We start from the raw sequence: 44591 nt of genomic DNA on the forward strand, positions 1-44591 counted from the left end.
GGTATCGGCGCCTCGTCAGGCTTTACAGCCCGGTCATCGCATAGTTCTAAGTGAACTCTCGATTGCCAGGCCCAAATGCCAAACCCGAGATTCTCAAAGGTGGCGTAGTATACGCTGACACGAGGATATGCTCAAGTCCCGAACAGACAAAGATCCCGGTGGATCGCGTAATTATCCGCTAAATCCAGCCTCGTTCGGCAAAAGAAACATACTCACCGCGGCCAATAACCAGATGGTCGAGTACACGTACATCCATGAATTGGCAACATTTTACCACCCTTTCGGTGATAAGTCTGTCTGATTTACTCGGTTCGGCATTACCTGATGGATGATTATGCGCGAGGATCACCGCCGCGGCATTCACTTTGATGGCTTCTCGTACAATTTCTCGCGGATGCACCTCCACATGGCTCAACGTGCCGGAAAAAAGTCGGCTATGTTTCAGCACCTTGTGTTGGTTATCGAGGAAGATGACCACAAAGATTTCTCGCTCCTCGTCTGCCAGCTGACTTTGTAAAAATTCTCGCGTCAGTTCGGGACTCAGCAAAGAATCTTCTTCCAGCATCCTCACACTAAAGTATCGACGCGCCAGTTCGGCTATCCCTTTCAGCTGCGCATATTTGGCAATCCCCATGCCATCAATCTGGGTCATCTCCGCTTGCGTTGCGGACAACAACCGATAAAGCGAGCCAAAATGCCGCAGCAGGTCATGAGAATAGCGCATCACGCTTTTTTCACGCGTACCGGTTCGTAAAAACAGCGCCAGCAGCTCAGTATCCGATAGCGACTCAATTCCATACCGCTGCATCTTTTCGCGCGGTAACATCACTTCTGCGCTTTCCATGGCGACCTCCTTCCAATAACTGCCGCCATGCTGTCACAACGCAGGCTCTGCTGCACGGCAGAGATAGCGCGCTTGCGTAGCCCCTCGCAAAGTGTCGATGTCACAGGCGCACGACCCCGGCGGGATTGTGATAAAATGCGCGAATTCTGGTGTCCCCCTAACAGGAAAGAATCATGATGAGCCTGGCCGGTAAAAAAATTGTTCTCGGTGTCAGCGGCGGCATTGCTGCCTATAAAACGCCGGAACTCGTACGTCGCCTGCGCGACCGCGGCGCGGATGTGCGCGTTGCCATGACGGAAGCCGCAAAAGCTTTCATCACCCCACTAAGCCTGCAGGCCGTTTCCGGCTATCCGGTTTCCGACAGCCTGCTCGATACCGCAGCAGAAGCGGCAATGGGTCACATTGAGCTGGGGAAATGGGCTGACCTCGTGATTCTGGCGCCCGCTACGGCGGACCTGATTGCCCGCGTCGCCGCAGGGATGGCAAACGACCTGGTCTCTACCATCTGTCTGGCGACACCTTCGCCCATTGCCATCGCACCGGCCATGAACCAGCAGATGTATCGCGCCGCGGCCACCCAACACAATCTTGAGGTATTAGCCTCGCGCAATATGCTCATCTGGGGCCCAGATAGCGGCAGCCAGGCCTGCGGCGACGTCGGCCCAGGACGCATGCTCGACCCACTGACAATTGTCGATATGGCCGCTGCGCACTTTTCGCCCGTCAAAGATTTGCAACATCTGAACATCATGATTACCGCTGGCCCAACTCGCGAACCGCTGGATCCGGTGCGTTACATCACCAACCACAGTTCCGGAAAAATGGGCTTTGCCATCGCCGAAGCAGCCGCACAGCGTGGCGCGAATGTCACCTTAGTCAGCGGCCCGGTATCGCTGCCAACCCCAGCTTTTGTGCAGCGCGTTGACGTGACAACCGCCGAAGAGATGAATGCTGCCGTTCAGGCAAGCGTCGCCGGGCAGCATATTTTCATCGGCTGTGCCGCCGTCGCGGACTATCGCGCCGCCGTCATTGCCGACGAAAAAATTAAGAAACAGGACACCCAGGGTGATGAATTCACAATAAAAATGGTGAAAAACCCCGACATCGTCGCCGGTGTGGCAGCAAGAAAAACAGAGCGACCTTATGTCGTAGGGTTTGCCGCCGAAACGAATAATGTGGAAGAATATGCGCGGCAAAAGCGTAGCCGCAAGAATCTTGATCTGATTTGCGCTAACGATGTTTCGCAATCAAATCAAGGCTTTAATAGCGATAACAACGCATTACACCTTTTCTGGCAGGACGGCGAGAAGCGCTTACCACTCGCCAGTAAGTCACTCCTGGGCCAACTATTATTGGACGAGATCGTTACCCGTTATGATGAAAAAAATCGACGTTAAGATTCTGGACTCGCGTATTGGTCAGCAGTTCCCGCTGCCGACTTATGCCACTGCTGGCTCTGCAGGCCTTGACCTGCGCGCCTGTCTTGATGACGCCGTAGAACTGGCGCCAGGCGAAACCACCTTACTGCCTACAGGGCTGGCGATTCACATTGCTGACCCTTCTCTGGCAGCCGTGATGCTTCCGCGCTCTGGCCTGGGCCACAAGCACGGTATCGTGCTGGGTAACCTGGTCGGGTTGATTGACTCCGACTATCAAGGTCAGTTGATGGTTTCTATCTGGAACCGTGGGCAAACGACCTTCACCATTGAGCCAGGCGAACGTGTTGCGCAAATGGTGTTTGTTCCTGTCGTACAGGCCGAGTTTAATCTGGTCGAATCGTTTGAAGCCACCGACCGTGGCGAAGGTGGTTTTGGCCACTCAGGGCGCCAGTAACTCGCCCTAAGGCGCACCCTGCAACGCGCGGTGCGCCCGTTTTTACGTATCTCACGGTGTCATAATGCGAATACATCACTGCAAATTATGATTGCGGTCACCGTGTGGATGCTCGCCTGACAATTGTTTTATTTTCAGGGGTATTTTAGAACATGGCAGAAAAGCAAACTGCGAAAAGGAATCGTCGCGAGGAAATACTTCAATCCCTGGCGTTGATGCTTGAGTCCAGCGATGGTAGCCAGCGTATTACCACGGCCAAGCTGGCCGCTTCCGTTGGTGTTTCCGAAGCAGCGCTGTACCGGCATTTTCCTAGCAAGACCCGCATGTTCGATAGCCTTATCGAGTTTATCGAAGATAGTCTGATTACCCGTATCAACCTGATCCTCAAAGACGAGAAGGACACCACCACTCGTTTACGTCTGATTGTGCTGTTGATTCTTGGCTTTGGTGAACTCAACCCAGGGCTGACCCGTATCCTGACCGGCCATGCGCTCATGTTTGAGCAGGATCGCCTGCAGGGACGTATTAACCAGCTGTTTGAGCGTATTGAAGCTCAGCTACGCCAGGTTCTGCGCGAGCGGAAAATGCGGGAAGGTGAAGGCTACGAAACGGATGAAACGCTGTTGGCAAGCCAATTGCTGGCTTTCTGTGAAGGGATGCTGTCGCGCTTTGTTCGCAGCGAATTCAAATACCGACCAACGGACGATTTCGACGCCCGCTGGCCGTTGATTGTTGCGCAACTGCAATAATGCACTCAAATAGCCCGGCAGACGCCGGGCTATTTTTTTATACGCCGTACGCCTCGCGATAAGCGCGCACTGAAGCCAGATGCTCTGCCATCTCCGGCTTTTCTTCCAGATAGGCGATCAGATCTTTCAGCGTAATGATCGAGATAACTTCACAGCCGTAGTCGCGTTCCACTTCCTGAATGGCTGAAATTTCGCCGCGTCCACGCTCTTGACGATCCAAAGAGATCAGTACGCCAGCAAGCTGCGCGCCGTTGGCCTGGATAATCTCCATCGATTCACGAATCGCGGTGCCCGCGGTGATCACATCGTCCACCAACATCACGCGCCCGGTCAGTGCACTACCTACCAGGTTGCCGCCTTCGCCGTGATCTTTAGCTTCTTTGCGGTTAAAGCAGTATGGGTAATCACGGTCGTGATGTTCCGCCAGCGCCACCGCCGTGGTCGTGGCAATAGGAATGCCTTTGTAGGCAGGCCCAAACAGCAGATCAAACTCAATACCGGAATCCACCAGCGCTTCGGCATAAAAACGGCCTAACAGTGCCAGATCGCGCCCGGTATTAAACAGCCCGGCGTTGAAGAAATAGGGGCTTTTGCGCCCGGATTTCAGCGTAAATTCGCCAAACTTAAGTACCTGCTTGTTAAGCGCAAACTCAATAAACTGGCGCTGATACGGTTTCATGGATTCGCTCCTCATCTCACTTTATTACGGACAAAAAAAAGGGCGACAACGTCGCCCTTAAAATCAATTCTCTAACGCCGCTTTCTGCGTCGTGATAATGGATTCGATACCCCCTCGGGCCAACGCCAGCAAGGTGAGTAACTCTTCGTGGCTGAACGGCTCGCCTTCCGCGGTGCCCTGAACTTCAATGATGCGCCCGTCTTCGGTCATCACCACGTTCATATCAGTTTCCGCCGCCGAGTCTTCAACGTATTCCAGGTCGCACAGCGCTTCGCCGTTGACGATACCGACAGAGACTGCGGCTACCATGCCTTTCATTGGGTTGGTTTTCAGCTTGCCAGCGGCAACCAGTTTACCCAGCGCATCGGCCAGTGCGACGCATGCACCGGTAATAGATGCGGTACGCGTGCCGCCGTCGGCCTGAATAACGTCGCAGTCCAGGGTGATGGTGAATTCGCCCAGCGCCTTCAGGTCTACCGCAGCGCGCAGCGCACGAGCAATCAGACGCTGAATTTCCATGGTACGACCGCCCTGCTTGCCTTTCGCCGCTTCACGGGCATTACGCGTGTGGGTCGCACGTGGCAGCATGCCGTACTCGGCTGTGATCCAGCCCTGCCCCTGGCCTTTCAGGAAACGGGGTACGCCTTCATCAATAGAGGCGGTGCACAGCACTTTGGTATCACCAAATTCGACCAGCACGGAGCCTTCAGCGTGTTTTGTATAATTACGGGTCAGGGTGACGGGACGCACCTGGTTGGCACTACGACCTGCTGGACGCATGATAGATATCTCCGGCTTGAAACGAATGTGGCGCGCATTATACACAAAATCATTCAAGCTGTATCAGGGCGGCAAGGGTGTGAGCCCAACTCAGAGACTGTTTGCAGGATAACGTGCATACGGATTAACGGCGCTTACTCCTATCCTCATAAGCCCCCGGAGGCTATAATCCCCCCATCTCTCCTTTAAAAACAGGAACGTCTATGATCCGCAGCATGACCGCCTATGCCCGCCGTGAAATCAAGGGTAGTTGGGGCAGCGCCGCTTGGGAACTGCGCTCTGTTAACCAGCGTTATCTCGAAACCTATTTCCGTCTGCCGGAGCAGTTCCGCAGCCTTGAACCCGTTGTTCGCGAACGCCTGCGTACCCGTTTAACTCGCGGTAAAGTAGAGTGCACCCTGCGCTTTGAGCCAGATGCCAGCGCACAAGGCGAACTGATTCTTAATGAAAACCTGGCCAAGCAGCTGGTTAACGCCGCGAACTGGGTCAAAATGCAGAGCGACGAAGGGGAAATTAACCCGGTCGATATTCTGCGCTGGCCGGGCGTGATGGCTGCTCAGGAGCAAGACCTGGATGCTATCGCCGCCGAGATCCTCAATGCGCTGGACGGCACGCTGGACGACTTTATCGTTGCCCGCGAAACCGAAGGCCAGGCGCTGAAAACGCTCATTGAGCAGCGTCTGGAAGGCGTCAGCGGCGAAGTGGCGAAAGTCCGCGCCCACATGCCTGAAATCCTGCAATGGCAGCGCGACCGCCTGGTTGCCAAGCTGGAAGACGCGGAAGTTCAGCTTGAGAACAACCGTCTGGAGCAGGAGCTGGTGCTGATGGCCCAGCGTATCGATGTAGCTGAAGAGTTAGATCGCCTCGAAGCGCACGTGAAAGAGACCTATAACATCCTGAAGAAAAAAGAAGCGGTTGGTCGCCGTCTGGACTTCATGATGCAGGAATTTAACCGTGAATCTAATACCTTAGCATCGAAATCAATTAACGCTGACGTCACTAACTCAGCTATCGAACTGAAAGTACTGATCGAGCAAATGCGCGAGCAGATTCAGAATATCGAGTAATTCAGGTTAGTTGATCCACGTGTAAACGCCCGTGTAAAGACGGGCGTTTTAATTTGGGTAGTTTCTTTTTCTACAGTAGCAGAGCATTATTACCAGCCCTTTATAAAAGGGTTGATTATGGAAGAGATTTGGCACTTAGGTATCACGTTAGACACATAATCCGTATGAGATTGCTTTTACATATACATGTAACGAGCTGCTTAACTTTTGTGTCGCAGTGCCGATCTAATTATATCTTAAGCATTGGTGGCTAGACTGGCCGCCTCCACCTTAAAGTAAGTTAAATCTATGCAATTCACGACTACTCAGAGTACACCAGCGTTTAGCTGGAAAGCCCTTGGCTGGGCCGTATTGTATTTTTGTTTCTTTTCAACAGTATTACAGATTGTTATCTATGCAACGGGCTACAGCGGGTCTAACGGGCTCCGTGACTCGATTCTCTTTAGTTTGTTGTGGCTAGTACCTGTCTTCCTGTTTCCAAAGAAAACTCGGATCATCGGTGCCCTAATCGGTGTCGTGCTCTGGGCAGCCTCACTTGCAGCAATCTGTTATTACGTTATTTATGGTCAGGAGTTTTCACAAAGCGTTTTATTCGTGATGTTTGAAACCAACACCAATGAAGCGGGTGAGTTCTTAAGCCAATATTTTAGCCTGAAGATTGTATTGGTCGCGGTAGTCTATACCGTTGTTGCCGTGCTGCTCTGGACCCGTCTGCGTCCGGTCTACATCCCAAAACCATGGCGCTGGCTTGTCTCCTTTGCCCTGCTTTACGGATTGATTTTAAACCCGCTTGCTAGCGGCGTGTTGATGAAAGGTAAACCTGTTGCCGATGTTCTGGACGGCCTTTCTGCTCGCCTTGGGCCAGCAGCGCCATGGCAGTTCATTACTGGCTATTACCAATATCACCACCAGCTGGATAATCTGACCCGGCTGCTTAACGACAACCATGCGCTGCCACCGCTGGCAAACCTGAAAGATAGCTCAGGGAATGCCCCGCGTACGCTGGTTCTGGTCATCGGTGAATCTACACAGCGTGGGCACATGAGCCTTTATGGCTATCCACGCGAAACCACGCCAGAGCTGGACGCGCTGCACAAGTCAGACCCGAACTTCACCGTTTTCAACGATGTTGTGACCTCTCGTCCTTATACCATTGAGATCCTTCAGCAGGCGCTGACCTTTGCCAACGAGCAGAATCCGGACCTGTATCTGACGAAGCCATCACTGATGAACCTGATGAAACAGGCGGGTTATAAAACCTTCTGGATCACCAACCAGCAGACGATGACCTCGCGTAATACCATGCTGACCGTGTTCTCTAAACAGACCGACAAGCAATTCTATATGAACCAGCAGCGTACCCAGAGCGCCCGCGAATACGACGCTAACGTCCTGGCACCGTTTAAAGAGGTTCTGGCAGACCCTGCACCGAAGAAATTTATCATCGTGCATCTGCTGGGCACACATATTAACTACGAGTACCGTTACCCGGAAAACTGGAATAAATTCTCGGGTAAAACCGACACGATGCCAGCTGGGCTAAGCAAGGATGAGCAGGACACGTATAACAACTACGACAATGCTAACCTGTACAACGATTTCGTCGTTTCCAGTCTGATTAAGGACTATAAAGCGACCGATCCGAATGGCTTCCTGCTGTACTTCTCTGACCATGGTGAAGAGGTTTATGACACGCCGCCGCACCACACGCAGGGGCGTAACGAGCTGGCACCAACGCGTCATATGTACACCATTCCGTTCCTGCTGTGGACGTCGGAAAAATGGCATCAGGAGCATCCTCGCGATTTCTCTCAGGATGTTAACCGCAAATACAGCAGCTCCGAGCTTATCCATACCTGGTCCGATCTGGCCGGTTTAACCTACGACGGATATGACCCTACCCGTGCGTTGACCAACCCGCAGTTTACAGAGACGACACGCTGGATTGGCAACCCATATGATAAAAAAACGCTAACCGATTACGACAAGCTGCCATTCGGCGAGCAAATCGGTAATCAGTAACGACTCCGGGCCGCTTCATCTTGAAGCGGCTTTTTTTCGCCTTGTTTGTTTTACTTCGTCGCTAAAAATAAATTATATTTTCTAATCACTAAAAAACGACCAAAACCACACAAAGCTTCAACCACAGAGAAAAAACACCAAAGTTATATTAGTTTTTATAATCAATACCATCTTGCCTTAGAAAATCTCAATCGTGACCAAGCGCACAAATCGCTACCCTCCAACCATTCTTTTTGGGAGCGAACATGTTACTGCATATCCTTTACCTTATCGGCATCACCGCTGAAGCAATGACCGGAGCCCTGGCTGCCGGGCGCCGCCGCATGGATACTTTTGGCGTTATCATCATCGCCACAGCCACTGCGCTTGGTGGCGGTTCCGTCCGCGATATGCTGCTTGGCCACTACCCATTAGGCTGGGTACAGCACCCTGAGTACATTATTACCGTCGCCATTGCGGCGGTACTTACCACGATTGTGGCACCGGTCATGCCACACCTGCGTCGTCTATTCCTGGTGTTGGATGCTATCGGCCTGATTGTTTTCTCGATCATTGGTGCACAGATAGCGCTGGATATGGGAGAAGGCCCAATCATCGCCGTCATTGCTGCCGTCATTACCGGCGTATTTGGTGGCGTTCTGCGAGATATGTTCTGTAAACGCATCCCGTTGGTATTCCAGAAAGAGCTTTACGCCGGTATATCGTTTGCCGCCGCCGTGCTGTACGTCGCGCTGCAGCAATACGTCAGCAACCATGATGTGGTGGTGATCTCAACGCTGCTCTTTGGTTTTACCGCACGTATGCTGGCGCTAAGACTCAAGCTCGGTCTGCCGGTTTTCCACTACCGTCACGAAACACACTAATTAAATCCCGCTATTCCTGATGACCCCAACGCTTCAACAAGCGAGCCAATCACGGGGTCATGAATAAACGCTGCCAGGCTACGTGCCTTCTCAACGCCGATACCCGGCAGCGTTTGCCAGCTCAGCTCATCACGCGACCGTAACTGCTCCCAGGTGCCATCATCAAGCGCCTTCAAGGCCATATCTGGCAACGGCACGCCTAACGCCTTTACCCAGCGTCGAAAAGGCTGTCTGCGCGTCATATCTAAACGGTGCCAAAGCCGCTGCGCGCGTTCAGTCGTCATACCTGGCGTTGACTGCAGCTGCTTTAGCGTCAGCCCAAGCCAGGAAAAGATATGGTCAAACGAATACGTTGTCGCAAGCTGGCTCCAGCCTGCTTCCCCCATCCCTTTAATGTCCAGAACCGCTGGCTGCCCCAGCCAGGTAAGGCGCGCTAAGAACTGCTCCCGGCAATCGTCGGTGCGATAAAAACAGGTGAGAGCGTGATAGGTGGACGCGGGAGGCTGGGGTTTTGTCCGGTCAAGAGCACGCCATACCACACTATCCAGGCGCGGAATACCCTGGCCTGCAAGGCTTACCAACAGCTGATCGCCCGTCGTGATATCCAGCGCCTGCCAGCGCGCCACCGACCCAATATTAACCCGCCGCACGCGCTTGTCGTCCAGCATGAATGACTCCAGCTCAGCAACAACGGAAATCTTTCCTGTTCGACCAATAGCAAAGTGGATACCGCTCACCTCAGCCACCTGCGATACCGGCTGATACTTCCACGCAACAACCCAATCACCCTGTGCAGGAAGCCAATTTGCGCCATCAGGTTCTTTTGCAGCGCGGACAACGATGCCATCCGTCGCAAAGGGTAATGCCGTGTTAAACCAGCGTGAACGCCAGTCAGCCACCTCTTTAACCTGTTTCACGGGATGCGTATAACGTGACGTGAGTGCAAAGCCAGAGGCGGCGAGCAAATCTAGCCGCTCACGCATAGAAGCAGGGCCATCAGGCCACGCCCACACAAACAGCGATAGCGCCGAGAGTGGCTCACCGCTGCCCTGCCGCATCAGCATACCCGCCACCTTTGAGCGTGCGTTCATGCCGCCCATTTGCCGCTGTACATGCCCCTCAGCGCCTAAAAAAATTTCACCCTGTAGGATGCTGTTTGCCAGCCTGCCGCTCACGCTTTGCGGAATAGACGGAATACGCCTGGCTTTTTCGGTCCAGTCTTCCCCGCGTAAGCCATCCCCCCGGCTAATCACTTTATCCAAAGATCCATTCCGGTATTCCAGCGTCACCGCCACGCCATCGACTTTCGGCTGCACCCAGAGGTCTTCTCGCTCTTTCATCCAGACACCCACTGCGCGCTCATCCGCCAGCTTGCGCACGCCGGTATGAGCCACCGGATGTTTAATCGTCCTGCTGAGCGGCAACAGGCTGGTTTCCTCGGCGGATGTCACGCCAAAGCAGCGCTGCCACTGAGCAAGCCGTGCAGCAAGCTGGTCATACACGCCGTCGCTAACCTCGCTTGCGCCTTGCTGCCAGTAGGTTTTATTCCATTGCGAAATCTGACCTTTTAGTTGGGCAATTTCCTGCTCGGCCCTGGCAGGAGACCAGGCGGGACAGGCTGCCTGCACCTGGAGCGTAAGCAGCAATCCCACAACACTCATCCATGCTCTCATTTTCTTTCCCTCTCAAACGGATAGCCCGTTTTTAGCGCAGCCATTTTCACGATGCGAGAAGGGATCGAGGGTTTTACGAGCAGGCTTCAGGGAAAAAATCGTTGTTGCAGCAACAACAGAGGAGATCAGGAAAACGGCACGCAAAATGAAAGAAACTGGCACAAAAAATGTGACAAAGGCTACGTCGCGTGGCGGCGCCGTGTATAATAGGCTCGTATGTAAGTTCTCTTTCGATAATCACATACAAAAGACACTCATGGCTCAAGGCACGCTCTATATTGTTTCCGCCCCTAGCGGCGCGGGTAAATCCAGCCTGATTCAGGCTTTATTGAAAACCCAACCGTTGTACGACTCCCAGGTATCTGTTTCACATACCACGCGCGCGCCGCGTCCGGGTGAAGTGCACGGTGAACACTATTTCTTTGTCAATCACGACGATTTCAGAACGATGATTGGCGAAGGGGCATTCCTGGAACACGCAGAAGTCTTTGGCAACTATTACGGCACCTCGCGTCAGGCAATTGAGCAGGTACTGGCGACCGGCGTTGATGTCTTCCTCGATATCGACTGGCAAGGCGCTCAACAAATCCGTAAAAGCATGCCGGGCGCGCGCAGCATCTTTATTCTGCCGCCGTCTAAAATTGAACTGGACCGTCGCCTGCGTGGCCGTGGCCAGGACAGCGAAGAGGTAATCGCAAAACGGATGGCTCAGGCAGTTGCAGAAATGAGTCATTACGCGGAATATGATTACCTTATCGTCAATGATGATTTTGATACCGCTCTGGGTGACTTTAAAACCATCCTCCGGGCAGAACGTCTGCGTATGAGCCGCCAAAAGCAGCGACATGACGCTTTAATCAGCAAATTATTGGCAGACTGAACCCACTTTCAGTATCATGCCCAGTCCATCACTATCTGTGGAGCATTAAAGTATGGCACGCGTAACTGTTCAGGACGCTGTAGAGAAAATTGGTAACCGTTTTGACCTGGTACTGGTCGCCGCGCGTCGCGCTCGTCAGATGCAGGTAGGCGGAAAGGATCCGCTGGTTCCAGAAGAAAACGACAAAACCACCGTTATCGCACTGCGTGAAATCGAAGAAGGTCTGATCAACAACCAGATCCTCGACGTGCGTGAGCGCCAGGAACAACAAGAGCAGGAAGCCGCTGAATTACAAGCTGTTACCGCTATTGCTGAAGGTCGTCGTTAAACATAAGCGGGTCGCCCTTGTATCTGTTTGAGAGCCTGAATCAGCTGATTCAAAATTACCTGCCGGAAGACCAGATTAAGCGTCTGCGGCAGGCCTATCTCGTTGCACGTGACGCTCACGAGGGGCAGACACGTTCAAGCGGTGAACCCTATATCACGCACCCGGTAGCGGTAGCCTGCATTCTGGCCGAGATGAAACTCGACTATGAAACGCTGATGGCCGCCCTGCTGCATGACGTGATAGAAGATACCCCTGCCACCTACCAGGACATGGAGCAGCTCTTTGGTAAGAGCGTTGCTGAACTGGTAGAGGGGGTCTCTAAACTTGATAAACTCAAGTTCCGCGATAAGAAAGAAGCGCAGGCTGAAAACTTTCGCAAAATGATCATGGCGATGGTGCAGGATATCCGCGTCATCCTCATCAAGCTTGCCGACCGCACCCACAACATGCGCACGCTGGGCTCATTACGCCCGGACAAGCGTCGCCGCATCGCCCGTGAAACCCTCGAAATTTACAGCCCGCTGGCGCACCGTTTAGGTATCCACCACATCAAGACCGAGCTCGAAGAGCTGGGCTTTGAAGCGCTGTATCCAAACCGTTATCGCGTCATTAAAGAGGTGGTGAAAGCCGCGCGCGGTAACCGTAAAGAGATGATTCAGAAGATCCTTTCTGAAATTGAAGGGCGTTTGCAGGAAGCGGGAATTCCGTGTCGCGTTAGCGGTCGCGAGAAACATCTGTACTCTATCTACTGCAAAATGGTGCTGAAAGAGCAGCGTTTTCACTCGATCATGGATATCTACGCCTTCCGCGTTATCGTTCACGATCTGGATACCTGCTACCGCGTACTGGGCCAGATGCACAGCCTGTACAAACCGCGCCCGGGTCGCGTAAAAGACTACATCGCGATTCCAAAGGCCAACGGATATCAGTCCCTGCACACCTCCATGATTGGGCCACACGGTGTCCCGGTCGAAGTCCAGATCCGTACCGAAGACATGGATCAAATGGCAGAGATGGGTGTTGCCGCGCACTGGGCTTACAAAGAGCACGGTGGCGAAAGCAGTACAACCGCGCAAATCCGCGCCCAGCGCTGGATGCAAAGCCTGCTGGAATTGCAGCAGAGCGCCGGTAGCTCGTTTGAATTTATCGAGAGCGTTAAATCCGATCTCTTCCCGGATGAGATTTACGTTTTCACCCCGGAAGGCCGCATCGTCGAACTGCCCGCTGGCGCTACGCCGGTGGACTTCGCCTACGCCGTGCATACCGATATCGGCCATGCCTGCGTGGGCGCGCGCGTCGACCGCCAGCCTTACCCGCTGTCGCAGCCGCTCTCCAGCGGCCAGACGGTAGAAATCATCACCGCACCGGGCGCACGCCCGAATGCCGCATGGCTTAATTTTGTCGTCAGCTCGAAAGCGCGCGCCAAAATCCGTCAGATGCTGAAAAACCTCAAGCGCGACGACTCCGTCAGCCTGGGTCGCCGTCTGCTGAACCATGCGCTGGGCGGTAGCCGCAAGCTCGCGGAAATTCCGGCGGATCATGTTCAGCGCGAACTTGACCGTATGCGTCTTGCCACCCTCGACGACCTGCTGGCCGAAATTGGCCTGGGCAACGCTATGAGCGTGGTGGTGGCGAAAAACCTCCAGCAGGGTGAAGCAATACCGTCTGCACCAGGTGCCTCCGGGCACAGCCATCTGCCGATTAAAGGCGCAGACGGCGTGCTGATCACCTTCGCGAAATGCTGTCGCCCAATCCCTGGCGACCCGATCATCGCCCACGTTAGCCCGGGTAAAGGGTTAGTTATTCACCATGAATCCTGCCGCAACATTCGCGGCTATCAGAAAGAACCTGAGAAATTCATGGCGGTTGAGTGGGACAAAGAGACGGCGCAGGAATTTATCACCGAGATTAAGGTCGATATGTTCAACCATCAGGGGGCATTGGCCAACCTGACGGCAGCAATCAATACCGCGACGTCCAATATTCAAAGCCTGAATACGGAAGAGAAGGATGGCCGCGTTTATAGCGCCTTTATCCGCCTGACCGCACGTGACCGCGTGCACCTGGCGAATATCATGCGCAAAATCCGCGTGATGCCGGACGTTATCAAAGTCACTCGTAACCGAAACTAGCTTTATGAATTCACAGCGTTATGCGCGTATCCGTGAGATGCTCGCCAGGCGTCAGCCTGACCTGACGGTCTGCATGGAAGAGGTTCACAAGCCTCATAATGTCTCGGCGATCGTTCGTACCGCCGACGCGGTAGGCGTACACGAAGTTCACGCGGTCTGGCCCAGCACCCGAATGCGCCCTATGGCATCCGCGGCGGGCAGCAACAGCTGGGTACAGGTGATAACCCATCCCACCATTGGTGATGCGGTTGGCCATTTAAAAGGCCAGGGCATGCAAATCCTGGCAACCAATCTGTCAGACAAATCGGTCGATTTCCGTGACATCGACTATACCCGCCCAACCTGTATTCTGATGGGGCAGGAAAAAACCGGTATCACCCAGGAAGCGTTAGCCCTCGCAGACCAGGATATCATCATCCCGATGATCGGCATGGTGCAGTCGCTCAACGTTTCCGTCGCCTCTGCGTTAATTCTCTACGAAGCCCAGCGCCAGCGTCAGAACGCCGGCATGTACCAACGCGAAAACAGCATGCTGCCGGTCGAAGAGCAGCAGCGTCTGCTGTTTGAAGGCGGCTATCCGGTGCTGGCACACGTCGCCAAACGCAAAGGCCTTCCTTATCCCCACGTCAACGAGCAGGGCGAAATTGAAGCCGATGCCACGTGGTGGTCCACTATGCAGGCTACGGAGTAACCGCCATGCAAAGCCGTCTGCTGGATGCCGTTCCGCTCAACACATTGACCGGCGTAGGCGCCGCGCAGAGCAGTCGGCTGGCGAAAATCGGTCTGCACACGGTGCAGGATTTGCTCCTGCATCTGCCGTTGCGCTACGAAGACCGCACCCAGCTTTATCCTATCGGTGAACTGCTTCCCGGCATCTACGTGACCGTGGAAGGCGAAGTCCTGAACTGCAATATCACCTTCGGCGGCCGCCGGATGATGACCTGCCAGATTAGCGACGGCACCGGCATCCTGACCATGCGCTTCTTCAACTTCAACGCGGCGATGAAAAACAGTCTCGCCACCGGGCGACGCGTACTGGCCTACGGTGAAGCGAAGCGCGGCAAGTACGGCGCGGAGATGATCCACCCGGAATATCGCGTTCAGGGCGACCTCAGCACGCCGGATTTGCAGGAGACCTTAACGCCGGTCTACCCCACCACTGAAGGCATTAAGCAGGCGACGCTGCGCAAGCTCACCGACCAGGCGCTGGATTTACTCGATACCTGCGCCATCAGCGAGCTGCTGCCGCCGGAACTGGCGCAGGGGATGATGAGCCTGCCGGAAGCGCTACGCACGCTGCATCGCCCGCCACCGTCACTCCAGCTCGCCGATTTAGAAACCGGTAAGCACCCCGCCCAGCAGCGTTTAATCCTTGAAGAGCTGCTGGCGCACAATCTCAGCATGCTGGCCTTACGCGCGGGCGCGCAGCGTTTTCACGCTCAGCCTCTCAGCGCGAGCCGCGAGCTGAAAGATAAGTTTCTGGCCAATCTGCCGTTTAAGCCTACCGGCGCACAGGCCCGCGTGACGGCCGAAATTGAACATGATATGGCGCTGGATATACCGATGATGCGCCTGGTGCAGGGCGACGTCGGCTCTGGTAAAACGCTGGTTGCGGCACTGGCGGCGCTACGCGCCATCGCGCACGGCAAACAGGTGGCGCTGATGGCACCGACCGAACTGCTCGCCGAACAGCACGCCAATAACTTCCGCGGCTGGTTTGCGCCACTCGGCATTGAAGTCGGCTGGTTAGCGGGCAAGCAGAAAGGCAAGGCGCGTCAGGCGCAGCAAGAGGCCATTGCCAGCGGTCAGGTGCAGATGATTGTCGGCACCCACGCTATCTTCCAGGAACAAGTGCAGTTTAACGGCCTGGCGCTGGTGATCATCGATGAACAGCACCGTTTTGGCGTTCATCAACGCCTCGCGCTGTGGGAAAAAGGCCAGCAGCAGGGCTTCCACCCGCATCAACTGATCATGACCGCCACCCCGATTCCACGCACCCTGGCAATGACCGCCTATGCCGATCTGGATACGTCGGTGATTGATGAACTGCCGCCGGGACGAACCCCGGTCACGACGGTCGCCATCCCGGATACCCGTCGCCATGACATTATCGACCGCGTACGCAACGCCTGTACCACCGAAGGCCGTCAGGCCTACTGGGTCTGCACGCTGATTGAGGAGTCTGACCTGCTGGAAGCCCAGGCGGCGGAAGCCACCTGCGAAGAGCTGAAGCTGGCGCTACCGGAGCTGAATATCGGCCTTGTGCACGGGCGCATGAAGCCCGCCGAGAAGCAGGCCGTTATGCAGGCGTTCAAGCAGGGCGAACTGCATCTGCTGATTGCCACCACGGTCATTGAAGTGGGCGTCGACGTACCTAACGCCAGCCTGATGATTATTGAAAACCCGGAGCGTCTGGGGCTGGCACAGCTACACCAGCTCAGAGGCCGCGTAGGCCGTGGCGCGGTGGCCTCACACTGCGTGCTGCTCTACAAAGCGCCGCTGTCGAAAACCGCGCAAATGCGTTTGCAGGTGCTGCGCGACAGCAACGACGGCTTTGTGATTGCGCAAAAAGACCTCGAGATCCGCGGCCCCGGCGAACTGCTTGGCACCCGCCAGACCGGCAACGCCGAATTTAAAGTCGCCGATCTGCTGCGCGATCAGGCGATGATCCCCGAAGTTCAGCGCCTGGCACGCCATATTCACGACCGTTATCCACAGCAGGCCAATGCCCTGATTGAACGCTGGATGCCGGAAACCGAACGTTATTCCAACGCGTAGCAACACCCGCAGCCCCACAGGGGCTGTGCTAAACTTCGCACAATTTTACTTCCCTGGACGAGTTTGTAATGAGACGAGAACTGGCTATCGAATTTTCGCGCGTCACCGAAGCGGCGGCGCTGGCAGGCTACAAATGGCTGGGCCGCGGCGATAAGAACACCGCCGACGGCGCGGCGGTCAACGCCATGCGTATTATGCTCAACAAGGTCAACATTGACGGCACCATCATCATTGGCGAAGGCGAAATCGATGAAGCGCCAATGCTCTACATCGGCGAGTCCGTCGGTACCGGTAATGGCGATGCGGTAGATATCGCCGTTGACCCAATCGAAGGCACTCGCATGACGGCGATGGGCCAGGCAAACGCGCTGGCGGTGCTGGCGGTAGGCGATAAAGGCTGCTTCCTCAACGCCCCTGATATGTACATGGAAAAGCTGATCGTCGGCCCTGGCGCGAAAGGTACTATCGATCTCAACAAACCGCTGGAAGAGAACCTGCGTAACGTCGCCCGCGCGCTGGACAAACCGCTGTCCGAATTAACCGTCACCATCCTTGCTAAACCGCGCCACGACGAGGTTATCGTTGAGCTGCAAAAACTGGGCGTGCGCGTCTTTGCCATTCCTGATGGCGACGTTGCCGCCTCTATCCTGACCTGTATGCCAGACAGCGAAGTCGATGTGATGTACGGCATTGGCGGCGCGCCGGAAGGCGTCGTCTCTGCTGCGGTTATTCGCGCGCTGGACGGTGACATGCACGGCCGCCTGCTGGCCCGCCATCACGTCAAAGGCGACAACGAAGAGAACCGCCGTATCGGTGAAAACGAGCTGGAACGCTGCAAGTCGATGGGCATTGAAGCGGGCGTGGTACTGACGCTCGACGACATGGCGCGCAGCGACAACGTTATCTTCTCTGCCACCGGTATTACCAAAGGCGACCTGCTGGACGGCATCACCCGCAAGGGCAATATCGCGACCACCGAGACGCTGCTGATCCGCGGAAAATCACGTACCATTCGCCGCATTCAGTCAATTCACTACCTCGATCGCAAAGACACTGAAATTCAGCGTCACATTCTCTGAATCATTTGATCAATAGAGCTTTCCAGCCCTTTCGGGCTGGAAATCTGCTCTCGTCACGGTGATGATAAGCTAACGATATTGAGGGGAGAGAGGCCATGGCTGACTGGGTTACCGGCAAAGTTGTTAAAGTGCAGAACTGGACTGACGCACTGTTTAGTCTCACCGTCCACGCTCCGGTTAAACCGTTCACCGCCGGGCAGTTTGCCAAGCTCGGGCTGGATATCGACGGCGAGCGCGTTCAGCGCGCCTACTCTTACGTTAACGCCCCACATAACCCCGATCTCGAGTTCTATCTGGTCACCGTACCGGACGGCAAGCTGAGCCCACGCCTTGCGGCGCTGAAGCCCGGAGATGACGTGCTGGTCGTCAGCGAAGCGGCGGGCTTCTTTGTGCTTGAGGAAATTCCCGACAGCGAAACCCTGTGGATGCTGGCAACCGGCACCGCCATTGGGCCGTACCTGTCGATTCTGGAAGAAGGCAAAGATCTGGATCGCTTTAAAAATCTGGTGCTGGTTCACGCCGCGCGCTATGCCGCCGACTTAAGCTATCTACCGCAAATGCGGGCGCTGGAAGAACGTTACGCCGGTAAGCTGCGTATTCAAACGGTTGTCAGCCGCGAAACCGCGCCGGGCATGCTGACGGGGCGCGTACCTGCGCTCATTGAAAGCGGCGCGCTGGAAGCAGCGGTCGGCCTGCCGATGAATGCCGAAACCAGCCACGTGATGCTGTGCGGCAACCCGCAGATGGTGCGCGACACTCAACAACTGCTGAAAGAGACCCGACAGATGACCAAACACCTGCGTCGTCGGCCAGGCCACATGACCGCCGAACACTACTGGTGATCGGCGCGGTACTTCACGGCCTGCGTCTCTTTACCGTATTTATTTTCGCCCTGGGTGCCAACAAACGCGCCCAGATCGATAAGCATCATCACGATAATCAGCGTCGGAATAAAGCGCCCTACGCCCCACTGCCAGACACCGGGCAGCATTGACCAGTTGCCCGCCAGCAGCATCCACGCCAAAATCATCAACAGCGCCCAGATGCCGGACTTGCCCCGGTCATGCAGCCGTTTAATCGTCACCGCCGCCGTCGGCCAGAGCAGGCAGACCAGCATAAATGCCGCGGTTTGCAGGTCAACCAGCCCGCCGCCCGCAAGGCTAAACAGCGCCACCATCGTCACCGCCCAGATGGCAATCCAGATCCAGAAATCACGGCGACCAATACGGCCTTTACCGGAAAATAACCATTGCTGTAGAGTCATGTACCCTTTCCTTTGTCGTTGTGCCGCATAGTGTACCCTGAAGCGGCCACATTTTGACAAGCGAGGCGGTTCCCGTTTTAATCGTCATCGTAAAAGAGGAGACGATAAGCATGAAAAAATGGATAACGCTGTGTCTGATTGGGCTCCTGACCCTGGGTGCCGCTCAGTCCGTGCTGTCGGCGCAGTCGCCTACGGCCGTGGCGCCGTATCTGTTATCAGGCGCACCGGCTTTCGATCTCTCCATCAGTCAGTTCCGGGAAAAATTTAACGCCGACAACCCGACGCTGCAGCTTGGGGAGTTCAGGTCAATTACCTCCAGCCGCGACCAACTCAACATTACCCGTGCCGCTAGTAAGATAAACGAAAACCTCTACGCCTCCACGGCGCTGGAGCGCGGCACGCTGAAGATTAAGTCCATTCAAATAACCTGGCTGCCGATTCAGGGGCCAGAGCAGAAGGCGGCGAAGAATAAAGCGCTGGAATACATGAGTGCGCTGATGCGCGCCGTGATCCCAACGCTCACCAAACCGCAAAGCCTGCAAAAACTGCAAAAGCTCCTTACGCTTGGGAAAGGTAAACATTACTTCGCCAGCACCGAAGGCGCCGTACGCTATGTTGTCGCAGATAACGGTGAAAAAGGGCTGACCTTCGCCGTTGAACCGATTAAGCTGGCGCTATCTGAGAATCTTGAAGGGGAGAATAAATGATAAAAAGCAAAGCCTTCATGACATTCAATCTCTATACTGTTTCACAGACCATGCTGCCCTGACGGGCGGCCATATTCCTTAATTCGCTGATAAGCGTGGAGAATCGAAATGCGACATCCTTTAGTGATGGGTAACTGGAAACTGAACGGCAGCCGCCACATGGTAAACGAGCTGATTGCTAATCTGCGTACCGAACTGGCTGGCGTTGCTGGTTGTGGCGTTGCTATCGCGCCACCAGAAATGTACATCGATCTGGCTAAACACGCCGCTGCGGGCAGCCACATCCACCTGGGCGCGCAGAACGTTGACCTGAACCTGTCCGGCGCATTCACCGGCGAAACTTCCGCTGAAATGCTGAAAGATGTTGGCGCAACCTACATCATCATCGGCCACTCCGAGCGTCGTACCTACCACAAAGAATCTGACGAGCTGATCGCTAAGAAATTCGCGATTCTGAAAGAACAGGGTCTGATCCCAGTACTGTGCATCGGTGAAACCGAAGCAGAAAACGAAGCGGGCAAAACCGAAGAAGTTTGCGCACGCCAGATCGACGCGGTTCTGAAAACTCAGGGCGCAGCAGCCTTCGAAGGCGCAGTCATCGCTTACGAACCAGTATGGGCGATCGGTACCGGCAAATCTGCAACCCCAGCGCAGGCTCAGGCTGTTCACAAATTCATCCGTGACCACATTGCTAAAGCTGACGCGAAAATCGCTGAACAGGTTATCATCCAGTACGGCGGTTCCGTAAACGCAGGCAACGCTGCTGAGCTGTTCACCCAGCCAGACATCGATGGCGCGCTGGTTGGCGGTGCATCCCTGAAAGCTGACGCTTTCGCGGTGATCGTTAAAGCAGCAGAAGCGGCGAAAAAAGCGTAAGACATTCACGCGAAACCTCCCCGGATTCGGCATTCGCCTCGTCCGGGAGATCGGGTTCCTCGTAGCCCGGCCACGCGTAGCGCAGCTGGGAAAAGCCGGCCATCAGGCCGGTTTTTTTATAATTTCCCCAGCACCTGATACCACGCATAATCCAGCGGCAACAGCAGCAGATAACTGACCGCCGCCAGCGCCAGACACAGCAGCATCCCCGCCCGCGCAGGCACCTTCCCTAACGCCATCGCCACCACAATTGGCGACGCCTGATACGGCAGCAGCGGCGTGGAATAACCCAGCACCTGAATCATAATGACGCTCAGCAGCGGGAAGCCGGTGGCATCAGAGAAGCTCTGGGCAAAGGTGGTATACAGCGCAGGTACGCCGTTTGCGGTCATGATAAAGTTCAGCGCGCTGGTAATGCCGGTTAACGCGAGGAAGCTGGTAAACGGCGCGTCTTCGCTGAGCGGCATAACGTGAAGCAGCGCATTACCCACAACGGCGCCAATGCCGGTTTGCGTCACCGTAATGGCAAGCCCAAGGATCCCCGCCACGTAAATACAGGTGCGGATGTTCACTCCGCTGGCAAATTCATCGCCGTTAATAAATCCAACGCGCGGCAGCAGCGTGATGACCGCGGCCACCAGCCCCGTCCAGGCGGGCCCAATTCCGTGCAGGCTTTCGCTCACCCACAACATCAATACCACCGCCAACAGCCACGCCAGGCGCTTCTCATCCGCGCTCATTGGCGGTAACGGCTCCAGGTCACGCGGTGGATGGGGTTTCCCGGGGAACAGCCAGCAGATAAGCCCCACGAGCGCCGCCCCTTTCAACCAGCCTAATACCGGCGTATGCAGCAGCAGATACGGCACGTAGTTAAGGTGAATTCCGTAGGCCCCTTCCGCCGCGCCGCTCATCACCAGATTAGGTACGTTCGCGGGCAGAATGGTCGCAGAAAGCTGGAAGGTGCCGAAGCCAACGGCCAGCGCCAGCCCGTACCAGGCACGGGTACCATCTTCGATACCCGCGCGTTTGGCCATTGCCGCCACAATCGGCATCAGCAGCGCAATGCGCCCCATATTCGACGGCATCACGAACGCCAGCGCGTAGCTCAGCAGCACCACGCTACCCACCATGAGCAGCCAGGAGTCGGTGAGCCTTGAAGAGAGCGCCCGCGCGGCGCGATCCGCCAGCCCGGTCTTACGAATGGCAATACCGAGCACAAAACCGCTGAATACCAGCCAGAAGGCCGATGAAGCAAAACCGCCGAAGATAACGTCCGGCGGCGCAATTTTTGCGGTCATCGCCGCGGCAAAAAACAGCAGCGCAGTAATAAATTCCGGCAGCAGCGAGGTCGCCCACAGCAGGATGGTCACGCCAACAATCAGCGAGGGGAGGAACAGAGGGTGAGTAAACCAGAGCGACATACCTGTCTCCTGTCGTTTTTTTCACCAAGAATACGACGACAGGGTAGACAGGTAAACGCCAGATTAGGTGGGGTTATTGCAGGATTGCGCAGCGATGATCCTGAATTTCCTCAGCCGAGGCGCGGTTCAGCGTCAGCAGATTACGCTCGGTCGCCAGCAACAGCAGCGAGTCATCGCTTTGCTTCACCAGCGCCAGCGCAAAACGCCCCATATGGTCGCGCGCTTGTGGCACTTCTTCCGCCAGCATCAGGAACGGGCTACGCTGCGCCAGCTCGTTTTCGGTGACGCGGCGCGCCAGATATTCATGCCCCATCAGGCCACCCGGCAAAGGCAGCCAGCGGCTGCTGATGGCGGCGATATCGCCGTCCAACTGCTCGCGAACGTCTTTGCGCAGACAGGAAATATGGATGTGGAAATGATTCTGCGTCCGTCCGGTGCGGGAATTGATGGTCAGGGAGATGGCGCTATCCGGCACTTCCGCGCCCCGTTTATCGCTCATGATCATGCGACGTTGCCACGCCTGCCAGAAGAAGTTCGGCGTTTGCGGGTCAAGCAGCAGCGGGCTTTCGGTACCGTTGATACGGTAGGTTGGCATCAGCAGATATTGCAGCGGGCCGTTACGGTCTTTGAACAGGACGTAGCCGCCTTTTGGATTCACGTCGGCGCAGGGTGCCGGTGTGCGATGATTCAGCTGATTAGGCACGCATTGCTCTAGCACAATGTGGCGCAGCGCATCCGGGTTGCCGGAATGCAGCCAGTACCAGCCACCCGCTCCCGCAGCAATCACCAACACCAGCAGCGCTGCCAGCAGGTATTTTAACCTTGTCATTTTGTCTCCCCAAATCAAACCAAGGGGGAAGAGTAACGTAGTTTGATGACCAAAAGAAAACGCCCGGTAAAATCACCGGGCGTTAAAGGGAGATTAACGCTTGCTAATCTGGTCGAAGGTGCCACCGTTAGAGAAGTGCTCTTTCTGCGCTTTTGTCCAGCCACCGAACTCGTCATCAATGGTGAAGAGCTTCAGTTTCGGGAATTCGCTTTCATACTTCTTCGCGACAGCCGGGTCACGTGGGCGATAGTAGTTCTTCGCCGCGATTTCCTGGCCTTCCGGTGAGTAGAGGTATTTCAGGTACGCTTCCGCTACCGCGGTAGTGCCTTTTTTCTCCGCCACTTTGTCGACCACGGAAACGGTCGGCTCGGCGAGGATAGATTCGCTTGGGGTGACAATCTCAAACTTGTCTTTACCCAGTTCGTTCGCCGCCAGCAGCGCTTCGTTTTCCCATGCAATCAGCACATCGCCGATACCGCGTTCTACGAAGGTATTCGTCGAACCGCGAGCGCCGGAGTCCAGCACTTCCACGTTCTTATACAGCGCCTTCACGAAGTCCTGCGCTTTGGCCTGATCGTTGTTGTTGTGATGCAGCGCGTAGCCCCAGGCCGCCAGGTAGTTCCAGCGAGCGCCGCCGGAGCTTTTCGGGTTCGGGGTAATCACGGAAACGCCCGGTTTAATCAGGTCGTTCCAGTCATGAATCTGTTTCGGGTTGCCTTTACGCACCAGGAACACGATGGTGGAGGTGTACGGCGCGGAGTTATCCGGCAGACGTTTGATCCAGTTTTTGTCGATGCGGCCGCGCTCGGCAATGGCATCAACGTCATAGGCCAGCGCCAGCGTTACTACATCGGCATCAATGCCGTTAATCACGGAAGTGGCCTGTTTGCCGGAGCCGCCGTGCGACTGACGAATCACCACGTTATCACCGGTCTCTTTTTTCCAGTGCGCGCTGAACGCCTTGTTGTATTGTTCATACAGTTCACGCGTCGGATCGTACGACACGTTGAGTAATTGGATGTCCTTAGCCAGTACGCTGGTAGTAGCCAGCAAAAGAGTTAACCCCACGCCCCACTTATTCATCGCCCGCTCTCTTATCTGTTGTGTTGTAATGAGGCTAGCGTGCCAGAAATCGAACCAATGATTAAAGAATAAAAAAAGATTGATTATGCAGTTTTGAAATATAAGCGGACACGCGAAATGCGCGTTTGCTCGAAATCACTCAGCGGGGAGATAGAGGGGGGAAGAACATCCCCAGGCCGTTAAAAACTGCCCGGGGAGGAATGGAATCAGACTTCTTCCATACGGCCGAGCAGCGCCTGCAGACGATCCTGCCAGCCGCTCTGCTGTTCTTTCAGCTGGTTGTTTTCACGCTCCAGCTCTTCACGGCTCTGGTGTGCAGACTGTACATCCTGCGCCAGGGTGTTGTTCTTTTCTTTCAGCTCTTCGATTTCCATCTGCAACAGCGTGATGGTATCAATCGCCTGCTGAACTTTCGCTTCCAGTTTCTCAAACACTTCTAATGACATCGTCATAACCTCTCCTGATCTTGCAAGGCGTTGATATCGTCCCGGAACCCCGGCGACGCCTTATCTTAAATAAGCGCACGGCTTGCAGTCGATTGTATGGAGCCCCGTCGCGACTGTCCAGCGCCAGAGCCTGTAGATTGCGGTTGTCCGCAATTTTCGGTCTCATCCTGGAGCGTTAGCGTCCATTCTGATTAAATTGTTAAATGTTTAGCCACGAGAATGTTTCCCTCCTCACACTTTCCGTTCCAAAAACGTGCATTTTTTGGCGCGGAAACGCTCATTTCTTGACGCGGCACACACATTTTGATTTCGATATTTCTCGTTTACGCTCGTTAACGATAAATTAACACTATGCCTACATGGCAACATGAGTGTCCCGAACGCTCATGTACACAATAATCATCAATTAGTCTTCAGGATTCCGATTATGAGCCAAACATCAACCTTAAAAGGCCAGTGCATCGCAGAGTTTCTTGGTACCGGGTTGTTGATCTTTTTCGGCGTGGGGTGTGTTGCGGCGCTGAAAGTTGCGGGTGCAAGTTTCGGCCAGTGGGAGATCAGCATCATCTGGGGTTTGGGCGTGGCGATGGCCATTTACCTGACCGCAGGGGTTTCCGGCGCACATCTTAATCCGGCAGTAACCATTGCACTTTGGCTGTTCGCTTGTTTCGACGGGCGCAAAGTGGTGCCGTTCATCGTGGCTCAGTTTGCCGGTGCCTTCTGCGCCGCTGCGCTGGTCTACGGGCTTTACTACAACCTTTTCCTCGACTTTGAACACACGCACAATATGGTGCGCGGCAGCGTCGAAAGTCTTGAACTGGCCGGTATTTTCTCGACTTACCCGAACCCACATATCAATTTTGTGCAGGCATTCGCGGTAGAAATGGTGATTACCGCTATCCTGATGGGCGTGATTCTGGCGCTCACCGACGACGGTAACGGCATTCCACGTGGGCCACTGGCACCTCTGCTGATTGGCCTGCTGATTGCGGTTATCGGCGCGTCCATGGGCCCACTGACCGGATTTGCCATGAACCCAGCGCGTGACCTCGGACCGAAAACGTTCGCCTGGCTTGCTGGCTGGGGCGATGTCGCCTTCACCGGTGGCAAAGATATTCCTTACTTCCTGGTGCCGCTGTGTGCGCCAATAGTAGGTGCAGCGCTGGGGGCGTTCAGCTATCGCAAGCTGATTGGTCGTCACCTGCCGTGCGACACCTGCGAGGTTGAAGAGCCGAAGGCGGCCTCCAGCCAGAACCAACAAAATGCTTCGCTGTAAACTGACTACGGAACGTTCATTATGACTGACAAAAAATATATCGTTGCGCTCGACCAGGGCACCACCAGCTCCCGCGCCGTCGTTATGGATCATGACGCCAACATCGTCAGCGTGTCACAGCGCGAATTCGAACAAATTTATCCTAAGCCAGGCTGGGTTGAGCACGACCCAATGGAAATCTGGGCAACCCAAAGCTCCACGCTGGTTGAAGTGCTGGCGAAAGCCGATATTAATTCCGACCAGATTGCCGCTATCGGTATCACCAACCAGCGTGAAACCACCGTGGTGTGGGAGCGCGAAACCGGTAAGCCGATTTACAACGCCATCGTCTGGCAGTGCCGCCGCACCGCGGATATCTGTGAACAATTGAAGCGCGACGGCATGGAAGAGTACGTGCGCAAGGCCACCGGCCTGGTGGTGGACCCGTACTTCTCCGGCACCAAAGTGAAGTGGATCCTCGACCATGTCGAAGGCTCCCGCGAGCGTGCGAAACGCGGCGAACTGCTGTTTGGTACCGTTGATACCTGGCTTATCTGGAAAATGACCCAGGGCCGCGTTCACGTCACCGACTACACCAACGCCTCACGTACCATGCTGTTCAACATCAACACGCTGGAGTGGGATGACAAAATGCTGGACGCGCTGGATATCCCGCGCGCCATGCTGCCAGAAGTACGTAAGTCATCCGAAGTGTACGGCCAGACCAACATTGGCGGTAAAGGCGGTACGCGTATTCCTATCGCCGGGATTGCTGGTGACCAGCAGGCGGCGCTGTTCGGCCAGCTATGCGTAAAAGAAGGGATGGCGAAAAATACCTACGGTACCGGCTGCTTTATGCTGATGAACACCGGTGAGAAAGCGGTGGCCTCCAGCCACGGCCTGCTGACCACCATCGCCTGCGGCCCACGCGGTGAAGTGAACTATGCGCTGGAAGGCGCGGTATTCATGGCGGGCGCGTCCATTCAGTGGCTGCGCGACGAAATGAAGCTGATTAGCGATGCGTTCGACTCCGAGTACTTCGCCACCAAGGTGAAAGACACCAACGGCGTGTACGTGGTACCGGCCTTTACCGGCCTCGGCGCACCGTACTGGGACCCGTATGCTCGTGGTGCCATCTTCGGCCTGACCCGCGGCGTGAACTCGAACCATATTATTCGCGCTACGCTGGAATCCATCGCCTACCAGACCCGCGACGTGCTGGAAGCGATGCAGGCAGACTCTGGTATTCGTCTGCACGCTCTGCGCGTGGACGGTGGCGCGGTCGCCAACAACTTCCTGATGCAGTTCCAGTCCGACATTCTTGGCACTCGCGTTGAGCGTCCGGAAGTGCGTGAAGTAACGGCGCTCGGCGCGGCCTACCTGGCCGGTCTGGCGGTCGGCTTCTGGCAGAACCTGGATGAGCTGCAGGAGAAAGCGGTCATTGAGCGCGAATTCCGCCCGGGGATTGAAACCACCGAGCGTAACTACCGCTACAGCGGCTGGCAGAAAGCGGTGAAACGCGCGTTAGCGTGGGAAGATCACGAAGGGTAAGCACTGAGCCTCCCCGGGGTCGGCGCAAGCGCCTCGCCCGGGCTACCAATCTAATGTAGCCCGGCCGAGCGCAGCGACGCCGGGGACGGCACCAACCATCAACCAAATATCGGCAACATCAAATACAGCTTAATCACCAGCGCGTTGACGATATCAATAAAGAACGCCCCCACCATCGGCACCACCAGAAACGCCATATGTGACGGCCCGAAACGCTCGGTAATGGCCTGCATATTGGCAATCGCCGTTGGCGTTGCGCCAAGGCCAAAGCCGCAGTGACCCGCCGCCAGCACCGCCGCGTCGTAGTTTTTGCCCATCAGACGGTAGGTAACGAAAATGGCGTACAGCCCCATCGCCACGGCCTGCACCGACAAAATGACCAGCATCGGCAGCGCCAGAGAGGCCAGCTCCCACAGCTTAAGCCCCATCAACGCCATCGCCAGGAACAGCGACAGGCTGACGTTACCCAGCACCGACACCGCCCGCTCAAACACACGGTAAAAGCCCATCAGCGCCAGACCGTTGCTGAGGATCACCCCAACAAACAGCACGCAAACAAACGTTGGCAGCTCGAGTGCCGTACCGGCCAGCAGTTGCGCAATGATTTTGCCGAGCGTGAGGCAAATAGCGATAAGCGCGATAGTCTCAATCATCACCAGCGAGGTAATGCTGCGCCCCACGTCCGGTTTCTCAAACGCCGTTGGCACTTCCTGATCCTCCGGGCTCCCGTCCGGTGAGGAAGAGTGCTTCACCAGATAGCGCGCCACCGGTCCGCCAATCAGACCACCGAGCACCAGCCCGAAGGTGGCGCAGGCCATTGCCACTTCCGTTGCATTTTCAAAGCCATAGCGTTCGATAAACAGCTTGCTCCACGCCGCCCCGGTACCATGACCGCCGGAAAGCGTGATTGACCCCGCCAGCAGGCCCATCAGCGGGTCGAGCCCTAAGAGCTTCGCCATGCCAATGCCCAGCGCGTTTTGCAGCAACAACAGCCCCACCACCACAATCAGGAACGTCCCCACCACCTTGCCGCCCGCGCGCAGGCTGGCGATATTGGCGTTCAGACCAATAGTGGCGAAGAACGCCAGCATCAGCGGGTCCTTCAGGCTCATGTCGAAGTCGAGTTCCCAGCCCATGCTCTTTTTCAGCACCAGCAGCGCCAGCGCCACCAGCAGGCCGCCCGCAACGGGCTCAGGGATGGTGTATTTCTTAAGGAAGGGAACGCTCTGAACCAGTTTTCGTCCTAGCAGCAACACCAGCGTTGCGGCAACGAGCGTCGATAAAGTATCGAGATGAAACATAATTACAGCTCCTGACTAAAACGTATGATTCATTCACACGCGACCAATTTCCCATGTCGTCCACGCCTCCTCGTGAGGCGTTGGGCAAAAGTGTAAGCAAGAAAAAGGACAATAGGGTAGAAAAACGTACTATTTGTCATCATTTTCGTTAACTTATCCCGCCAAACCCCCTTATTTTACACGGCTATTTTCCGCAATAATTTGTCATCAGTGAAAGCAACCGATTGCTTTTACCAACCAGTCCGCTAAAATCGCCACTTTTCCACCACGGGATTACCTCTGAGATGTCTTCTAACACACTCGATCAAGCCAATGCGCAACCGATTGCGCATTCGCAGAACAGCGAATTAATCTATCGTCTGGAAGATCGTCCACCGCTGCCGCAGACGCTTTTCGCCGCGTTTCAGCACCTGCTGGCGATGTTTGTTGCGGTGATCACCCCCGCGCTGCTCATCTGCCAGGCGTTGGGCCTGCCAGCGGAAGACACTCAGCACATTATCAGCATGTCGTTATTCGCCTCCGGCGTGGCGTCCATCATTCAGATTAAAGCCTGGGGCCCGGTGGGTTCTGGCCTGCTGTCGATTCAGGGCACCAGCTTCAACTTCGTTGCGCCATTGATTATGGGCGGCACGGCGTTGAAAACCGGCGGCGCGGACGTACCCACGATGATGGCGGCGCTGTTCGGCACCCTGATGCTGGCAAGCTGCACCGAAATGGTTATCTCCCGCGTGCTGCACCTGGCGCGCCGCGTGATTACGCCGCTGGTTTCCGGCGTGGTGGTGATGATTATCGGCCTGTCGCTGATTCAGGTTGGCCTGACCTCCATCGGTGGCGGCTACGCAGCGATGGCAGACCACACCTTCGGCGCGCCGAAAAACCTGCTGCTGGCAGGGATCGTGCTGGCCATTATTATTCTGCTGAACCGCCAGCGTAACCCGTACCTGCGCATCGCCTCTTTGGTGATTGCCATGGCAGCAGGCTACCTGATGGCGTGGTTCCTCGGCATGCTGCCAGAGAACGCGGCCCCGGCAAACAGCAGCCTGATCACCATCCCAACGCCGCTGTATTACGGTTTAGGCATCGACTGGAGCCTGCTGCTGCCGCTGATGCTGGTGTTTATGATCACCTCACTTGAGACCATTGGCGACATCACCGCCACCTCCGACGTATCCGAGCAGCCGGTTTCCGGCCCGGTCTATATGAAGCGTTTGAAAGGCGGCGTGCTGGCAAACGGCCTGAACTCCTGCGTATCGGCCATCTTCAATACCTTCCCGAACTCTTGCTTCGGGCAGAACAACGGCGTGATTCAGCTGACCGGCGTTGCCAGCCGCTACGTGGGCTTCGTGGTGGCACTGATGCTTATCGTACTGGGCCTGTTCCCGGCGGTAAGTGGCTTTGTGCAGCACATTCCTGAGCCGGTGCTCGGCGGCGCAACGCTGGTAATGTTCGGTACCATCGCGGCATCCGGCGTGCGTATCGTCTCCCGCGAACCGCTGAACCGTCGTGCGATCCTGATTATCGCGCTGTCGCTGGCGGTTGGCCTGGGTGTTTCCCAGCAGCCACAAATCCTGCAGTTCGCGCCGGACTGGCTGAAAAACCTGCTCTCTTCCGGCATCGCTGCCGGTGGTATCACCGCGATTATCCTCAACCTGGTCTTCCCGCCGGAAAAAGCGTAATCCCTTCGCGGCAGTGGTTTCGCCACTGCCGCTGACATCGAATAATACGATTCCCGCCTTGAGGAATGCGCATAAATCATGCATAACAGGTTTATGTGCCCTTCTCAGGACGGAAGATCATGAAATTTCTTGGAAAGCTCATTATCTGGCTGTTGATCGCCCTGCTGCTGGTGATCCTGGCCTTCTACTTCTTACTGCAAACGCGCTGGGGCGCACGTCACGTTAGCCAGTGGCTGAGCGACAGTACCCCGTACCACGTGACGTTTGACGCGATGGATCATCGCTTTTCTTCGCCTTCTCATATCCTGCTGAAAAACGTCACCTTTGGCCGCGACGGCAAGCCTGCGACGCTGGTTGCCAAAGCGGTGGATATCGGTCTGAGCTCGCGCCAGATAACGGACCCGCTGCACGTCGATACTATTCTGTTGCAGGACGGCACGCTAAACCTTTCTCCGTCTAACGCCCCGCTACCGTTTGCCGCAGACCGCCTGCAGCTGAGCAATATGGCGCTGAACAGCCCGGAAACCGGCTGGGATTTGAGCGCTCAGCGCGTCTCCGGCGGCGTGATGCCTTGGGCACCGGTTGCGGGTAACGTGCTGGGCACCAAAGCCCAGATTCAGATGAGCGCAGGCTCGCTGTCGCTTAACGGCATCCCGGCCACCAACGCGCTGATTGAAGGCACCCTCGACAACGGCGAGGTCACCTTAACCACCGTCGGTGCCGATATGGCGCGCGGTTCACTCACCGGCAACGCACGGCGCAACAGCGACGGCAGTTGGGTGGTGGATAATCTGCGTCTTAACGAAATCCGCATGCAGAGCGACAAGCCGCTGCTCGATTTCCTTGCGCCGCTGACCACCGTGCCGTCGTTACAGATTGGCCGTCTTGATATCACCGATGCACGACTGCAAGGTCCGGATTGGGCGGTGACCGACCTCGACCTCAACTTGCGCAACCTTACCCTCACCCAGGGTGGCTGGCAGAGCGACGACGGTAAAATTTCGATGAATGCCAGCGAGTTTATCTACGGCTCGCTGCACTTGCTCGACCCGATCCTCAACGCGGAATTTTCACCGCAGGGCATTGCGTTGCGCCAGTTTACCTCGCGCTGGGAAGGCGGCATGGTGCGCAGTTCCGGTAACTGGCTGCGCGCCGGGAATGCGCTGGTGCTGGACGACGCGGTCGTCGCCGGGCTGGAGTATACGCTGCCAGAGAACTGGAAAACGCTGTGGATGGAACAGCTGCCACCGTGGTTGCAAAGCGTGACCCTGAAGAAATTCGGCGCCAGCCGCAACCTGGTGATTGATATCAACCCTGACTTCCCATGGCAGATCACCGCGCTGGATGGCTACGGCGCCAATCTCCAGTTGGCGAAAAACCGCCAGTGGGGCGTCTGGGGCGGCAGTGCGACGCTGAACGGCGCGGCGGCAACCTTTAACCGCATCGACGTACGTCGCCCATCGATGACGCTGAACGCCGATGCCTCGAACGTCAACATCACCGAGCTGAGCGCCTTTACCGAGAAAGGCATTCTGGAAGCCACCGCGACCGTTGCACAGCAGCCACAGCGCCAGACCCGCGTGACGCTGAACGGCCGCGGCGTGCCGCTGAACGTCCTCCAGCAATGGGGATGGCCAGCGCTGCCGATTACCGGCGATGGGAATATTCAGCTGACGGCGAGCGGGAATGTGCAGGCCGATGCACCGCTGAAACCGACGGTGAACGGGCAGCTGCATGCGGTGAATATGGATAAGCGGGAAGTCACCCAGCAGATGCAGGGTGGAGTAATGAAGTAGCCCGGGCGAGGCGTTTACGCCGACCCCGGGGTTAGCTCGGAGCCGCCCCGGCGGCGCTGCGCTTGGCCGGGCTACAAGAGGGGCGAGGGAGAAAACCAAACATGCTAGCCGCACAATCGGTCCCCTCTCCCCTATGGGGAGAGGGGACATCCTCAATACTACAGCGTAATCACCAGCTCATTACCCTGCGCCGTCACCACCACGCCAAGCTCGCTACCCGCCTGAGTACCGCCCTGCACGCCAGCCACCTGCTGGATATTGCGCAGGCACAGCGTCCAGCCGCTCGCCTTGCCGTTGCCCGTCACGGTAATCACGTTACCCTGACGTTTTGCGCTCAGCGTATAGATAACTGAACCGTCCTGCGCTGGCACTTCACACACCGCCTGACGACCGTCTTCCAGGTGGAACAGCTGGAACGCAGTTCCTTCATGCCAGGCGTAGTTTGGCACCTGATTGTTATTACCCAGCGCCAGCAGGGTGTTGTCGCGTACGTACACCGGCAGGCTCATAAAGTCATGCTGCTGTTTATGCCAGCGGCTGCCCTGCACCTCATCGTTGTGCCACAGGTGCGTCCAGCGGCCTTCCGGCAGGTAGAACTGCACGTCGCCCGCTTCGGTGAACACCGGCGCTACCGCCAGGGAGTCGCCGAGCATGTACTGACGGTCGAGATAGTCGCACGCCGGGTCGTCCGGGAACTCCAGCATCATGGCGCGCAGCATCGGCGTGCCCTGCTCGTTGGCCAGCGCCGCCTGACGATACAGGTACGGCATCATGCGGCACTTCATTTCGGTGAAGTAGCGCACCACGTCGCAGGACTCTTCGTCGTACGCCCATGGCACACGATAGGATTTGCTGCCATGCAGGCGGCTGTGGCTGGAGAGCAGGCCGAAGGCGCACCAGCGCTTGTAGACATCCGCTGGGGCGGTATTCTCGAAGCCACCAATGTCGTGGCTCCAGAAGCCAAAGCCGGACAGACCGATCGACAGGCCGCCGCGCAGGCTTTCCGCCATGGATTCGTAGTTGGCGTAGCAGTCGCCGCCCCAGTGCACCGGGAACTGTTGCGCGCCCACCGAGGCGGAACGGGCAAACAGCACCGCTTCTTTCTCGCCCAGGTTCTCTTTGAGCACGTTCCACACCAGCTCGTTGTAGATGAAAGCGTAGTGGTTGTGCATTTTCTGTGGGTCGGCATCGTTGAACCAACGCACGTCGGTTGGGATGCGCTCGCCGAAGTCAGTTTTGAAGCAGTCGACGCCCATTTCCACCAGGCCTTTCAGCTTGTCGGCGTACCACTGACAGGCTTCCGGGTTGGTGAAGTCATAAATCGCCAGCCCCGGCTGCCATTTATCCCACTGCCAGACAGAACCATCCGGGCGTTTGAGCAAATAGTCCTTCTCTTTCAGCTCTTTGAAAATTGGTGATTTCTGACCAATGTACGGGTTAATCCACACGCAGACCTTCAGCCCTTTGTCTTTCAGGCGCTGGATCATGCCTTTCGGGTCCGGGAAGGTCACCGGGTCCCACTCGAAGTCGCACCACTGGAAGGCTTTCATCCAGAAGCAGTCGAAGTGGAAGACGTGTAGCGGCAGGTCACGCTCCGCCATGCCGTCGATAAAGCTGTTGACCGTCGCTTCGTCATAGTTGGTGGTAAACGAAGTGGTCAGCCACAGGCCAAAGGACCAGGCCGGTGGCAGCGCCGGGCGACCGGTGAATTGGGTATAGCGGTTCAACACCTCTTTCGGGGTTGGGCCGTCGATAACGAAGTATTCCAGATACTCGCCTTCGACGCTGAACTGCACCTTGGAGACTTTTTCAGAGCCAATCTCGAAGGAGACGTTTTCCGGGTGATTCACCAGCACGCCGTAGCCGCGGTTGGTCAGGTAGAACGGAATATTTTTGTAGGACTGTTCAGTACTGGTGCCGCCGTCGCGGTTCCAGGTTTCGACGTTCTGGCCGTTGCGCACCAGCGCGGTAAAGCGCTCGCCCAGGCCGTAAACGGTTTCACCCACGCCAAGGTCCAGACGCTCGAACATGTAGTTGCGGCCGTCGTTGCTGTCCTGCACGTAGCCGTTGTTTTTCAGCTGGCTGCCGGTAATGCGAACGCCGTTGCGCAGGAAATCCAGCGACCAAAATTCACCTTTGGTGACGCGCACGCTCAGGTTGCCGCTTTTCAGCTCGGCAAACTCGGTGGTGTTCTGGATTTGTACCTTCACGTCTTTCAGCACGTTCAGCGGATAGTGCGGACCTTTATCCAGCGCGCCCTGGAAGTGTTCAATACGCACGCCAACCACGCCTTCCTGAGGAGAGAAAAAGCGAAGGGTGAACATCGGCGTGTCTAGCTGCCATGTACGCTCCCGTACATCACGCGGCGCGACGTACACCACCAACTCATTCCCGTGCTGTTCAACATCAAACACCTGAACAGGATGAATCAAATTCAGACCCGGCTGGGTCAACCAGTTTCCATCACTGATCTTCATAGTTCGTCCTCTTAATTCTTAACAGTTTGATTCATAGATACGTTTTCAAAATCCTGCTGATTGCGGTGCGCACCGCTCGCCAGTTCGGCCATCATCTTGACCAGGAACGGCGTTTTCAGGGTGTAGAAGCGCTTCGCCACGATGGCGCTCAGCAGGTAGCAAATAGCCGGAACGATAGTGAACAGGGCAATAATGATGCTGATGGTGGTTGGGTTCTGCGTTTTGGCCGCGGCGTCATAACCGCCGCCAGCCAGCATCCAGCCAATCATCGCACCGCCCAGCGCCAGGCCGAGCTTCAGCACGAACAGCGTGCCCGCGAAGCTAATGCCGGTGAGACGTTTACCGTTACGCCATTCGCCGTAGTCAACGGTGTCGGACATCATGACCCACTGAATTGGGGTCACGAGTTGGTGCAGAACGCCAATCACGAAGATAAAGGCGAACATCATGATGTCCGCTCTCATCGGGACAAAGAACATCGCCAGGCTCAGGACCGCCAGAATGGCGTTGGTCCACCAGAAGACGCTCACTTTACATTTCCAGTCGGTCAGCGGTTTAGCTAACGCCGAGCCAATCAGGTTGCCGACGCAGTAGGTGGTGAGGAAGGCGGTAAACAGCGCCGGGGAGCCCATAATCCAGGTGACGTAATACATCATCGCACCGCCGCGTATGCAGACCGCCATGATGTTGAGGATGGTGAGCAGGCCGACGATGCGCCACTGGTCGTTGTGCCAGATGTCACGCAGGTCTTCACGCATGGAGTTATTGGTTGGCGGCGCTTCCACGCGTTCTTTGGTGGTGAAGAAGCAGAACGCCAGCATCAGGAACGCCACCACCGAGAGCACGGCAATGCCGCCCTGGAAGCCAAACGCTTTATCATCGCCGCCAATCAAATTCACCAGCGGCATCATCAGCACGGTAGAGAGCATGCCGCCCGCCGTCGCCAGCACGAAGCGCCAGGACTGCAACGAGATACGCTGCGTCGGGTCGTTGGTGATCACACCGCCCAACGCGCAGTAAGGGATATTCACCACGGTGTAGAACAGGGTCAGCAGCGTGTAGGTAATCGCCGCATAAATCAGTTTGCCGTTATGGCTGAAGTCCGGGGTGCTGTAGGCCAGCACGCAGACCACGCCGAACGGCAGCGCGCCAAACAGCACCCATGGGCGGAACTTGCCCCAGCGGCTGCGGGTACGGTCGGCCAGCAGCCCCATGCACGGGTCGGAGATAGCATCCAGCGCGCGCGCCAGAAGGAACATGGTGCCAACAAAACCTGCGGGTATACCGAAGATATCGGTATAGAAGAACATCATGTACAACATGACGTTATCGAAAATGATATGGCTGGCGGCATCGCCCATTCCGTAGCCGATCTTCTCTTTGACAGATAATACTTCACTCTTCATCTTCCAAACCCTTTTCGCACCGCATCCACGTTGGTACCGGTTACACATTTTTTAAACCATCCGCCCTATAAGGTGAATTGCGATATCTCGTTATCAAATTACGTTTCTTGATTTCTGTGATCTGGGTTGGCGGGTAGAGTGTGTCGAAGTGTAACTTGCGGATTTTGCAGATATTTCTATCCATGCCGTGCGGAAGATATAAAAAAGATGGCGAAAAATGTAAGTAAAGATGTGGTAACTGATTGAAAGTGGCTATAATGCGCCCCGCCTCCATGTAGCAATGCAGGCGCGGAAGATCGTCGTCTCCGGTGAGACGATTGGACTTCTTTTCCAGTGGTAGCCGCCTGCGGCTCCCGGCAGGTTCGACTCCTGCGATCTCCGCCAAAATCGCTCACTTTTCCGCCAAAGCATTAATCCGTTTTATCTATACTCTCCCTGAGCGACATCCTTTTTCGTACTGATGACTGTCCCGGCTCGTTTACGCCGTAAGCCTATGCGGCCAGCGGTTGATAAACACGACGCTAACTGGCGGTGAAATGGTCAAATATTCGGTCATGGCGCTGATTTTTACACCATTCATCGGGCAAGAAGTGCGGTAAATTGTGTGCGGTGTTACAGGTGGAAAATGTAACCCTAAGAAAAGGCAGGGTTTTATCCGGGAAGTCCGAAAGTGACGGGGCTGCGGGGCGAAAAATGTGCCTTGGGGGGATGTGGTAAATGATTGAAAGTAGATATAATGCGCCCCGCCTCCATGTAGCAATGTAGGCGCGGAAGATCGTCGTCTCCGGTGAGGCGGCTGGACTTCAAATCCAGTTGGGGCCGCCAGCGGTCCCGGGCAGGTTCGACTCCTGTGATCTTCCGCCAATTAGCCTCTACTGAACTCCACTGTCTCAAGTAAATCCCCTATAATACCCGCAATTACTGCTGATTATGTTCTCCCGAGGTCAACTGTCTCTACCGGAATCAAGTGCTTTCTGGGGGCATAATGGGGGGCATGATTTATAGCCCCATTTTGAGATGCCCCCAATGAAGCTAACAGTCAGACAAATCGACACAGCCAAGCCCAAAGAGAAGCCGTACAAGCTATCTGATGGTGGAGGCCTCTACCTTGAAGTAACCACCAACGGCTCACGCTACTGGCGTTTAAAGTATCGTTATGCGGGTAAAGAAAAGCGCCTTGCTTTCGGCGTTTATCCTGAGGTTTCTCTCGCTCAAGCCCGTGAAAAGCGTGATGCTGCGAAAAAGCTGCTGTCTGCTGGAAGCGATCCCGGTGAAGTAAAGAAAGCAGAGAAAATTGCCCAAAAGCTTAACTATGAAAATACCTTCGAAGCTATTGCCCGTGAATGGCATCAGCTGAGAGCGGATCGTTGGTCATTACGTTATCGCGATGAAATTATTGATACCTTTGAAAAGGATATTTTTCCCTACATCGGTAAGCGTCCCATAGCTGAAATTAAGCCCATGGAATTGCTGGAAACCCTTCGTCGTATGGAAAAGCGTGGTGCATTAGAAAAGATGCGCAAAGTCAGACAGCGCTGCGGTGAAGTATTCCGTCATGCAATCGTGACCGGACGCGCTGAATACAACCCTGCACCCGATCTCGCTACAGCCCTCGCTACACCAAAGAAAACGCATTTTCCTTTCCTGACTGCTGAAGAACTCCCCCACTTTCTTAGAGATCTTGCAGGCTATACCGGGAGTGTTATTACCAAGACTGCAACTCAAATCATCATGCTTACAGGAGTTCGAACTCAGGAATTACGTTTTGCTCGTTGGGAGGATATTAATTTTGAAAAGCGGCTCTGGGAGATCCCTGCTGAAGTGATGAAGATGAAACGACCACACATTGTTCCGATGTCGGATCAGGTTGTCGAGCTCTTTGAGTCACTTAAGCCTATTACCGGGCTATACCCCCTAGTATTCGTCGGACGGAATGATCGAACGAAGCCCATCTCAAAGGAAAGTGTCAATCAAGTGATTGAGTTGTTGGGATATAAAGGAAGGCTGACGGGGCACGGTTTCCGCCACACCATGAGTACCATCCTGCATGAAGAAGGTTTTAACTCGGCGTGGATTGAAACGCAGCTTGCGCATGTGGATAAGAATGCGATACGTGGGACTTACAACCATGCTCAGTATTTGGAGGGACGTAGGGAGATGATGCAGTGGTATGCCGACAACATTAGCTCTCTGGCAGAAGTTTCATTTTTACATATTAAAACAGCGGGTTAGACCATAAGGCTGAGCGTTATTGCTCAGCCCTAAATGATTAATTTACCAACCGTAGATGTTGGTTTTGAGCTCCCAAAGCATACAGACGCATAACCTCGGGAAGGAATAAATTGAAGATAGATGCAAGTTCGCTTTGGTCATACCCTAGCTCGTCTTTCGTATGATCAATTATTGCGTTCAGTAATGTTGGTGTTTCCCCGTTTACATCGAGTTTGACAGGCTCATCTATTTTGTAACGTTTAATGGACATTTGCCGCCAAATCCAATCGCTTTGACCTGCCGTAATCGCTTTTAGCGTTTTTGCTCTATAGAACAACGCAGCCATTGAAGTCCGCCAAAATGGTTTAAGGGCAGCGGCTTTTTCGATACTGATATTTCGTAAATCGTTATAAATATCAGAGGCGGGCATAAGCAATTCTGCAGCAAAAGCGTTGGCTTCATCCTCCATCGTTGGAGTGGGAGCCCGATGCATCACTAAATGACCCAGCTCATGGGCTAGAGTAAATCTGTACCTATCAACTGGCTGATTTTTATTTATAAAGATTAATGGTGGCAATCCCGCCACTTTGTAACTTAGCCCTGAAAGTCCAGTATCTTCCATATCGCAATCAATGATAATGATGCCTGCTCTTTCCAGTACCTCAACAAGGTTTTTTATCGGCCCACGTGGGATATGCCACGCAGTACGGACATTACGAGCAATTTGTTCGATATTTTCTTCGTAGTCTTCAGGATCGTAGTAAGGGAGCTCATATTCGGGCTCGAACTCAACGAACTGCAACAGCTTTCTGAGATGAGCAATACGTACATTCACTTCAGCAACAAGTTTATCCAGCACTTTCATGCTGACAGATGCTTTTTTACGGTACATCGGGTTTGCACTGATTGGTCCACCATAAAGCCTTTCTGACATCATGAAAAACTCGACGGGACAGTTAAGCGCTTCCGCAATACTGCGGATTTGGTCTTCAGTTGCAGATTTAAGCCCTTGTTCAATTTTGGACAACGTACCTTGAGACAGGGCTACACGATGAGCCAAATCCTTTTGGCTCATACCCAACATTTTCCGACGCAACTCAATCATCTCTGGGCGTACGGTGGCTGCTGACTTAATCTCCACGACCATTTTCTACCTTCGGTTCTGTCTTTCTAACCCGTTTCGGTTTCACAACACTTTTCGCAGGTGAAACACTTTTTGTAACAGGCTGAGGTTGGGGTATGTTCACTTCAAGCTCGTGTACAGGCAAGTCGTACAGATTTTCATCTGTTATATCAATTGCCCATGCAACAAATTTCCCGTTGCGCTGAGTAAGGACGATTTTATCAATTCCTACACAGTCGTCACTAAGTATGTAAAGTAACTCTAATCGAATCAGACCACCAAACATGTCAACTTCAGGGTTGTGGAAATCCAATGCTCTTTGCGTCGGATAGTTAGAAGAGCGAAGGCTCTTGTCCCCTTTTTTGATTCTCACAAAATAGCGATCTTGAATCAAAAATCCCACTTGATGAGGCATCTTTACGTACTTAATACCTTCAATTTCTGCAGCTTCAATCTGATCCTTCAAAAAAAATAAGGCATCGTTTCGGAGCACTGCCGAGCGCACTCGTTTGTCGACCAGGCGACGGGCAATATCGTTTTGAATCCAGTTTTTCCAAGCATTATCGAAAACAGAAGTTAAGGTGTTGTAGTAAGGACGGCATACTAAATGGGCTTCTTCTTTATTGATTAAAGACATAGAGGATCTCTAAAAATTTGTTGTGAAATGTCACCATGAAGGATAGAACGCAACCACATTTTTTACAACAAATTATTCCAACTTATATTCCAAACAACGACAAGTTATTGTTATTTAATAAAATTTATATTAATACCTAGTATGTGAAAATTTTTATTGCTGGTTTTTTAAACAGGGCTGCCACAGGTACAAGCAGAGATGCGTATGCGAGCTTCATATGGTGGCAAAAGCATCATAGTTTGTGATTAATCACTATCAGACAATATTCCGGAAGAGTGCTTTACTGCTAAGGGAAAGGACAGCGTACTAGTGCAATACACAGCCAAAACGTGTAATGAGCTTAAAGCTGACATGGACTCTTTGCATGAGTGTAAAGGCATGAATACTTAAGAAGACTCAACCTGAACCTCAATGTTCAGGTCGAATTACAACGTATTGTGAATATCGGCGCTTCAAAAAATTATTGCATAATGCCTGTCATGCCGTGATAGCCCATATATATCCCCACAAGAGCTATCAGCACGCTTGAGAAGTACGGAGCACGACGCGCCAGCGTATCAAATCCGCTCCAGCGTTTGGTTGCCTGACGAACGCTAAACGCCGCAGCCGCACCTACCGAAACCAGCGTAATGGCTAAGCCAATACTGAAGCACAGCACCAGGGCAGCACCAAGCGTAAACTCTTTCACCTGAATGCAGAGCAGCAAAACGGTAATGGCTGCCGGGCAAGGGATTAACCCGCCGGTCAGGCCAAACAGGACTATCTGCCCGGTTGTGACCTTACGATTGGCAAAACGCTTTTTGATATCGTTCGCATGCGCCTTTTCGTGCGCATCCTGATATTCCTGAGAATTCACGTCCAGACCTTCCAGAGCCGAGTGGTCATGCTCGTGATCGTGGTCGTGCTCATGAAACGCTACGTCGTAGTCATGCACATGGCCGCGATGACCCAGGGTTAAGCGGACATCGAAGCTGTGCGGTTCGGGGATCGGCTGGGTGGATTCCATAAAACCGTCTTTTTCAACGAAGTCGAATACCTGTGAAAAAGTATCCGGCCCACGGTTGGTCACCAGCGAAATATCCCGCGCTTCCCATTTTTTGCCGCTAAGCATGCGTAAACGCCAGTGAGGCGGCTGGCCTTCCTCAAAGATAGAGAGTTCAACGCTGCCGTGACCGGTGTCGATGACGCGTGTTTCATCGTGATGGTGGCCGTGAGAATGCTCCTGTTCCTGCTCCATCTTCCATAGCTTTTCGCCGCGCCAGGTGCGCCAGAACATCCATGCGGCAGTAGCGAGAATAATGATCGCAGAAATCAACTGGAACCAGGGCTCTGCAGATTCAGCGGTAAACTTGCGGCTGATATACATTCCACCCAGAGCAATTAACCAGACAACTGAAGTGTGGGAAAGGGTGGCAGCGAGCCCCAGCAGAACAGCCTGCTTAACGGTTCCCCGGACAGCCACGATAAAAGCGGCCATCATCGTTTTGGAATGGCCCGGTTCGAGCCCGTGGAGCGCACCCAGCAAAATAGCGCTGGGAATAAACAGCCAGGCGTTAGCCACGCCTTGCTGTAACAGAGCGGAAAAATCAGTCATGTTTCTCTTGCCTTAAAGATATTTGGTGATCTCTTTAAATTCGTTAAGCGTTGTGTCAGACCCGGCATGATCGGCGTGAAGGGCATCCTCCAGACAGTGATCGAGATGGTCATGAATGAGCGTACGCTTGGCGTTTGTTATCGCCTTTTCCACAGCATAAAGTTGCTGGGCGATATCCAGACAGGCTTTTTCATCTTCAAGCATCTGGATGGTGCTTTTCAGGTGCCCGGCGGCACGTTTAAGTCTTTTTATAATGTCGGGGTGTGAAGCGTGAACAGTCATTTTTATCCTCTCCGGGTGGAGGGGATAAGATAATGTGTATCAACGTAAGGGTCACACTGTTTATCGGTTTATCCTCTCCTGATAGTACGAACGTTGGGTAATTATTTTTTTCTCTTCGGCCATGAGGGATGTTCGTCATCAATAACGAAATCATGCTCATGGGTTATTTCCGTTTTCGCGTCAGCATCCTGATGGCTGTGCAACTGCGAATAAACCTCGTGTTCCGGACGCCAGATCAGCACGGCGGTTAACAGAGAGAACGCCGCCACAATGGTAAGCGCAATAAAAGAGGCCTGAGTTCCCCAGGTTGCCCCTACCCATCCGGCCAGCGGATAGGTAAGCAGCCAGCAGGAATGTGACAGGGCAAACTGAGCGGCAAACAGTGCAGGCCGGTCTTCCGGTGTTGATGAGCGGCGTAATAAACGCCCGGATGGCGTCTGGGAAAGCGAGTAGCCAACGCCCAGCAAAGCCCAGAGCACGACCAGCGTAAAATAATCCTTAAGGAAAATACCCAGCCCAAGGCCAACAACCAGTAAACCGGTTCCGACCATCATTGGCATCCGGTCACTTATTTTGTCGAGAAGACGCGGAAGTATCAGCGCCGATATCATCGACCCCACGCCAAAGAACGCCAGCGCAATCGCGGTGGAGCGCTGTGAGAAACCAAAGTCGGCCTGCACCAGAACCACGGTGTTGACGATCACCATCGCGCTGGCCGCTGCAACGGCCATATTCAGCGCCAGCAACCCCCGCAGCCTTGGCGTTTTCAGGAAGATGCGCATCCCGCGCGTGGTTTTATCGTAAATGGTGCGATGAACAGTCAGCGCCTGCATTCTGGGCAAGGTGACTGAGACAACCAGAATGGCGGAAGCGAGAAAACCGACGGCGGTGCCTGCAAAAAGATTGTGGAAACTCATCACCGTCAGCAGTGCGGCTGCCAGCATGGGGCTGATGACGCTTTCAAGATCGTAGGCCAGCCGGGAGAGCGAGAGCGCCCGGGTGTAGTCACGCTCGTCCGGGAGGATATCAGGAATCGTGGCCTGGAACGTTGGCGTAAACGCGGCTGACGCCGATTGCAGAATGAAAATAAGGATATAAATTTCCCAGATTTGGGTCACGAAAGGCAGTGCAAAAGCCACCATAGCCCGCACCAGATCCAACGTAACCAGCATCGTGCGGCGGGGAAATTTATCAGCGAAGGCGGCGGCAACCGGGGCGACCAGAATATAAGCACTCATTTTAATCGCCAGCGCCGTTCCCAGAACGGCCCCGGCCCTGTCGCCCGCCAGATCGTAGGCCAGAAGGCCCAGCGCAACGGTCGCCAGACCGGTACCGATAAGGGCAATTATTTGCGCCATAAACAGGTGGCGGTATGAACGATCAGAAAGAATGCTTAGCATCAGAAACTCTCCTGGCTTTCCATATCCCCCCCGGGGGGATGTGGAAAGAGTAGAGAATAGCGGTGTGCCTGGCAAGCGGTATTACATTTTAGTGGCTCTCTTTTTGGATGGCCCCCCATTGTTATATGCATATAAAAAATTATTCGTAGCAAATTCTACATGATGCATTAATCTCTACATCATGAAACTACATATTCTTATCCTGACGCTGCCCACTCAGCAGGCCACGTTGCGTATGCGTGTCTGGCGGGCATTAAAAAACACCGGTGCCGCCATGCTGCGCGACGGCGTTTATCTGTTGCCTGAAGCGCAACAGGGCCAAGAGATCTTTAACGATATAAGTCGTGAAATCCGCGATGAGGGGGGTGCGGCTTTTGTTTTTAACGCTGCAACGCCCGAAGAAGAGGAAATCCGCCCGTTATTTGATCGCTCTCAGCAGTACATGGCCCTGCTGGAAAGGCTACAGGTGTGTAAAAACGACCTGGATGAGGAAACCGCCGTCAGCCAGCTGAAGGTGGTGAGAAAACTTCGGCGCGAGCTGGATCGGATTGTGGCGATTGATTTCTTTCCTGGTGAAGCGCAGGCGCAGGCCGTCTTTAGCCTGACGGAACTGGAAGCAGGCATTAACAGGTTCATCTCTCCCGGCGAGCCCCACGCCGTCAGCGGCGAGCTGACACAACTGATGCCTGAGGATTTCCACAACCGGATCTGGGCAACCCGACGCAGACCCTGGATTGACAGGCTTGCCAGCGCCTGGCTTATACGGCGTTTTATCGATCCTGATGCGCAGTTTCTCTGGCTTGAGGATGGCAATGATTGCCCGACAGCGGCGGTGGGGTTTGATTTTGATGGGGCGACCTTCAGCCACATCGACAATCGGGTGACCTTTGAAGTACTGATGGTCCGCTTCGGGCTGACGGGGGATGCCCTGAATGGTCTGGCAATGCTGGTGCATTACCTTGATGTTGGCGGGGTTCAGCCTCCCGAAGCGGCTGGCGTTGAAAGTGTACTGGCAGGATTGCGTGAAAGCATTACGGATGATGACACATTACTCGCAGCGGCCTGTTCGCTGTTTGATGGTCTGTTAACGACGTTTGAAATGAGGTCCGGCCATGATGAACAAAACGGAGTCGCTGACGCTGGCAGAGGAAAACGTTAAGCCCTCGCCGATCCCCCTGAAGGAGGCGTTCTGGTTCTGGCTCAAGCTGGGGTTTATCAGCTTTGGCGGGCCCGCCGGACAGATAGCTATCATGCACCAGGAGCTGGTCGAGAACCGGCGCTGGATATCCGAGTCGCGTTTCCTTCACGCACTCAACTTCTGTATGGTGCTGCCCGGTCCGGAAGCGCAGCAGCTTGCGACCTACATCGGCTGGCTGATGCACAGAACGTGGGGTGGCGTGATCGCCGGGCTGTTATTTATCCTTCCTTCGCTTTTTATTCTTATCGCGTTGTCGTGGATCTATATCGCCTGGGGAGACGTTGCCATTATTGCCGGTATCTTTTACGGCATTAAACCCGCCGTGGCGGCAATCGTGCTGCAGGCGGCGCA

General features: G+C 54.8%; 39 protein-coding genes and 2 tRNA genes. 24 read left to right on the forward strand and 17 right to left on the reverse strand.

Features of this window, described 5'->3' with window-relative positions:
• Positions 1-178 precede the first annotated feature (178 nt).
• Positions 179-844: a DNA repair protein RadC gene (radC, locus tag RDN66_RS07750; RefSeq protein ID WP_035894681.1), complete on the reverse strand. Its 666-nt coding sequence runs from the start codon at positions 842-844 to the stop codon at positions 179-181.
• Between the two features lie 176 nt (positions 845-1020).
• Between radC and coaBC the strand changes: the two genes are divergently transcribed.
• From coaBC to slmA, 3 genes are all read left to right on the forward strand, one after another.
• Positions 1021-2241 carry a bifunctional phosphopantothenoylcysteine decarboxylase/phosphopantothenate--cysteine ligase CoaBC gene (gene coaBC, locus RDN66_RS07755; RefSeq protein WP_115074401.1) on the forward strand — a complete coding sequence of 407 codons (1221 nt, stop codon included), beginning with the start codon at positions 1021-1023 and terminating at the stop codon, positions 2239-2241.
• Positions 2219-2677: a dUTP diphosphatase gene (gene dut / locus RDN66_RS07760; protein WP_035895829.1), complete on the forward strand. Its 459-nt coding sequence runs from the start codon at positions 2219-2221 to the stop codon at positions 2675-2677. Before coaBC ends, dut begins: the two co-directional genes overlap by 23 nt.
• Before the next feature lie 152 nt (positions 2678-2829).
• On the forward strand, positions 2830-3426 hold the full coding sequence (gene slmA / locus RDN66_RS07765) for a nucleoid occlusion factor SlmA (RefSeq protein WP_035895831.1): 597 nt from the start codon (positions 2830-2832) through the stop codon (positions 3424-3426).
• A gap of 37 nt (positions 3427-3463) precedes the next feature.
• Here the strand turns inward: slmA and pyrE are convergent, their stop codons facing one another.
• A complete protein-coding gene (gene pyrE / locus RDN66_RS07770; protein WP_035895833.1) occupies positions 3464-4105 on the reverse strand; it encodes an orotate phosphoribosyltransferase in 642 nt (213 codons plus the stop codon).
• Positions 4106-4168: 63 nt separating this feature from the next.
• Entirely contained in the window at positions 4169-4885 is a 717-nt protein-coding gene (gene rph / locus RDN66_RS07775; protein ID WP_123651034.1) for a ribonuclease PH, read from the reverse strand.
• 203 nt (positions 4886-5088) lie between these two features.
• Here rph and RDN66_RS07780 point away from each other — a divergent pair, with 203 nt between their 5' ends.
• The 3 genes from RDN66_RS07780 to RDN66_RS07790 all read left to right on the forward strand — a co-directional run bounded on the left by RDN66_RS07780 (position 5089) and on the right by RDN66_RS07790 (position 8837).
• The gene (locus tag RDN66_RS07780; RefSeq protein ID WP_202216968.1) at positions 5089-5952 is read left to right on the forward strand and encodes a YicC/YloC family endoribonuclease; all 864 of its coding nucleotides are present in this window, start codon (positions 5089-5091) and stop codon (positions 5950-5952) included.
• 288 nt (positions 5953-6240) lie between these two features.
• Positions 6241-7974 carry a phosphoethanolamine transferase CptA gene (locus RDN66_RS07785; RefSeq protein WP_035895839.1) on the forward strand — a complete coding sequence of 578 codons (1734 nt, stop codon included), beginning with the start codon at positions 6241-6243 and terminating at the stop codon, positions 7972-7974.
• A gap of 245 nt (positions 7975-8219) precedes the next feature.
• Positions 8220-8837, forward strand: coding sequence for a trimeric intracellular cation channel family protein (locus tag RDN66_RS07790; protein ID WP_035895841.1), 618 nt, complete (start codon positions 8220-8222; stop codon positions 8835-8837).
• Here RDN66_RS07790 and ligB read toward each other — a convergent pair.
• Positions 8834-10510, reverse strand: a complete 1677-nt coding sequence (ligB, locus tag RDN66_RS07795) for an NAD-dependent DNA ligase LigB (protein WP_374044005.1) — start codon at positions 10508-10510, stop codon at positions 8834-8836. The genes RDN66_RS07790 and ligB overlap by 4 nt on opposite strands.
• A 256-nt stretch (positions 10511-10766) precedes the next feature.
• Here ligB and gmk point away from each other — a divergent pair, with 256 nt between their 5' ends.
• The 7 genes from gmk (at position 10767) to fpr (ending at position 18549) form a co-directional block, all read left to right on the forward strand.
• On the forward strand, positions 10767-11390 hold the full coding sequence (gmk, locus tag RDN66_RS07800) for a guanylate kinase (protein WP_035895845.1): 624 nt from the start codon (positions 10767-10769) through the stop codon (positions 11388-11390).
• Positions 11391-11442: 52 nt separating this feature from the next.
• Complete coding sequence (gene rpoZ / locus RDN66_RS07805) at positions 11443-11718, forward strand: DNA-directed RNA polymerase subunit omega (RefSeq protein WP_000135058.1); 276 nt, start codon at positions 11443-11445, stop codon at positions 11716-11718.
• A 17-nt stretch (positions 11719-11735) separates the two neighbouring features.
• Positions 11736-13850 carry a bifunctional GTP diphosphokinase/guanosine-3',5'-bis pyrophosphate 3'-pyrophosphohydrolase gene (gene spoT / locus RDN66_RS07810; RefSeq protein ID WP_035895850.1) on the forward strand — a complete coding sequence of 705 codons (2115 nt, stop codon included), beginning with the start codon at positions 11736-11738 and terminating at the stop codon, positions 13848-13850.
• Positions 13851-13854: 4 nt separating this feature from the next.
• Positions 13855-14541, forward strand: a complete 687-nt coding sequence (trmH, locus tag RDN66_RS07815; RefSeq protein WP_202216964.1) for a tRNA (guanosine(18)-2'-O)-methyltransferase TrmH — start codon at positions 13855-13857, stop codon at positions 14539-14541.
• Positions 14542-14546: 5 nt separating this feature from the next.
• Positions 14547-16628, forward strand: coding sequence for an ATP-dependent DNA helicase RecG (recG, locus tag RDN66_RS07820; protein ID WP_202216963.1), 2082 nt, complete (start codon positions 14547-14549; stop codon positions 16626-16628).
• A gap of 68 nt (positions 16629-16696) precedes the next feature.
• Complete coding sequence (gene glpX / locus RDN66_RS07825; RefSeq protein WP_308537758.1) at positions 16697-17707, forward strand: class II fructose-bisphosphatase; 1011 nt, start codon at positions 16697-16699, stop codon at positions 17705-17707.
• A 95-nt stretch (positions 17708-17802) separates the two neighbouring features.
• Positions 17803-18549 (forward strand): ferredoxin--NADP(+) reductase, encoded by a 747-nt coding sequence (fpr, locus tag RDN66_RS07830; protein WP_202216961.1) that lies wholly within the window; start codon positions 17803-17805, stop codon positions 18547-18549.
• Here fpr and RDN66_RS07835 read toward each other — a convergent pair.
• A complete protein-coding gene (locus tag RDN66_RS07835) occupies positions 18540-18971 on the reverse strand; it encodes a DUF805 domain-containing protein (protein WP_123651029.1) in 432 nt (143 codons plus the stop codon). The genes fpr and RDN66_RS07835 overlap by 10 nt on opposite strands.
• A gap of 110 nt (positions 18972-19081) precedes the next feature.
• Between RDN66_RS07835 and RDN66_RS07840 the strand changes: the two genes are divergently transcribed.
• Both RDN66_RS07840 and tpiA read left to right on the forward strand, forming a co-directional pair.
• Positions 19082-19678, forward strand: coding sequence for a DUF1454 family protein (locus tag RDN66_RS07840; protein WP_123651028.1), 597 nt, complete (start codon positions 19082-19084; stop codon positions 19676-19678).
• A gap of 108 nt (positions 19679-19786) precedes the next feature.
• The gene (gene tpiA / locus RDN66_RS07845) at positions 19787-20554 is read left to right on the forward strand and encodes a triose-phosphate isomerase (RefSeq protein WP_035895862.1); all 768 of its coding nucleotides are present in this window, start codon (positions 19787-19789) and stop codon (positions 20552-20554) included.
• Positions 20555-20670: 116 nt separating this feature from the next.
• Here tpiA and RDN66_RS07850 read toward each other — a convergent pair whose 3' ends face one another.
• From RDN66_RS07850 to zapB, 4 genes are all read right to left on the reverse strand, one after another.
• Complete coding sequence (locus tag RDN66_RS07850) at positions 20671-21975, reverse strand: SLC13 family permease (protein WP_202216960.1); 1305 nt, start codon at positions 21973-21975, stop codon at positions 20671-20673.
• Positions 21976-22048: 73 nt separating this feature from the next.
• Complete coding sequence (locus RDN66_RS07855) at positions 22049-22804, reverse strand: CDP-diacylglycerol diphosphatase (protein WP_202216959.1); 756 nt, start codon at positions 22802-22804, stop codon at positions 22049-22051.
• Between the two features lie 93 nt (positions 22805-22897).
• Entirely contained in the window at positions 22898-23887 is a 990-nt protein-coding gene (sbp, locus tag RDN66_RS07860) for a sulfate/thiosulfate ABC transporter substrate-binding protein Sbp (protein ID WP_035896346.1), read from the reverse strand.
• A gap of 206 nt (positions 23888-24093) precedes the next feature.
• Entirely contained in the window at positions 24094-24339 is a 246-nt protein-coding gene (gene zapB / locus RDN66_RS07865) for a septal ring assembly protein ZapB (protein ID WP_115073675.1), read from the reverse strand.
• Positions 24340-24760: 421 nt separating this feature from the next.
• Between zapB and RDN66_RS07870 the strand changes: the two genes are divergently transcribed.
• Both RDN66_RS07870 and glpK read left to right on the forward strand, forming a co-directional pair.
• Positions 24761-25609 carry an MIP/aquaporin family protein gene (locus RDN66_RS07870; protein ID WP_035896345.1) on the forward strand — a complete coding sequence of 283 codons (849 nt, stop codon included), beginning with the start codon at positions 24761-24763 and terminating at the stop codon, positions 25607-25609.
• Positions 25610-25630: 21 nt separating this feature from the next.
• Complete coding sequence (glpK, locus tag RDN66_RS07875; RefSeq protein ID WP_202216958.1) at positions 25631-27139, forward strand: glycerol kinase GlpK; 1509 nt, start codon at positions 25631-25633, stop codon at positions 27137-27139.
• Between the two features lie 98 nt (positions 27140-27237).
• On the opposite strand, the gene gltS is transcribed toward glpK, so the two are convergent.
• Positions 27238-28440 carry a sodium/glutamate symporter gene (gene gltS / locus RDN66_RS07880; protein ID WP_035896343.1) on the reverse strand — a complete coding sequence of 401 codons (1203 nt, stop codon included), beginning with the start codon at positions 28438-28440 and terminating at the stop codon, positions 27238-27240.
• 284 nt (positions 28441-28724) lie between these two features.
• Between gltS and RDN66_RS07885 the strand changes: the two genes are divergently transcribed.
• Both RDN66_RS07885 and RDN66_RS07890 read left to right on the forward strand, forming a co-directional pair.
• On the forward strand, positions 28725-30116 hold the full coding sequence (locus RDN66_RS07885) for an NCS2 family protein (protein WP_248538024.1): 1392 nt from the start codon (positions 28725-28727) through the stop codon (positions 30114-30116).
• A gap of 119 nt (positions 30117-30235) precedes the next feature.
• Complete coding sequence (locus RDN66_RS07890) at positions 30236-31912, forward strand: AsmA family protein (protein WP_202216956.1); 1677 nt, start codon at positions 30236-30238, stop codon at positions 31910-31912.
• 158 nt (positions 31913-32070) lie between these two features.
• Here RDN66_RS07890 and yicI read toward each other — a convergent pair whose 3' ends face one another.
• Together yicI and RDN66_RS07900 are read right to left on the reverse strand one after the other, a co-directional pair.
• A complete protein-coding gene (gene yicI, locus RDN66_RS07895; protein ID WP_202216955.1) occupies positions 32071-34389 on the reverse strand; it encodes an alpha-xylosidase in 2319 nt (772 codons plus the stop codon).
• Positions 34390-34400: 11 nt separating this feature from the next.
• The gene (locus RDN66_RS07900; protein ID WP_202216954.1) at positions 34401-35795 is read right to left on the reverse strand and encodes a glycoside-pentoside-hexuronide family transporter; all 1395 of its coding nucleotides are present in this window, start codon (positions 35793-35795) and stop codon (positions 34401-34403) included.
• 290 nt (positions 35796-36085) lie between these two features.
• On the opposite strand from RDN66_RS07900, the gene RDN66_RS07905 reads away from it, so the two are divergent.
• The 3 genes from RDN66_RS07905 to RDN66_RS07915 all read left to right on the forward strand — a co-directional run bounded on the left by RDN66_RS07905 (position 36086) and on the right by RDN66_RS07915 (position 38027).
• A tRNA-OTHER gene (locus RDN66_RS07905) sits at positions 36086-36179 on the forward strand.
• Between the two features lie 385 nt (positions 36180-36564).
• Positions 36565-36659 (forward strand) — tRNA-Sec (locus RDN66_RS07910).
• A gap of 162 nt (positions 36660-36821) precedes the next feature.
• Positions 36822-38027, forward strand: coding sequence for an integrase arm-type DNA-binding domain-containing protein (locus tag RDN66_RS07915; RefSeq protein WP_023336541.1), 1206 nt, complete (start codon positions 36822-36824; stop codon positions 38025-38027).
• Between the two features lie 37 nt (positions 38028-38064).
• On the opposite strand, the gene RDN66_RS07920 is transcribed toward RDN66_RS07915, so the two are convergent.
• From RDN66_RS07920 to RDN66_RS07940, 5 genes are all read right to left on the reverse strand, one after another.
• On the reverse strand, positions 38065-39153 hold the full coding sequence (locus tag RDN66_RS07920; RefSeq protein ID WP_023336540.1) for an ImmA/IrrE family metallo-endopeptidase: 1089 nt from the start codon (positions 39151-39153) through the stop codon (positions 38065-38067).
• Positions 39137-39766 carry a hypothetical protein gene (locus RDN66_RS07925; RefSeq protein ID WP_023336539.1) on the reverse strand — a complete coding sequence of 210 codons (630 nt, stop codon included), beginning with the start codon at positions 39764-39766 and terminating at the stop codon, positions 39137-39139. The genes RDN66_RS07920 and RDN66_RS07925 overlap by 17 nt, the downstream gene beginning before the upstream one ends.
• A 460-nt stretch (positions 39767-40226) precedes the next feature.
• Positions 40227-41360: a nickel/cobalt efflux protein RcnA gene (locus RDN66_RS07930; protein ID WP_023336538.1), complete on the reverse strand. Its 1134-nt coding sequence runs from the start codon at positions 41358-41360 to the stop codon at positions 40227-40229.
• A gap of 12 nt (positions 41361-41372) precedes the next feature.
• Entirely contained in the window at positions 41373-41642 is a 270-nt protein-coding gene (locus tag RDN66_RS07935; RefSeq protein ID WP_023336537.1) for a metal-sensing transcriptional repressor, read from the reverse strand.
• 101 nt (positions 41643-41743) lie between these two features.
• Positions 41744-43042 (reverse strand): MFS transporter, encoded by a 1299-nt coding sequence (locus RDN66_RS07940; RefSeq protein WP_023336536.1) that lies wholly within the window; start codon positions 43040-43042, stop codon positions 41744-41746.
• Positions 43043-43223: 181 nt separating this feature from the next.
• Here RDN66_RS07940 and RDN66_RS07945 point away from each other — a divergent pair, with 181 nt between their 5' ends.
• Together RDN66_RS07945 and RDN66_RS07950 are read left to right on the forward strand one after the other, a co-directional pair.
• The gene (locus RDN66_RS07945; protein WP_023336535.1) at positions 43224-44201 is read left to right on the forward strand and encodes a chromate resistance protein ChrB domain-containing protein; all 978 of its coding nucleotides are present in this window, start codon (positions 43224-43226) and stop codon (positions 44199-44201) included.
• The coding region (locus RDN66_RS07950) for a chromate transporter (RefSeq protein WP_308537760.1) at positions 44155-44591 on the forward strand (437 nt) is incomplete at its 3' end. The genes RDN66_RS07945 and RDN66_RS07950, both read left to right, overlap by 47 nt.

Origin of the sequence: uncultured Kluyvera sp. (assembly GCF_902485085.1) — a bacterium.
Lineage (GTDB): Bacteria > Pseudomonadota > Gammaproteobacteria > Enterobacterales > Enterobacteriaceae > Kluyvera > Kluyvera ascorbata.

Coding starts and splice junctions, on each gene's coding strand:
- RDN66_RS07900 (WP_202216954.1), bottom strand. CDS start 35,795: ATGAAGAGTGAAGTATTATCTGTCAAAGAGAAGATCGGCTACGGAATG.
- rpoZ (WP_000135058.1), top strand. CDS start 11,443: ATGGCACGCGTAACTGTTCAGGACGCTGTAGAGAAAATTGGTAACCGT.
- slmA (WP_035895831.1), top strand. CDS start 2,830: ATGGCAGAAAAGCAAACTGCGAAAAGGAATCGTCGCGAGGAAATACTT.
- RDN66_RS07885 (WP_248538024.1), top strand. CDS start 28,725: ATGTCTTCTAACACACTCGATCAAGCCAATGCGCAACCGATTGCGCAT.
- tpiA (WP_035895862.1), top strand. CDS start 19,787: ATGCGACATCCTTTAGTGATGGGTAACTGGAAACTGAACGGCAGCCGC.
- trmH (WP_202216964.1), top strand. CDS start 13,855: ATGAATTCACAGCGTTATGCGCGTATCCGTGAGATGCTCGCCAGGCGT.
- RDN66_RS07790 (WP_035895841.1), top strand. CDS start 8,220: ATGTTACTGCATATCCTTTACCTTATCGGCATCACCGCTGAAGCAATG.
- yicI (WP_202216955.1), bottom strand. CDS start 34,389: ATGAAGATCAGTGATGGAAACTGGTTGACCCAGCCGGGTCTGAATTTG.
- RDN66_RS07935 (WP_023336537.1), bottom strand. CDS start 41,642: ATGACTGTTCACGCTTCACACCCCGACATTATAAAAAGACTTAAACGT.
- glpK (WP_202216958.1), top strand. CDS start 25,631: ATGACTGACAAAAAATATATCGTTGCGCTCGACCAGGGCACCACCAGC.
- gltS (WP_035896343.1), bottom strand. CDS start 28,440: ATGTTTCATCTCGATACTTTATCGACGCTCGTTGCCGCAACGCTGGTG.
- coaBC (WP_115074401.1), top strand. CDS start 1,021: ATGAGCCTGGCCGGTAAAAAAATTGTTCTCGGTGTCAGCGGCGGCATT.
- RDN66_RS07780 (WP_202216968.1), top strand. CDS start 5,089: ATGATCCGCAGCATGACCGCCTATGCCCGCCGTGAAATCAAGGGTAGT.
- glpX (WP_308537758.1), top strand. CDS start 16,697: ATGAGACGAGAACTGGCTATCGAATTTTCGCGCGTCACCGAAGCGGCG.
- pyrE (WP_035895833.1), bottom strand. CDS start 4,105: ATGAAACCGTATCAGCGCCAGTTTATTGAGTTTGCGCTTAACAAGCAG.
- gmk (WP_035895845.1), top strand. CDS start 10,767: ATGGCTCAAGGCACGCTCTATATTGTTTCCGCCCCTAGCGGCGCGGGT.
- ligB (WP_374044005.1), bottom strand. CDS start 10,510: ATGAGAGCATGGATGAGTGTTGTGGGATTGCTGCTTACGCTCCAGGTG.
- dut (WP_035895829.1), top strand. CDS start 2,219: ATGATGAAAAAAATCGACGTTAAGATTCTGGACTCGCGTATTGGTCAG.
- RDN66_RS07930 (WP_023336538.1), bottom strand. CDS start 41,360: ATGACTGATTTTTCCGCTCTGTTACAGCAAGGCGTGGCTAACGCCTGG.
- RDN66_RS07840 (WP_123651028.1), top strand. CDS start 19,082: ATGAAAAAATGGATAACGCTGTGTCTGATTGGGCTCCTGACCCTGGGT.
- sbp (WP_035896346.1), bottom strand. CDS start 23,887: ATGAATAAGTGGGGCGTGGGGTTAACTCTTTTGCTGGCTACTACCAGC.
- RDN66_RS07855 (WP_202216959.1), bottom strand. CDS start 22,804: ATGACAAGGTTAAAATACCTGCTGGCAGCGCTGCTGGTGTTGGTGATT.
- zapB (WP_115073675.1), bottom strand. CDS start 24,339: ATGACGATGTCATTAGAAGTGTTTGAGAAACTGGAAGCGAAAGTTCAG.
- RDN66_RS07835 (WP_123651029.1), bottom strand. CDS start 18,971: ATGACTCTACAGCAATGGTTATTTTCCGGTAAAGGCCGTATTGGTCGC.
- RDN66_RS07785 (WP_035895839.1), top strand. CDS start 6,241: ATGCAATTCACGACTACTCAGAGTACACCAGCGTTTAGCTGGAAAGCC.
- fpr (WP_202216961.1), top strand. CDS start 17,803: ATGGCTGACTGGGTTACCGGCAAAGTTGTTAAAGTGCAGAACTGGACT.
- recG (WP_202216963.1), top strand. CDS start 14,547: ATGCAAAGCCGTCTGCTGGATGCCGTTCCGCTCAACACATTGACCGGC.
- RDN66_RS07920 (WP_023336540.1), bottom strand. CDS start 39,153: ATGGTCGTGGAGATTAAGTCAGCAGCCACCGTACGCCCAGAGATGATT.
- RDN66_RS07870 (WP_035896345.1), top strand. CDS start 24,761: ATGAGCCAAACATCAACCTTAAAAGGCCAGTGCATCGCAGAGTTTCTT.
- RDN66_RS07925 (WP_023336539.1), bottom strand. CDS start 39,766: ATGTCTTTAATCAATAAAGAAGAAGCCCATTTAGTATGCCGTCCTTAC.
- RDN66_RS07890 (WP_202216956.1), top strand. CDS start 30,236: ATGAAATTTCTTGGAAAGCTCATTATCTGGCTGTTGATCGCCCTGCTG.
- RDN66_RS07850 (WP_202216960.1), bottom strand. CDS start 21,975: ATGTCGCTCTGGTTTACTCACCCTCTGTTCCTCCCCTCGCTGATTGTT.
- RDN66_RS07940 (WP_023336536.1), bottom strand. CDS start 43,042: ATGCTAAGCATTCTTTCTGATCGTTCATACCGCCACCTGTTTATGGCG.
- radC (WP_035894681.1), bottom strand. CDS start 844: ATGGAAAGCGCAGAAGTGATGTTACCGCGCGAAAAGATGCAGCGGTAT.
- RDN66_RS07915 (WP_023336541.1), top strand. CDS start 36,822: ATGAAGCTAACAGTCAGACAAATCGACACAGCCAAGCCCAAAGAGAAG.
- RDN66_RS07945 (WP_023336535.1), top strand. CDS start 43,224: ATGAAACTACATATTCTTATCCTGACGCTGCCCACTCAGCAGGCCACG.
- rph (WP_123651034.1), bottom strand. CDS start 4,885: ATGCGTCCAGCAGGTCGTAGTGCCAACCAGGTGCGTCCCGTCACCCTG.